The sequence below is a fragment of the Streptomyces sp. NPDC059788 genome (assembly GCF_042732265.1).
Classification (GTDB): domain Bacteria; phylum Actinomycetota; class Actinomycetes; order Streptomycetales; family Streptomycetaceae; genus Streptomyces.
The window spans coordinates 26149-67819 of sequence record NZ_JBHWHY010000056.1 but is presented as its reverse complement, the minus strand read 5'-3'; the positions used below and the strand labels follow the sequence as shown (position 1 = coordinate 67819).

The 41671-nt window shown below is 73.1% G+C and carries 31 protein-coding genes, 1 tRNA gene and 1 pseudogene; 16 read left to right on the top strand and 17 right to left on the bottom strand.

What is annotated here, in order from left to right; all coding sequences use genetic code 11:
- Positions 1 to 318 precede the first annotated feature (318 nt).
- The 3 genes from ACFV57_RS35930 to ACFV57_RS35920 all read left to right on the top strand — a co-directional run bounded on the left by ACFV57_RS35930 (position 319) and on the right by ACFV57_RS35920 (position 4423).
- Positions 319 to 1209: an ABC transporter ATP-binding protein gene (locus ACFV57_RS35930; RefSeq protein ID WP_385241103.1), complete on the top strand. Its 891-nt coding sequence runs from the start codon at positions 319 to 321 to the stop codon at positions 1207 to 1209.
- A gap of 194 nt (positions 1210 to 1403) precedes the next feature.
- A complete protein-coding gene (locus ACFV57_RS35925) occupies positions 1404 to 4004 on the top strand; it encodes an ABC transporter permease (RefSeq protein WP_385241099.1) in 2601 nt (866 codons plus the stop codon).
- Positions 4005 to 4213: 209 nt separating this feature from the next.
- Complete coding sequence (locus ACFV57_RS35920) at positions 4214 to 4423, top strand: MbtH family protein (protein ID WP_030018958.1); 210 nt, start codon at positions 4214 to 4216, stop codon at positions 4421 to 4423.
- A 123-nt stretch (positions 4424 to 4546) separates the two neighbouring features.
- On the opposite strand, the gene ACFV57_RS35915 is transcribed toward ACFV57_RS35920, so the two are convergent.
- A complete protein-coding gene (locus ACFV57_RS35915) occupies positions 4547 to 5848 on the bottom strand; it encodes an acyltransferase family protein (protein ID WP_385241096.1) in 1302 nt (433 codons plus the stop codon).
- A 317-nt stretch (positions 5849 to 6165) separates the two neighbouring features.
- Here ACFV57_RS35915 and ACFV57_RS35910 point away from each other — a divergent pair, with 317 nt between their 5' ends.
- Positions 6166 to 6768, top strand: a complete 603-nt coding sequence (locus ACFV57_RS35910; protein ID WP_385241093.1) for a DUF1707 domain-containing protein — start codon at positions 6166 to 6168, stop codon at positions 6766 to 6768.
- Between the two features lie 501 nt (positions 6769 to 7269).
- A complete protein-coding gene (locus tag ACFV57_RS35905) occupies positions 7270 to 7731 on the top strand; it encodes a helix-turn-helix domain-containing protein (RefSeq protein ID WP_385241090.1) in 462 nt (153 codons plus the stop codon).
- A gap of 280 nt (positions 7732 to 8011) precedes the next feature.
- On the opposite strand, the gene ACFV57_RS35900 is transcribed toward ACFV57_RS35905, so the two are convergent.
- A tRNA-Arg gene (locus tag ACFV57_RS35900) sits at positions 8012 to 8084 on the bottom strand.
- Between the two features lie 312 nt (positions 8085 to 8396).
- On the opposite strand from ACFV57_RS35900, the gene ACFV57_RS35895 reads away from it, so the two are divergent.
- The 7 genes from ACFV57_RS35895 to ACFV57_RS35865 all read left to right on the top strand — a co-directional run bounded on the left by ACFV57_RS35895 (position 8397) and on the right by ACFV57_RS35865 (position 18396).
- Positions 8397 to 10124: a dynamin family protein gene (locus ACFV57_RS35895; RefSeq protein WP_385241129.1), complete on the top strand. Its 1728-nt coding sequence runs from the start codon at positions 8397 to 8399 to the stop codon at positions 10122 to 10124.
- A 233-nt stretch (positions 10125 to 10357) separates the two neighbouring features.
- A complete protein-coding gene (locus ACFV57_RS35890) occupies positions 10358 to 12526 on the top strand; it encodes a GTPase (RefSeq protein ID WP_385241087.1) in 2169 nt (722 codons plus the stop codon).
- 234 nt (positions 12527 to 12760) lie between these two features.
- Positions 12761 to 13360 (top strand): single-stranded DNA-binding protein, encoded by a 600-nt coding sequence (locus tag ACFV57_RS35885; RefSeq protein WP_385241126.1) that lies wholly within the window; start codon positions 12761 to 12763, stop codon positions 13358 to 13360.
- Positions 13361 to 13696: 336 nt separating this feature from the next.
- Positions 13697 to 15103 (top strand): Cys-Gln thioester bond-forming surface protein, encoded by a 1407-nt coding sequence (locus ACFV57_RS35880; RefSeq protein ID WP_385241084.1) that lies wholly within the window; start codon positions 13697 to 13699, stop codon positions 15101 to 15103.
- A 415-nt stretch (positions 15104 to 15518) separates the two neighbouring features.
- Complete coding sequence (gene ettA / locus ACFV57_RS35875; protein WP_385241082.1) at positions 15519 to 17183, top strand: energy-dependent translational throttle protein EttA; 1665 nt, start codon at positions 15519 to 15521, stop codon at positions 17181 to 17183.
- A 44-nt stretch (positions 17184 to 17227) separates the two neighbouring features.
- Complete coding sequence (locus ACFV57_RS35870; RefSeq protein ID WP_385241123.1) at positions 17228 to 17632, top strand: acyl-CoA thioesterase; 405 nt, start codon at positions 17228 to 17230, stop codon at positions 17630 to 17632.
- Entirely contained in the window at positions 17629 to 18396 is a 768-nt protein-coding gene (locus ACFV57_RS35865) for a hypothetical protein (RefSeq protein ID WP_385241080.1), read from the top strand. Before ACFV57_RS35870 ends, ACFV57_RS35865 begins: the two co-directional genes overlap by 4 nt.
- Before the next feature lie 115 nt (positions 18397 to 18511).
- Here ACFV57_RS35865 and ACFV57_RS35860 read toward each other — a convergent pair whose 3' ends face one another.
- Positions 18512 to 18916, bottom strand: a complete 405-nt coding sequence (locus tag ACFV57_RS35860; RefSeq protein ID WP_385241077.1) for a globin — start codon at positions 18914 to 18916, stop codon at positions 18512 to 18514.
- A gap of 74 nt (positions 18917 to 18990) precedes the next feature.
- Here ACFV57_RS35860 and ACFV57_RS35855 point away from each other — a divergent pair, with 74 nt between their 5' ends.
- A complete protein-coding gene (locus ACFV57_RS35855; protein WP_385241074.1) occupies positions 18991 to 20070 on the top strand; it encodes a methyltransferase domain-containing protein in 1080 nt (359 codons plus the stop codon).
- A 130-nt stretch (positions 20071 to 20200) separates the two neighbouring features.
- Here the strand turns inward: ACFV57_RS35855 and ACFV57_RS35850 are convergent, their stop codons facing one another.
- The 14 genes from ACFV57_RS35850 to ACFV57_RS35785 all read right to left on the bottom strand — a co-directional run bounded on the left by ACFV57_RS35850 (position 20201) and on the right by ACFV57_RS35785 (position 40783).
- Positions 20201 to 21724: an FHA domain-containing protein gene (locus tag ACFV57_RS35850; RefSeq protein ID WP_385241120.1), complete on the bottom strand. Its 1524-nt coding sequence runs from the start codon at positions 21722 to 21724 to the stop codon at positions 20201 to 20203.
- A 453-nt stretch (positions 21725 to 22177) separates the two neighbouring features.
- Entirely contained in the window at positions 22178 to 23536 is a 1359-nt protein-coding gene (locus ACFV57_RS35845; protein ID WP_385241072.1) for a VWA domain-containing protein, read from the bottom strand.
- Positions 23537 to 23785: 249 nt separating this feature from the next.
- Complete coding sequence (locus ACFV57_RS35840) at positions 23786 to 25630, bottom strand: protein phosphatase 2C domain-containing protein (RefSeq protein ID WP_385241069.1); 1845 nt, start codon at positions 25628 to 25630, stop codon at positions 23786 to 23788.
- A gap of 1 nt (position 25631) precedes the next feature.
- On the bottom strand, positions 25632 to 28766 hold the full coding sequence (locus tag ACFV57_RS35835) for a tetratricopeptide repeat protein (protein ID WP_385241066.1): 3135 nt from the start codon (positions 28764 to 28766) through the stop codon (positions 25632 to 25634).
- Entirely contained in the window at positions 28763 to 30106 is a 1344-nt protein-coding gene (locus ACFV57_RS35830; RefSeq protein ID WP_385241063.1) for a hypothetical protein, read from the bottom strand. The genes ACFV57_RS35835 and ACFV57_RS35830 overlap by 4 nt, the downstream gene beginning before the upstream one ends.
- A 339-nt stretch (positions 30107 to 30445) precedes the next feature.
- On the bottom strand, positions 30446 to 31435 hold the full coding sequence (locus ACFV57_RS35825) for a glutamate ABC transporter substrate-binding protein (protein WP_385241060.1): 990 nt from the start codon (positions 31433 to 31435) through the stop codon (positions 30446 to 30448).
- 20 nt (positions 31436 to 31455) lie between these two features.
- The gene (locus ACFV57_RS35820) at positions 31456 to 32907 is read right to left on the bottom strand and encodes a hypothetical protein (RefSeq protein ID WP_385241058.1); all 1452 of its coding nucleotides are present in this window, start codon (positions 32905 to 32907) and stop codon (positions 31456 to 31458) included.
- 327 nt (positions 32908 to 33234) lie between these two features.
- Positions 33235 to 34254: an N-acetylglucosamine kinase gene (locus ACFV57_RS35815; protein ID WP_385241118.1), complete on the bottom strand. Its 1020-nt coding sequence runs from the start codon at positions 34252 to 34254 to the stop codon at positions 33235 to 33237.
- Between the two features lie 137 nt (positions 34255 to 34391).
- Positions 34392 to 35684: a 6-phospho-beta-glucosidase gene (locus tag ACFV57_RS35810; RefSeq protein WP_385241055.1), complete on the bottom strand. Its 1293-nt coding sequence runs from the start codon at positions 35682 to 35684 to the stop codon at positions 34392 to 34394.
- Between the two features lie 7 nt (positions 35685 to 35691).
- Positions 35692 to 36600 carry a carbohydrate ABC transporter permease gene (locus ACFV57_RS35805; RefSeq protein WP_385241052.1) on the bottom strand — a complete coding sequence of 303 codons (909 nt, stop codon included), beginning with the start codon at positions 36598 to 36600 and terminating at the stop codon, positions 35692 to 35694.
- 6 nt (positions 36601 to 36606) lie between these two features.
- Complete coding sequence (locus ACFV57_RS35800) at positions 36607 to 37617, bottom strand: carbohydrate ABC transporter permease (RefSeq protein ID WP_385241049.1); 1011 nt, start codon at positions 37615 to 37617, stop codon at positions 36607 to 36609.
- Between the two features lie 12 nt (positions 37618 to 37629).
- Positions 37630 to 38967: an ABC transporter substrate-binding protein gene (locus tag ACFV57_RS35795; RefSeq protein ID WP_385241046.1), complete on the bottom strand. Its 1338-nt coding sequence runs from the start codon at positions 38965 to 38967 to the stop codon at positions 37630 to 37632.
- A 193-nt stretch (positions 38968 to 39160) separates the two neighbouring features.
- A complete protein-coding gene (locus tag ACFV57_RS35790; protein ID WP_385241115.1) occupies positions 39161 to 40297 on the bottom strand; it encodes an ROK family transcriptional regulator in 1137 nt (378 codons plus the stop codon).
- A 135-nt stretch (positions 40298 to 40432) separates the two neighbouring features.
- A complete protein-coding gene (locus ACFV57_RS35785) occupies positions 40433 to 40783 on the bottom strand; it encodes an ATP-binding protein (RefSeq protein WP_385241112.1) in 351 nt (116 codons plus the stop codon).
- A 4-nt stretch (positions 40784 to 40787) separates the two neighbouring features.
- Here ACFV57_RS35785 and ACFV57_RS35780 point away from each other — a divergent pair.
- The 3 genes and pseudogenes from ACFV57_RS35780 to ACFV57_RS35770 all read left to right on the top strand — a co-directional run.
- A pseudogene (locus ACFV57_RS35780) lies at positions 40788 to 41285 on the top strand (DUF5753 domain-containing protein); the annotation flags it as partial.
- Positions 41282 to 41482, top strand: coding sequence for a DUF397 domain-containing protein (locus ACFV57_RS35775; protein ID WP_385241043.1), 201 nt, complete (start codon positions 41282 to 41284; stop codon positions 41480 to 41482). The pseudogene ACFV57_RS35780 and the gene ACFV57_RS35775, both read left to right, overlap by 4 nt.
- A partial coding sequence (locus tag ACFV57_RS35770) for a DUF397 domain-containing protein (protein WP_385241041.1) occupies positions 41475 to 41671 on the top strand: 197 nt, incomplete at its 3' end. The genes ACFV57_RS35775 and ACFV57_RS35770, both read left to right, overlap by 8 nt.

Genomic DNA, 41671 nt, shown 5'->3' with positions numbered 1-41671 from the left:
GCCCCCGGGCCACCGCTTTGAACTCCGGGGGACCCCGGGCGGCGGCGTGTTCACCGGGCGGCGCGTTCACCACCTGACGCCGGGACGCTGCCGATGTGACGCGCCCGGCGCCCACCGCACGGCAGCGTGCTCCTCCGCATCCGCCCGCACGGTGCTCTGTGCTGTCCCCGTCACCGGCGCCCTGCCCCCACCACCATGGTGTCGCTGAAGCACCCCTCAAGTGGGGTGCGGGCCCCATCGTTCCCGCCGCGCTCCGCTCATAGCGTCTGAGCAGCCGAAACATCGGCGAACAGGCGGAAGGCCGGAGGGGCTACGGAAATGATCAGGCTTGGGCCGCGGGGGCGCGGCAGAGCGACGAGGGACGCGGCGCCGCCGCTCACGCCGACCCCGGACGGCACGGCGTCCCGCACCACCGGCCACGCCCCGGGGCCCGGCCCCTGCCCCGACACTGACACCGGCACCGACGCCGCGTTGACGCTGGAGTCGGTCACCCGCGGCTATCGCCGTGGCGCCAGGACCGTGGCCGCCCTCGACGACGTCAGCGTCACGGTCCGGCGGGGCAGCTTCGTGGCCGTCATGGGGCGCTCCGGCTCCGGCAAGACGACGTTTCTCCAGTGCGCCGCCGGCCTGGACCGGCCCACTTCCGGAACCGTACGCATCGACGGCACCGACCTGTCCCGGATGGGCGAGGCCGCCCTCACCCGGCTCCGCCGTGAGCGCGTCGGCTTCGTCTTCCAGTCGCTCAACCTGGTGCCCTCCCTCTCGGTCGTCGAGAACACCTCGCTGCCGCTGCTGCTGGGCGGCGAGGCTCCGGGCAGTACGGACGTACGGGCGCGAGCGCTGCGCGTCCTGGACGCGGTCGGGCTCGCCGACCGCGCCGACGACTCTCCGCTGCTGCTCTCCGGCGGGCAGCAGCAGCGGGTGGCCATCGCCCGCGCGCTGGTCACCGATCCGGCAGTGATCTTCGCGGACGAGCCCACCGGCGCCCTCGACCCGGTCACCGCCACCGGCGTACTGACCCTGCTGCGCGAAGCGGTCGACCGCGCGGGTCACACGGTGGTGATGGTCACCCACGACCCGGTCGCCGCCTCCTGGACGGACCGGGCGCTGTTCATCGACGCCGGGCGCCTCGTCGGCGTGCTGGACGACCCGGACCCCAACGGCGTCGCGCAGGCCATGCAGCAGCTGGGCGGAGGAGCGCGGACGTGAAGCACGACGCACCGGACTCCACCACACGTACCCGAGGAACCACGCGTACCCGAGGAACCACGCGTACTCGAGAAACCACGCCTACCGGAGGCGCCACGCGCACTCGAAGTACTTCGCGCCCCCGAGGCACAACCCACCCCCTCCGCTTCCTCGCCGCCCGCTCGCTGAAGCTGCACCGCAAGGCGTGGTCCGCGGTGTTCGCGGTGCTGGTGCTCACCTCTCTGGTGCTCGGCGGCTTCTCGCTGGCCGCCCTGTCCGCGGTGACCGGCCACGCGCGGGTGGAGCGCTACGCGGGCGCCGCCGCCGTCGTCACCGGCGACCAGACCACCCGCTACACCGCGAAGGCCCTGGGCGGCGAGACCAGGTCGGCGTCGGCGCAGCTGACGGAACGGGTGCGGGTGCCGCGTTCGGTGCTGCCCAGGATCGCGGCCGTGCCGGGCGTACGGGCCGCCGTGGCGGACGACGCCTTCCCGGTCGCCCTGTCCGCGAAGTCCACGAGCACGCCTGCCGGGACGCACGGCTCCCCAGTCTACGGACATCCCTGGCAGGCCGCCGCCCTCGCCCCCTTCACCCTGCGCGAAGGGCGCGCGCCCACCGGCCCCCGGCAGGTCGTCCTGGACGGCCACCTGGCCGACCGCGCGGGCGTACGCGTCGGCGACGAGGTCACGGTGCAGTCGCTCGGCGCGCCCCGCACGTACGAGGTCTCCGGCATCGCGGCTCCCGAAGGGCGAGGCGACCGCACCGGCCTGGAGCACCAAGGCGCCGTCTTCTTCACCGACCAGCAGGCGCGGCAACTGGCAGGCCACCCGGCGAGCGCCGACGCCATCGGCGTACTCGCCGCTCCCGGAGCGAGCGACGAGCAGATCCTCGCCGGGGTACGGGAAGCGCTGGACGGCGGCCCCAAACCGGCCCGCAGCGTCACCGCCGGGCAGCGCTACAAGGAGGACAACACCGCGCTGCGGGTCCTGACCGGCGACGACCGCGGTGAACCGGAGTTCCTCGACGCGGCCCCCAGCCGCTGGAGCCTGATCCAACTGCTGGCGTCGGTCTCCGTACTCGTCTTGATGATCGCCGTACTCGTGGTGGCCGGCACGGTCGCCCAGGCCGTGCACCAACGCGCCCGCGAAATGGCGCTGCTGCGCGCGGTCGGCGCCACCCCCGGGCAACTGCGCGCGACGGTCGGCCGGGAGATCCGTACGGTCGCCGTGGCTGCCGCCGTGCTCGGCGCGGCCGGCGCGGTACCGGTCTTCGGGCTGCTGCTCCGCCTGCTGCGCAGCCGCGACGCCGTACCGGCCGGGCTCGAACTTCCCACCCCCTGGTGGCTGTACGCGGCACCCCTGGTGACCGCCGGACTGACCGTGCTCGTGGCGTGGATCACCGGCACGCTGGCCTGCCGGCGCACGGCCAGGGTGCACCCCGCGCAGGCGATGGGCGAGGCGCAGGTCGAGCCGGAGCGGCCGGGCCGCGGGCGTACCGTCACCGGTCTGGTGATGCTGTTCCTCGGCGCGGCGTCCGCCGGTACGGCGGTGCTGCAGTTCGGCGAGGTGGCCGCGATGGCTGCCAGCACCGCGGCGGTGACGTTGGTGATCGGCTGCGCGCTGCTCGGCCCCTGGATCGCCCGCGGAGCCCTACGGGTGCTCGGCGCGCCCGCACGACGGCTGGGCGGCCCCGGCGGCTACCTGGCAGCCGCCGCCGCGCACGCCAACTCGCGTCGGCTGGGCGCCGCGATCACGCCGATCGTGCTCATGGTGGCCTTCGTCGCGGTGCAGTTGTCGGGCGGCGCGACCATGGACCGGCAGGCCGGCCGGCAGGGCGAGGACGCCGTACGCGCGGATCTGGCGGTCACGACGGACGGGCCGGGCCTCACGGAGGACACCGTCGCCGGGATCGCGCGGGTGCCGGGGGTGGCGGCCGCGTCCGGGGTGCTGCACAGCTCGGTCGTCCTGGCGCGGAAGGAACTCGGCGACCCCCGGCTGGACCGGCTGCCGGTCCTGGCCGTCGGCCCCGCCGCACTGCCGCGCCTACTGGACCCGGGCCTGATCGAGGGCGACCCGGCGAAACTGGGCCGCGGCACGGTCGCGGTGGGCAAGGACCGGGCACGGTCGCTGGGCATCGGCATCGGGTCCGTCGTCACCCTGCGGTACGGGGACGGCGCGAACGTCCCGCTGCGCGTGGCGGCCGTCTACGAACGCTCGCCGGCCCTGGGCGACTTCCTGTTCGCCACCGAGGAACTGGCACCCCACATGGCCGCACCACTGCACTCCCGCGTCCTGCTGAGCCTCGACCCCGGCGCGCGCTCCGAGGACGTACGGGCCGCAGTCCAGCGGGTACTGGCGGACAGCGCGGTGGGCGCGCGCGTCGGGACGGACCCGGCGGGTGAGCAGCGGGAACCCGAGGACCGGGGCGTCGGCCAGGTGATCACCGTGGTCGCGGTGGCCGTGATCGGCGGCTTCACCGTCATCGCCGTCCTCAGCACCCTCACCCTCATCATGATCGGCCGCCGCCAGGAGATCCTGCTGCTGCGCCTGGTGGGCGCCGGACGACGGCAGGTCCGGCGGATGCTGCGCATCGAGGCGGCCATCGTGGGGCTGGCGGGCCTGGTGGTCGGCGCGGCGGTCGCGGTGATCCCGCTGACCGCGCTCAGCCTGCCTCTGACCGGAGCGCTGCCGTACCTGCCGCCCGCGCAGGCCGGGCTGATCGTGGCGGCGGTGGCGGCGACGGTCGCGGCGGGCACCCTGCTGCCGATGCGGCCCGCACTGCGCAAGCGGCACCCGGCGAGCGTCGGGAAGAAGTGACAGCCCTCCCGCGTCCCCACACCCGGCCCGGCTCCACGCCCGCACCGGCCCCAGCTACACCCCAGCCCCATCCCACCCCCATACCACTCCAGACCCACCCCATATCGCCCCAAAGCTCACCATTTCCCTGGCCCGCGCTTCGGTGACAGCCCCGTCTCACGCATAATCCGAATCTCCACCGGTAACTCCCTCACCGAGAGGTCACTCGCATGACGAACCCCTTCGAAGACCCGGAGGCGCAGTACCACGTCCTGACGAACGACGAGAACCAGCACTCGCTGTGGCCGTCGTTCGCGGAGATCCCGGCCGGCTGGCAGAGCGTCTTCGGCCCGGAGGGCCGGCAGGCGTGCCTGGACTACGTCGAGGAGCACTGGACCGACATGCGGCCCCGCAGCCTGGCGGAGGCCATGGCCGACTGAGCACGCCCCGCCCATACGAAGAGCACCCGCCCCGGTCCCGGAACGGGTGCTCTTCGTTTCTCCCGGGGCCACCACACCGGCGCCCCGCCGCTGCGACGTCCGCCCCCCGCCCCTACACCGCCATCAGACCGACATCAGCCGCAGCGCGAAGGCCGTGAACCCCACCGCCAGTGCTCCTGCACACACCCGCTGCCCCCGCGAAACCCCCGTCCACGGCATCTCCAGCCGCCTCGCCACCCGGGTGACGAGGATGAGCGTGACGGCGAAGAGCGGCAGCCACGGCAGCCGGGTCGCCATCCAGGCCGCGAAGTCCGGCGCGGTGGTCAGGCCCTCCACCGTCGTACCGAGGAACGAGGCCGGTACGGCGACGGCGAGCATGGCGCTCTGGTGCCAGCACAGGATCGTCATCGCGGACCGGTTGACGGCCGTGACCGGCGCCCACAGCGCGGGCCGCCGCAGCAGGGCCGCGATCCTGTCGCGCAGCAGGACCGCCGCGCCCGACTGCGCCGCGGCCAGGGCGATCACCAGTAGCGACGGCGGGTGGGAGTTCGTACGGTCCTGGCCGGGGACGCCGACCATGCTCGCCGGGTAGTGGAAGACCAGGAGCAGCAGCGCGAAGAGCGCCGTGCCGCCGGCGAGGAGCAGCCAGGCGCCGCGCCGGCCGAGCCGCTTCTCGCCCCAGGAGACCCCCAGTTGGTAGCCGAACAGCCAGCCCGGGAGCAGGCTGATCAGGGTGGCCCAGTACGGGACCGAGTCGGCGTACGGGCCGTAGCGCAGGAAGTCCATGACGGCGACGACCGCCGCCAACGGTGCCGCCGCCCAGCCCCCGAGCCGCCGGGAGGCCGCCATGCAGTACGGCGTCAGCGCGGTCACCACCGCGTACACGAGCACGAACCACAGGGGTTGGACGACCAGCGTCGCGGCCGTGTGCAGCGTCGTGACGGGCACCCCGGCCGCGTACAGGACGGCGGCGAGCACTGCCCAGACTGCGGTGACGCCGACGGCCGGCCTTAACAGCCGGGCCAGTCGGCCGCGCAGCCAGTCGCCCGGCGTCGTGCCCCGTTCGGCGGCGCGCCGGAAGGACAGGACGGAGGCGTAGCCGCCGACGAGGAAGAAGATGCCCAGCATCTGGAGCACCCAGGTGATCGGCGCCAGCGGGGCGAACGAGGACAGCGGACTGGCGTTGTGCAGCGCGCTGTCGGCGTCGCGGACCAACCCGCCGATGAGCCAGTGACCGGTCGGTACGGCCAGTAGCGCCAGCGCCCGCAGTCCGTCTATGGCCCGGTCGCGGTGGACGGTCGGGTGGCCGTCGGCCGGGCTCGACCGCAAAGGCTTACGGAGGATACGGCTGTCATAGGGGACACGGCCGTCACGGGGGCGGGGCCGTAACGGCCCACCGGGGCGCGACCGTTCGTCCAGGCTCATACTCCGGCACCCGACCTGTCCGTGGGACGCGGCATGGCAGCATTCCTCTCCTCGCACGCGGCCGGCCCGTGGGCTTGCCACGAGCCGGCCGGAAGTCCGTCATGAAGGCGATCGCCGATCGCCTCTCATGCTGGTGCGAGGAGCCCGTGAACACAGTCGGGCCAGGGCCCGGATCGAGGTGGGGCAAACCTCACCGCGCCTCCGGGGGTCAACACCCCGCCGAGCCGGAGCCGTAACGGGGCACGCCGCGGGCAGGGTCCGTCAGGCCGTAGCGCAGGCACGCCGCGCGCGGGCTCTTTGTTCGTATCATCTGCCGTATGACCGCCAAGACTCCGGAACCCGCTCCCTGGGGCGACCTGCGCGCCTCGCACTCCGACCGGGAGGCCGTGGTGGAACGGCTGCGGGAGGCGGCGGCCGAGGGACGTGTCGACCTCGCGGAGCTCGACACCCGACTGGAACAGGCGCTGACCGCCAAGACCTTCGCCGACCTGGCGCCGCTCACCGCCGACCTGCCGCGCTCCGTGTCCGTGGCCGACCCGGGCGAACCCCTGGTCCTCAAGGGCGGCTTCCACGGCGCGGCCCGCGTCGGACGCTGGGAAGTGCCCGCGCACATCACCGCGCACGGCGGCATGGGCGGCGTCCGGCTCGACTTCACCCGTACCGGATGCCGGCTGCCCGAGGTCGAGGTGGAGGTGTACGGCGAGATGGCGGGCGTGACCGTCGTCATTCCCGAGGGCTGGGCCGCGAACACCGACGGCGTCGCGCCCGGCCTCGGCACCCTCAGGGACAAGACCACCCCGGAGCGCCTCCCGGACACCCCGCTGATCCGGCTCACCGGCTCCGTCGGCATGGCCGGTGTGGTCGTCCGCCATCCCAACGGCCGCGAACGCCGCCAGATGAAGCGCGAGGGGAAGAAGTAGCCCGGCGGGCCCGGCGTCGCGCCATCCCGCGGCATCGGTTCCGTCCCGCCTCGTCGGGCCCTGCTCCGCGCCCTCCCACGCCATTTCGTGGGAACTCACGTGAACCGGCCCGGCCGTTTTCACGTATCCGCCGACCTCGGCAAAGAAAGCCCACGAAACGCAATCAGCGCCCGCTCCGGTGTTCTGCACGCCACCTCGTTCATCTCAGCTAACGTGAACTTCCGGCCTTCCGTGGCCTTCTCCGGTCTTCCACGGCCTTCTGTGCCCTTCAGTCGTCTTCTGCGCCCTTCCGCGGCCCGCGGCGGCCTTCTCCGGGCGGCCCGGCCAATTGCGCCGTACCCGAACCGCCCGATCGTCCCCGCGTTCCGAGGTGTTCCGGTAACTCCGGCCGAATGGTTGACGTGATTCCCCTGTGGTGAAGGCCTGTGGCAAACATGTACGTTGAACCACGTGGGACCCCGGCTGCGCTGTTGCGGCCACGGTTGCGGTACAGGAGGCGGCGTGAGTACGGAACGGACGGGGCGCGGCCTTGCCGAGAAGCTCAACCACCTCTTCCGGACCGTCCGGCGCGGGGACGGCCAGGAGTACAGCAACGAGCATGTGGCGGCCGCGATCCGCCGCACCGGAGTCACCGTCTCCCAGAGCTACATCTGGCAACTCCGCAAGGAACGCAAGTCCAATCCCACGCTCAAGCACCTTCAGGCCCTGGCTGATTTCTTCGGAGTGCCCGCCGCGTACTTCTTCGACGAGGCGGTGACCAGCCGGGTCACCCGGCAACTGGACGAACTGGCGGCCGAACGCAAACGCCGGGAAGCCGCGGGCCACAGCCACGAGGTGAAACTGATGGCCCTGCGCGCCGGCGAATTGTCGGCGGAGGGCCGCAAACAGGTCATGGACCTTCTCGACGTCGTCTACCGACTCGAACAGGCCGAGCGCCGCGCCCCGGCACAAGACGGCCTGTAGGGACGGGCGTCTGTCGGGACAGGCCTTTGCAGAGGCGATGTCTGTAGGGACCGACAGCTTGTAGGGCTCGCCGAGGCTGTAGGAACAGACGGCGCGTCTGCTCGCCACCCGGCCATGCGTCGCGGCGGCACGCTGAGCCACCCACCGGCGCGTCCACGCCTCCACTCATACGGCCACTCGTACGGTCATGCGTGCGTCCGAGCCGCCGGTAGGCCATCGGCTCCGGCGTGTCGTCGGGAAGGGCCGTCGCGCCCACCGGCGCCCGACGGCGGAAGAAGAGCGCCCCCGGCAGGACTCGAACCTGCGGCCAAGTGCTTAGAAGGCACCTGCTCTATCCACTGAGCTACGGGGGCCAGGTGGTGGGCGTGGATCACGGGCCGCCGACAAGGATAGGGCTCCGTGTGCCTCGTCCCGGTTGCTTCACCTCCGTGGCACGTTGTGGAGGTTCGGTGAAGCGGTCCCGATAATCGCAGGCAGGTACGAATTCTGCATCGCTTTTGGCGCCTCACGCGTCGGGTGTTGTGCACTCGTTATGCCTGAGTCCCTCTGATCGCGACTGCCTCACGCGTCGCTGATCCCGTTCTGTACGGGTTTACGCGGCGCGCACAGAGGGCTATACGCTTCAAAAACCTGCCAAAATTGGGCATTCTGCACGTGTGGCAACCTTGGACGTACAACCCCGGCTCCTTGACGTTCTGTCCGCGCTGCGCGACCGCGTCGACGCCGCGCGCTTCCCGCTGCCACTGCCCGGCGCCGCCCGCGCCCGGCGCACCCGGTCCGAGTTGCTGGACCAGCTCGACGACTATGTGATGCCCCGGCTGCGCGCTCCTCAGGCCCCCCTCCTCGCCGTCATCGGCGGCTCCACCGGGGCCGGCAAGTCCACCCTGGTCAATTCGCTGGTGGGCCGGCGCGTCAGCGAGGCCGGTGTGCTGCGGCCGACGACGCGTACGCCGGTGCTCGTGTGCCACCCCGACGATCACCACTGGTTCGCCGGGCGGCGCGTGCTGCCGCAGTTCACCCGCGTCTGGGTGCCCGAGCAGGACGGCCCGGAGGCCCTGGACGCGTACGACGACGCCTGTGAACGCGAGCGCGCGTACGAGAGCGAGGGTGACGGGGACGGCGGGGGCGACGCGAAGAGCGCGGCGGGCGTGGCCCCCCTGCGCGTCGAGACGGAACCGGCGCTCCCCAGCGGGCTGGCGCTCCTGGACGCCCCGGACATCGACTCGCTCGTCGCGCGCAACCGGGAGCTGGCCGCCGAGCTGATCTGCGCGGCCGACGTATGGGTGCTGGTCACCACCGCCGCCCGGTACGCGGACGCGGTGCCGTGGCACCTGCTGCGTACGGCCAAGGAGTACGACGTCACCCTCGTCACCGTGCTGGACCGGGTGCCGCACCAGATCGCCACCGACATCTCGGCCCGGTACGCGGCACTGCTGACCCGCGCCGGGCTCGGTGACGTACCCCGCTTCACCATCCCCGAACTGCCCGAGTCGGCCGGCGGCGGCACCGGGCTGCTGCCCGCCACCGCGGTGGCGGCACTGCGGCGCTGGCTGGAACGGCACGCGCAGGACGCCGAGGTACGGAACGCGGCGGCGGCCCGCACCACCGCCGGAATCCTGGCCTCGCTGCACTCCCGCATGCCGGCCCTCGCCGGGGCCTGCGCCTCCCAGCACGCCGCCGCACTGCGGCTGGCCGACCAGGTGGAGCAGGCCTACGGGGAAGCCGCGGCGCGGGTGCGGCGGGAGGTCGAACAGGGCGAGGTGCTGTCCGGCGACGCCCGGGCCCACTGGCGGGACCACGAACTCGGCGGCCGCCCCGACGAACTGCTGGACGCGCTCACCCACGGACTCACCTCCCTGTTGCGCTGCGCGGTGGAACAGGCTGACGAGCGGGCCGCCGAGGCATGGCGCCGGGACCCCGCCGCGGCGGACGCCGCCCCCCTGACGGAAGCGACGGACGCGGCGGCCTCGGCCGCCCGACTGGGCGTGGTCGTACGGCGCTGGCGGCGCTGCCTGGAGGAGCTGGCGGAGGAGGGCGTACGGGAAGCGCGCGCGGCGCGTGGCGGACGCGCGGCGCGCGGGGCACGGGCCCAAGAGCGCGCGAAGGCCGCGGCCGACCCGGAGGAGGCGGCGGCGCTGCTGGCCACCACGCTGCTGGGCGGGCGCCGGGCCCGTACGGCGGGCGAGGCCCTCGCCGGACTGATGGGGGCACAGGCCGCGGTACGGCTGCGCGACCGGGGCGGCCGGCTGCTCGACACGTACCTGCAGCGCGCGCTGGACGGCGAACGGGAGCGGCGCCTGGCGCCGCTGGAGTCGCTGGGAGTGCGGCCGGACCACCAGGCCGCGCTGATCGCCGCGCTGTCGCTACTGCAGAAGGAGAAGGTGACGCGGTGACTGCTCCTGTGGGAAGTCCGGACGAGGGCCGGGGCCGGGATCGAGACCGGGACGGGGATCGGGATCAGGATCAGGATTGGGGCGAGGGCCAGGACCGGGATCGGGACCGGTCCGAGGATGAAGGCGCGGAGGCTCGGACACCCTCGCAGCCGGGCTGTCCTCCGCAGCCGGGCCCGGACCCACAACACGCGGCCCCGGAAGCGTCCCGCCCCGCCGCCCCCGCCCCGGTCGACGTGCCCGTCTCCTGGAACGACGGGCTGATCGCGCGTCGCGCGAAGGACGGCGCCGACGCGAGGCCCGCCGCAGAACGACGGCAGGCCCGCGTACGGGAAGCGGCGGAGTCTCGCGGGAGCGACAGGGCCGGGTGGCGTGAGTGGCCCGAGTGGCTGGAGTGGGAGGACCGGGACCGGCCCCCGGCCCAGGACGGGCCCGCGAACGCGGCAGAAGACCGGCAAGACAGGCACGCGGACGGAGATGGACGTGGGCACGGTCCCGGTCCGGGGACCGGATACGGGAACGCCTGGCAGGACGAGGACGAGTGGTACCGGCAGCGTGAATGGCAGGAGTGGGAGGAGGAGGGCGAGAACGAGCTCGAAGCCGTACTGGCCGTACTCCAGGAGCCCGGCGAACCCGTACAGGAGCCTCGGACCCGCGTCCCCGAAGCGGCGCCGATCGAGTTCGCGGGCGCGTCGCCCAGGCCACGGCGCTCGGCCGGAGAGCGGCTGCGGCCGCGGCTGGACGCCCTGCGGGAACTGGTCGGGCTGTCCCGGACGCGGCTGGACGGGACCACGCTGGCCGAGGCGGGGCGGGTGCTCGACGCGGCGGACGAGCGGTACCGGCTGTCCGGGGAACACACCGTCGTCGCCGTCGCGGGAGCCACGGGCAGCGGAAAGTCGTCGCTGTTCAACGCGCTCGCGGGGGCGGACCGCTCGGACGTGGGGGCGCGCCGCCCGACGACCGCGGAGCCGGTGGCCTGCGTGTGGTCCGGCGGGCTGCCGGGCGCCGACGGGCTGCTGGACCGGCTGGGAGTACCGGCGCGCCGCAGACACACACCCGCCGGCGGCTCGGCCGTACTTCCAGGGCTCGTCCTTCTGGACCTGCCGGACCACGACTCGGCGGCGGCGGGGCACCGCGAGCAGGTGGACCGGATGCTGAAGCTGGTGGACGCGGTGATCTGGGTGGTCGACCCGGAGAAGTACGCGGACGCCGTGCTGCACGAAAGGTATCTGCGCCCGCTGGCTGGCCATGCCGAGGTCACGTTCGTCGTGCTCAATCAGGTGGACCGGCTGCCGGGGGAGGCCGCCGTCCAGGTCGTCGACGATCTGCGGCGGCTGCTGGACGAGGACGGGCTGGCCCTCGGTGAGCACGGCGAGCCGGGTGCGGCGGTGCTGGCGCTGTCGGCGGCCACGGGGGAGGGGGTCGGGGAACTGAAGGAGGCGCTGCGGCAGTTCGTCGCGGAGCGCGGTGCGGCGGACCGGCGGCTGGCCGCCGACGTGGACGCGGCGGCAGGGCGGCTGTGGCCGGTGTATGTGGCGGACGGGCGGTACGGGCTGACGGAACCGTCCCGCGAGGAGTTCGAGGACTGGCTCGCCGAGGCGGTCGGTGCCGGGGCGATGGGGAGCGCGGCGGAGCGGGACTGGCTGCGGCACGGGGAGCGGGCGTGCGGCACTCCGTGGCTGCGCCTGCGGCTGCGCAGGCGACGGCGTACGGAGGCGGCGCGCGGACGGTCCGGGCGGACGAGCCCGGGACGTACGGGGGCGTCGCGGCTGTGGCACCGGGACGCGTACACGGAGCCGGACGCCGGTTCGCAGGCGGGCGGTGACGACGCGTACGACACGGTGAGCGGGTGGGTGCCGGTGGACGGGCGGGCGACGGCGCGGCCGTTGGTCGAGCAGGCCGTACGGGCCGTGGCGGCGGAGGCGTCGGAGGGCCTTCCTGCGCCCTGGTCGCAGGCAGTGCGCGAGGCGGCGGTACGGGGAGCCGAGGAGTTGCCGGAGGCGCTGGACCGGGCGGCCGCGGTGTCGGAGAGCGCGTTGCGCGCCGGGCCGCAGGTACGGCCGCGGTGGTGGACGGCGGTCGGCGTGGCGCAGGGGGTGCTGACGGCGTTGCAGGTGACGGGGCTGCTGTGGCTGCTGGCCGTGGCGGTGGGCGCGGCGGAGGCGGCGGAGTGGCTGTCGGCGCTGCTGGTGACGGCCATCGGGACGACGGGCGGTCCGGCCCTGTCGTGGGTGTGCGGGATGGCGGGGCGCGGTGCGGCCAGGCGGTACGGCCAGGAAGCGGAGCGCGGGCTGCGGTCGGCGGCCGCGGGCTGCGGGCGCGCTGCGGTGCTGGAACCGGTCGCCGCCGAGCTGCTGCGTTATCGGGAGGTGCGGGAGCAGTACGCGGTGGCGGCGGGGCTCTGAGCCGGCGGACCGGGCGGCAGTGGGCTGGGCGGCGGCGGACCGGGCGGCAGTGGGCTCGGCGGCAGCGGGCCGGGTTGGGGAAACCCCCGTCAGGGTGACGGAGTTGTCCACAACCCGGTGGTAACGCACAGGCTCCGGCGGGCTCCGGCGAACCCGTGCAGCATGGGTTCCACGCAGGCCCGGGACCGGGCCGAGGGGCCCGCCGGGGGCCCGCGACGGGGGAGGGCGATGACGATGTACGAAACGATGGTGACGCTGGTGGGGAACGCCGCGACGGCGGTGGAGCACCGGCAGACGACGACGGGTGCTTCGACGGTGCGGTTCCGTCTGGCGACGTCCACGCGGCGCTGGGACAAGGAGCGCGGCTGCTGGGCCGACGGGGACCCGAGCTTCTACACCGTCCGCGCGTGGCGGGCGCTCGCGGACCACGTCGCCGCTTCGGTCTCGCGCGGCGAACCACTCGTCGTGCACGGCCGGATGCGGGTGTGGGAGCGGGAACTGCCCGAGGAGAAGGGCGGACAGCGGCGGGTGTCGGTCGAAGTGGACGCCGTCGCGGTCGGACACGACCTGTCGCGCGGCACCTCCGCCTTCCGCCGGATCACCCGGGTACGTACGGAGCTGACGCAGCCGGCCGGGCAACCGGGCGCGGCCGAAGCGCCCCGAGGGCCCGGCGCCCCGGCCCCGGAGCCATCGGAATCCGGGGCGCCGAAAGCACCAGCACACGATCCGACGGCCGCCCCTGACTGGTCGTCTCCACCGGGCGAGGACGAACGCGGCGACCCTCGCTCACCGGCCGCCGGCCCCCGAGAGGAGACGGCCATTGCCGCACTCTGAAACCTGGACCGGCGCTTCGTGGGGCGTTCCGGGATGCGCCCTCCGACGTACCGTCCGCGACCCCGATGTGCCATAAGCCTGAGAAGCGGTCAGTGCCCGGAAAGTCCCGGTGATTTGTCGATATTGCCAGGTCAAGAGGGGTGTAGTCGGTAACGATTGCGGATCGGATCTCTTATGGGACGGTATTACGGGGGGCCCTGTTGCGCCCGATCTCTAGGATCCGTCGGGTACTCACGAGTACTCACGGGGGCTGATGTATTCGGCTGTTGAGTTCTTTGGGTTCATTCCGGCGAGGCATCTCCCCTATCGATCCCGCCTCGCCCAGAGGGGAAATTCATGATTTCTGTGAAGAGGCGGGGCGCAGCCCGCCTTGCCGCCGCGGTCCTGGCGTCGGGCCTGGTCGCGGCGGGTGCGATAACCACCGCGGGTCCCGCCGCGGCTGATGACGCGACGCCCGCCCACGGGGGCGCCAGCGCCACGCTCGGCGGTCTGAAGACCTACGGCCAGGCGGTGCTGCACGCGGGCGGGCACGACCAGCAGATCGGTGCCGGGCTCTTCGAGATGACCGTCGAGGGCGGCGGCACCCTCCAGACGTACTGCATCGACATCAGCACGCCGACGCAGCAGCAGGCGAAGTACCAGGAGGTGCCCTGGAGCGCGTCCTCGCTGCACAACAACCAGGACGCCGGCAAGATCCGCTGGATCCTGCAGAACTCCTACCCGCAGGTGAACGACCTGGCCTCGCTCGCCAAGAAGGCCGGCGCCGGGAGCCTGACCGAGAAGACCGCTGCCGCCGGTACCCAGGTCGCGATCTGGCGCTTCTCCGACCACGTCAAGGTCGACGCCGTCGACCCCGCGGCCGAGAAGCTCGCCGACTACCTGGCGAAGAGCGCGGAGAGCCTCACCGAGCCCGAGGCGTCGCTCAAGCTGGACCCGCCGGCCGTCTCCGGCAAGTCCGGCAGCAAGCTGGGCCCCGTCACGGTCCACACCAACGCCAACAGCGTGACCGTCTCCCCGGCCGCCGGTGCCCCCGCCGGTGTGCAGGTGGTCGGCGCGGACGGCAAGCCCGTCACCAAGGCGACCAACGGCACCAAGCTCTTCTTCGACGTGCCCGCGGGCGCGAAGGACGGCGCCACCTCGCTGACCGCCCAGGCCGCCACGAAGGTCTCGGTCGGCCGGGCCTTCACCGGCAGCGTCGGCCGCGTCAAGAGCCAGACCATGATCCTGGCCGGCTCCAGCGAGTCCACCGCGACCGCGACCGCCACCGCGTCCTGGAAGAAGCAGGGCGCCGCCCCGGCGGTCACCGCCGAGAAGAACTGCTCCAAGGGCGGCGTGGACGTCACGGCCACCAACAAGGGCGACGCGGCGTTCCGCTTCCAGCTCTCCGGCAAGGAGCACGTGATCGCGCCGGGCAAGTCCGAGACGATCACCGTCCCGGTCGGCGAGGACCAGGCGTACGAGATCACGATCAAGGGTGAGGGCGGCTTCACGAAGACCTTCACCGGTGTCCTCGACTGCAAGACCGCCGGCACCGGAACCGGCAAGCCCTCCCCGCAGCCCAGCCCGGCCACGGCCGGCGGCACCAGCTCCGGCAGCACCGGCGGCGGCGCGGGCGGCGACCTGGCCGAGACCGGCTCCAGCAACGCCACCCCGGTGATCGCGGGCGTCGCGGTCGCGCTGGTCGTCGTCGGCGGCGGCGCGGTCTTCTTCCTCCGTAAGAAGAAGGCGGGCGTCACCCAGTAACCGAGGAGCGGACGTCCTCCGGGCCCGGGGTGTGCGAACACCCGGGGCCCGGGGTGACGGAGCGCGACGCGATCCCCTCCGCCGCGTGACCCGGCGCACCCGCCCACCACGCGGCGGCGCGGCTCCGCCCGCTCCGTGACCGTACGCACCACACCCGCCGCCCTCCGTGGCCGAGCCGAGACCGCTCCTCGGCCTCGGAGGGCGGCGGCGTTCCCGGCGCCGGGCCCGGCTCCCGCCCGCGGCACCGGGCCCGGCACCGGCCTCGGAACACCGGCCCCTGAGGTACTCGTTTCCATCGCGGGCTGGCCGTACGGCAAGATGGGGTGTATCTGCCCTCGCGCGGCGGAGCCGCTCATCGGCCCACGCGGCGGAGCCGCATTGACCATGACAGATCCAGACTGCCGGACGGTTTCTCTTGGCTGAGTACATCTACACGATGCGCAAGACGCGCAAGGCGCACGGCGACAAGGTCATCCTTGACGACGTGACGCTGAGCTTCCTGCCGGGCGCGAAGATCGGTGTCGTGGGGCCCAACGGCGCCGGCAAGTCGACGGTGCTGAAGATCATGGCGGGTCTTGAGCAGCCGTCGAACGGTGACGCGTTCCTGACCCCGGGCTTCTCCGTCGGGATGCTCCTCCAGGAGCCGCCGCTGGACGAGTCCAAGACGGTCCTGGAGAACGTCCAGGACGGCGCCCGCGAGATCATGGACAAGCTCAAGCGCTTCAACGAGGTCGCCGAGCTGATGGCGACCGACTACTCCGACGCGCTGATGGAGGAGATGGGCAAGCTCCAGGAGGACCTGGACCACGCCAACGCCTGGGACCTGGACACCCAGCTGGAGCAGGCCATGGACGCGCTGGGCTGCCCGCCCGGCGACTGGGGCGTCACCAAGCTCTCCGGTGGTGAGAAGCGCCGCGTCGCGCTGTGCAAGCTCCTCCTGGAGGCCCCCGACCTGCTGCTCCTCGACGAGCCCACCAACCACCTGGACGCCGAGTCCGTGCAGTGGCTGGAGCAGCACCTCGCCAAGTACGCCGGCACCGTCGTCGCCGTCACCCACGACCGGTACTTCCTCGACAACGTGGCCGAGTGGATCCTGGAGCTGGACCGCGGCCGCGCGATCGCCTACGAGGGCAACTACTCCACGTACCTGGACAAGAAGGCCGCCCGCCTGAAGGTCGAGGGCCAGAAGGACGCCAAGCGTGCGAAGCGTCTGAAGGAAGAGCTGGACTGGGTCCGCTCCAACGCCAAGGGCCGGCAGGCCAAGTCCAAGTCCCGTCTGACCCGTTACGAGGAGATGGCGGCCGAGGCGGAGAAGACCCGGAAGCTGGACTTCGAGGAGATCCAGATCCCGCCGGGCCCGCGCCTGGGCAACGTCGTCGTCGAGGTCGAGCACCTGAACAAGGCGTTCGGCGACAAGGTCCTCATCGACGACCTGTCGTTCACCCTCCCGCGCAACGGCATCGTCGGCGTCATCGGCCCCAACGGCGCGGGCAAGACCACGCTGTTCAAGATGATCCAGGGCCTGGAGGAGCCGGACTCCGGCCAGATCAAGGTCGGCGACACGGTCAAGATCTCCTACGTCGACCAGACCCGCGCCAACATCGACCCCAAGAAGACCCTGTGGGCCGTCGTCTCCGACGAGCTGGACTACATCAACGTCGGCCAGGTCGAAATGCCGTCCCGCGCCTACGTGTCGGCGTTCGGCTTCAAGGGCCCGGACCAGCAGAAGCCGGCCGGTGTGCTCTCCGGCGGTGAGCGCAACCGCCTGAACCTGGCGCTCACCCTCAAGCAGGGCGGCAACCTGCTGCTCCTCGACGAGCCGACCAACGACCTCGACGTCGAGACCCTGTCCTCGCTGGAGAACGCGCTGCTGGAGTTCCCCGGCTGTGCCGTGGTCGTTTCCCACGACCGCTGGTTCCTGGACCGCGTCGCCACCCACATCCTGGCGTACGAGGGCGAGTCCAAGTGGTTCTGGTTCGAGGGCAACTTCGAGTCGTACGAGAAGAACAAGGTCGAGCGCCTGGGCCCGGACGCGGCCCGTCCGCACCGCGCCACGTACAAGAAGCTCACCCGGGGCTGAGCCGCGTGCGACACCTCTACTCCTGCCCGCTGCGCTGGTCCGACATGGACGCCTTCGGCCATGTCAACAACGTGGTGTTCATCCGCTACCTGGAAGAGGCGCGGATCGACTTCATGTGGCGGCTGGCGCCGGGCGAGGGCAGCACGTCCTTCTCCGGCGGGTCCGTCGTGGCCCGCCACGAGATCGACTACGTACGCCCGCTGGTGCACCGGCACGCGCCGGTCACCGTCGAGTCCTGGGTGACGAAGATAGGCGCCGCGTCGATGACGATCTCCTACGAGATCAAGGACGAGGACACGGTGTACGTCCGCGCCTCGACCGTCGTGGTCCCCTACGACTTCACCGCGGAGCGGCCCCGCCGCATCACCGCGGAGGAGAAGTCGTTCCTCATGGAGTACCTGGACACCGGGGCCGACGCGGAGCAGCAGGAGGGGGCAGTCGCCGCATGACGGCGTTGCGCCTGGCCGATGCCGGGGAGGCGGCGGACCTCGCCGCCTTCCTGGCCCGGCTGATCCACTACGACCGCGCCGCCGCGGTGCGGTTGCAGGCGGGCGGCGGGGTGCTCGCCGTGTTCGGGCGCCCGCCGTCGTTCGAGGTGCTGGCGATCCGTACGGCCCGCCTGGCACCGGCCGCGTCCGGCCCGTCGGCCGGTACGGGAGCGGCCCCCGCCATCGGGTTCGACCGCACCGTCTCCGCCGGAGACCTGCTCGAAGGCATCGACGAGTCGGCGGACAGCCTGACGCTGCCGGCGGCCGTCACCGGCCCGCCGTGGGCCGGCGTCCTGCCACCGCGCGGCGGCTGGCGGCAGGTGCCGGGACTGCCCTCGCCGCAGGCGCTCGGCAGGACCGTCGCGCTCGCCGTCGCCGAGTTCCGCGCCCGGGACGAGGCCCTGCCGCCGGAACGCCGTACGCGCGCCGAGCGCGACCGCATCGGCCGCGAGATCTGGTCGCGCACGCTGGGCGACACCCACCTGCCGCTGCGGGCCGCGCACGCCGCGCAGTCCCTGGGCTTCCTGCGCCCGGCACGGGCCGGGGCGCAGGCGTTCGGCCACGGGCCCGCGGGCACCGGCCCGGGCCATGGGGGCGCCGCCCTGGCGGAGCCGCCGGCGCTGACGCTGCTGGCCGCGGGCGGCTGGCTGCGGCTGCGGACGCCGTACGGATCGGTCGCGGTCCGCACGGGCGGGCCGTCGGCGCTGCCGGTGACACCCGCCTGAGGAGCGTTCCGGGAAACGCGTCAGGGGCCGGTGCGGGGGCGAAAACCCCGCGCCGGCCCCTGCGACTTCGTATCCACGACTCCGTATGCCGACGTGCCCCGGAGTCCCGCGGCCCTCAGTCCGCCGCGTTGATCATCGACGCCGCCGCATACGTCAGGTAGTTCCACAGCTGCGTCTCGTGCTCGGGCGACAGCTCCAGCGAGTCCACCGCGTCGCGCATGTGCTTGAGCCAGGCGTCGTGCGCGGCGCGGTCCACCGTGAAGGGCGCGTGCCGCATCCGCAGCCGCGGGTGACCGCGGCCGTCGCTGTACGTACGGGGCCCGCCCCAGTACTGCATGAGAAAGAGCGCGAGCCGCTCCTCGGCCGGTCCCAGATCCTCCTCCGGGTACATCGGCCGCAGCAGCGGGTCCTCGGCCACCCCCTGGTAGAAACGGTGCACCAGGCGGCGGAAGGTCGGCTCGCCGCCGACCTGCTCGTAAAAGGTCTGTTCCTGAAGCGTGCCGCGCGGAATCTTGTTCACCCTTCCATGGTGTCAGACGACGCGGCCGTGCCGGGCGGCTCGGCCGAAGACCTGCGACGTAGGACAGTGGAGACATGAGCGGTACACAGTCCGGTCCGCGGCCGGACCGCGACCCGGCGGCCGCGGCGCGTGCCGGGCTGGTCCGGCAGATCAGGGCGGGCGGCCACCTCGGCGACCCGCGGTGGCGGGCCGCCTTCGAGGAGGTGCCGCGACACCTTTTCGTCCCGTACTACTTCGTGACCACTCCGCGCGGCTACCAGCGCCTGTCCGGCTCCGACCCCGACCCGCAGCGGCGGGCCCGCTGGCTGGACGGCGCCTATACGGACGGGGCGCTCGCGACGTGCATGCGGGACGGCGAGCTGGTGTCCTCCAGCAGCCAGCCGTCGCTGATGGCCATGATGCTGGAGGAACTGCGGGTCGAGGAGGCGGAGGAGCGGAGGCCGGGCGCCGGCTGCCGCGTCCTGGAGATCGGCACGGGCACCGGCTACAACGCGGCCCTGCTGGCCCACCGGCTGGGCGTGGAGCAGGTGACCACCGTCGACCTGGACGAGGAGATCACCGGTCCGGCGCGGGAGCGGCTGGCGGCGGCCGGGTACCGGCCGGCCGTGGTGACCGGCGACGGCGCCCTCGGCTGCCCGGAACGCGCGCCGTACGACCGGGTCGTCGCGACCTGCGCGCTGCCGTCCGTGCCGCCCGCGTGGATCGCCCAGTGCACACCCGGCGCGCTCGTCCTGGCGCCCCTGGCCACCGGCCTGCTCGCCCTGCGCGTGACGGACCCGGGCGCCGTACGGGCGGAGGGCCGCTTCCTGGCCACGCCGGCCTATTTCGTACCGCTGCGTGCCCGCCCCGACCCCGACGCCCACCCCTCCGGCGTCCCCGGGAGCCCCGTTGTGACCGGCGGCAGGCGCTGGGGCCCGCGCGACGGCCTGCCCCGCGAAGTGCTGCGGGACGAGAGGTTCCACTTCGTGTGGTCCCTGACCGCCGGCAGCCTCACCCCGCGCGAGTCCTACGACCTGTGGCGACGCGAGGGCCGCCCCCGCCGCGAACGCTTCGGCGTCACCGTGCGCGACACCCACCAGTACGCCTGGCTCGACTCGCCGGACGGCCCGCTGCGGTGGCCGCTGCCGGGGGACGCGGAGTCCGGGCGCGCCTGAGGCGCGGCCGCCAGCGTGCGGAAGTCGACAGCGTGTGGAAGCCGAAAGCGCCGGCCCCGGCGGGTGAGCCGGGGCAGGCGCTTACCGGCAGGCGCTTGGCGGCGCCCGGTGCGGGCGGGCGTCCGGCGGGTCAGGCGCGGCGGACCGTGATGGTGGTCCAGGCGCCCACATGGATGCGGTCGCCCTCGTGGAGGGGGGTCGGGACGTACGGCTGGATGGGGTCCTCGGCCAGGTTGACGGTGGTGCCGTTGGTGGAGTTCTGGTCGACCACGGCCCAGCTGCCGTCGGGCTGCTGGACCAGGAGGGCGTGCTGGTGCGAGACGCCCGGGTCCTCCGGCGGGCGGCCCAGGTCGATGTCCGGGGACTCGCCCGTGCTGTGCCGGCGGCGGCCGATGGTGATCTGCGGGCCGGTGAGCGGGATCTGCTGCTCGGGGGAGTAGGCGGGCAGGTTCAGGCCCGCCGCCTCCGGGCCGCTGCGGCCCATCATGGCCATGAAGTACTCGCGGTCGGGGGCGATCGCCACCACCCAGCCGTCACCGACGACCGGCGGCGGGCCGGGCGGGGCGGCGGGCCCCGGCGCAGGCTGGTGCCACTGCTGGTCGGGCTGCGGCTGCTGGTGCGGCTCCGGCTGCTGCTGCGGCGGCTGGCCGAAGGGGCCGGGCTGCTGCTGCGGCTCGAACGGAGCTTGCGGCGGCGCCTGTTGCGCGGACTGCGGGTCGTACGGCGCCTGCTGCTGAGGCTCGAACGGCCCCGGCTGCTGAGCTTCGAACGGACCCGGCTGCTGGGGCTCGTACGGGCCCTGCTGCTGCGGCGGGGTGTGCGGGCCCTGCTGCGGGGGCGGGAAGCCGTAGCCGCCCTGGCCGCCCTGGCCGCCCTGGCTGTGGTCCGGGCCACCCTGCGGGCCCGGCTGCGCGGGCGGCGGGGGCGGGGTCTGGGCGCTGGGAGGAGGCAGCGGCCAGTCGTCGTCGGTCGACCGGGCCGGGGGCGAGGGCAGCGGACCGGGCTGGCCCACGGGCGCACCGTGGGAACCGGGCTGCTGGCCGGGCGGTTGCTGCGGAGGCTGCTGGGGCTCGTACGGGCCCGGCTGGCCACCGTGGACGGGCTGGCCGAACTGGCCGGACTGCTCGGAGGAGAGCGGTTCGGCGGGACGGTTGATCTGCGACGGGCGCGAGCCCTGGTACTCGTACTGCTGCGGCGGGGTGTGTGGGCCCTGCTGCGGGGGCGGGAAGCCGTAGCCGCCCTGGCCGCCCTGCGGACCCGGGCCGCCCTGCGGGGCGGGGGGCGGCGGGGCGTAAGAGGTCGCCGAGTGCGTCTGGAAGTTGTAGCGGCACTCCTCGCAGAACGGGGCCATCGCCTCACGCGGCGTACGGCACTGCGGGCACAGCTCCGGCTGGCCCTGCTGACCCGGCTGGCTGTGCGGCCCCGGCTGTCCCGGCTGGCTCTGTGGTCCCGGAGGCATCGGCTGTCCCGGGTGGCCGGACTGGCCGGCGCCGGGGCCGTGGGCCTGCGGGGGAGGAGGCGCGGGAGTGTTCGGGCCGGAGGCCGGGGGCGGGAAGCCGTAACCGCCCTGCCCGCCCTGGCTGCCGTGACTGGCCTGCCCGCCCTGGCTGCCGTGCGGGCCGGGTGCGGGGGCCGGGCCGGGGCCTTGGCCCATCGGTCCCTGCGCCGCCGGGCCCTGGCCCATGGGGCCGCCCTGCGGAGCGGGCGGCGGGGACTGGGGAGCTGCGGTCTGAGGCGGCCGGCCATGGGGCGGCGGAGTCTGAGGACCCTGCCCCTGAGGTGCCTGCCCCTGAGGCGCTTGACCCTGAGGTGCCTGACCCTGGGGCGGGAAGCCCTGCCCGCCCTGGGAGCCGCCGGGACCGCCGGGACCGCCGCCCGTGTCGCCGGGGCCGCCCTGGGGCGCGGGGGGCGGCGGGGCCGGCTGGCCGGCCGGAGGTGTGTTGAGGAATCCCGCGGGCAGGGAGGGTGGTGGGGGAACAGCGCCCGCCATCCGGTGGCCGCACACCTCGCACCAGTCTTCGGCCACCGACTGATGGCCGTTCGGGCAGGTCGGCATGTCGGATCTTCCCCCTCAGTACCGATTGTGTTCGGTAGTACGTCTAGTTTGTTATTTCTTGACGCGAACTGTCTTGGTCGAGCGCGTTTCGAGCGTCATCTCGTCCGCCTCTGTGACCTTCGCCTTCAGTCGCACAGTACCGGTCGCCGCGTCGACGACGTCCACCACCTTCGCAAGCAGTTTCGCAGTCTCCTCGTTCCCGGACGCGCTCGCCAGTTGTACGGCCCGCCCCAGTTTCGCGGTCGCGTCGTCCGCATCGCCCGACTTGCGGGCATCCAACCCTTGCTGGATGACCTGTGCCAGTTCGGCTTGACCCGTGTAATGGGCAACCTGGGGATTAATGGTGGTGGAAGCTGCCAAATCGTCCGTCCAGACCGCTCGTACGAGACCTTGCGCAAGGGTCCGCGGGGTATCACCCCCGGGTGCGGGGAGGACGAGCGATACCCGGGCGGCCAGCATCTCCCGGCCCACTTCGGCCGCCGGAACCCGTACGCACAGGTGGTAGTCGCGGGACTCGTCGCCCCAGGAACCTGTCGGATAGTCGCCGGTCCGCGGGCCGGATTCGGTACGGCGGCCGGTCAAGTCCTCGACGGCCGGTGCCACTTGCTTCACGAATGCGACGTGTGCGTCCTGCGGTGTCCACAGCCGCAGGGTGACGTCCGCCACCTCCTTGCCCATCGCGGCCTCCATCATCCGCGTGAAGTCGGCGGCCAGTCCGGCCGGATCGGCGACGATGTCGGCCGTGCCGAGCAGCGCCGAGGCGATACCGGTGACCTCCTTGACCTCCCAGTCCGTGCCGACGCCGCGGGCGTCGCAGGTGAAGCGCCCGGCGCAGGCGTCGAGGGTGGCGCGCAGGTCCTGCGGCGACTCGTGTTCGTTGCGGCCGTCGGTGAGCAGGATGCCGTGCCGGATGCCGACGTCCGCTTCGGTCAGCAGCCGGTCGGCCAGCCGCAGCCAGGTGCCGATGGCGGTGCCGCCGCCGGCGCTCAGCTTGCGCAGCGCCTCCCCGGCCTGGGCGCGGGTGGTCGGGCCGGCGGTGGCGAGCCGCCCGCCGCCCGGGTAGACCTCGGCGGCCTGGTGGGTGCCGGCCACCACGGCGAAGGCGACACCGTCCCGTACGGTCTCGATCGCGGCGGCCGTGGCAGCGCGCGCGTTGCGCATCTTGGTGGGCGGGTAGTCCATCGAGCCGGAGCAGTCCACCATGATCACGACGCCCGCGTGCCGGGCGGCGGCGCCCAGCCCGGCCGCGTCCGTACCGGCGGCGAACAGCGGCAGTCCGCCGCTGGTGCCGCCGCCCGTGGCGGTGACGGTCACGATGGCGTTCACCTCGCGTCCGCCCTCGGGCAGGTACGCGTTCTGGTAGACCTCGGCGGTGAACCGCGGCACGCCGGACTTGGAGAAGTTGGCCATTTGTTCCGCTCCTTTGTGCCACCGGGCAGCCTCCGGTGCAAAGTCCGCACGGCGGTGAAGAGACACATGGGCGGGCGGAAGTCCCCGTGATCATCCCCCCGTTGGCGCTTTACTCCTGTTGCTCCTGCTCCTGCTCCTGCTGCTTCTGTTACGTCTGCGGCTTCCGCTGATTCGCGCGTCTCGTGTGGCGGGAGTCGCTGTAGGTGCGTGCGGTGCGTGCGGTGCGTGCGGTGCGGGTCCGGCGCGTGCTCAGGCCGATCCTGCCCGTCCCCGCGGTTCCGGGAACGGCACCACCGCCACTGTTACGTTGTCGTGGCCCCCGCCGGCGAGCGCATGGGCGACCAGGGTCCGCGCGCTGTGCAGCGGCCGGTCGTGCGCGTCGGCCGGGAGCACCGCGGCCACCTGCTCCGCGGCCTCGGCGTAGTTCCACAGGCCGTCCGTGCACACCACCACTACACCCGGTCCGTCGGGCTTGAAGGAAGCGGTGTGCGGCTCCAGTTCGTACGCGTCCGCGCCCAGCCAGCCCGTGATGGCGTGCGCCCGGTCGTCGGCGTACGCCTCCGCCTCCGACATCAGGTTGTTGGCGACCATCTGCGCCGCCCAGGAGTCGTCCTCGGTGAGGCGCACGGCGGGCGCGCCGCGGTCGTCGGGGACCCAGTAGGCGCGGCTGTCACCGACCCAGCCGATGACGAGCAGCCCGCCGCCGACCAGCGCCCCGACGAACGTGCAGGCGGGGGCGTTCTGCTGGCGGTACGGGTCGTGCTGCTGGGCCTGGTGGGGCGCGGCGGCCAGCGCGTTGACGGATTTGGCGGCGGCGATGATCGCGTCGTGCATGGCCCGCTGCGGGTGCGTACCGCCGGGCAGGGCGGCCAGCAGTGTCCGCGCCGCGGTCCCGGACGCGGCGGCGGACGCGTCGTCGGGGCGGGACGCGGAGGACACGCCGTCGCAGACGACGGCGAGCACGGCGGGCGAGCCGTCCGGCAGCGCCGCCTCGGCGACCGCGAAGAAGTCCTCGTTGCGGTGGTGGCGGTGGCCCCGGTCGCTGACCGCCGCCACGCCCGGCAGCTCCCGCTCCATGTGGTCGCGTTCCTGCGGCTGCGCGTGGCCGCAGTTCTCGCAGTACCCGTCCTGGGCGACCGTCCCCGCGTGGCAGACCGCGCAGACACGGGTGCCCTGGGCGGGGGTCTGGTGCTCGGGGGAGGGGGGAGGCGTGGAGAGGGGGAGGTCGGCGGAGGTGGGTGTGGGGCTGGTGGGGTTGGTGGGATCGGCTGGGGTGGCAGGGTTGGTGGGACTGGCAGGGGCAGCCGGGTTGCCCGGGGGAGTGGGGCCCTGCCCCGCGGGCCCCGCCGGGCCCGCCGGGCCCGCCGCTCCCGTCGGCTCTGCTGGTCCCGTCGCTCCCGTCGCTCCCGTCGCTCCCGTCGCTCCCGTCGCCTCGGCGGCGAGGTCGTAGCCGGCGATGCGCGGGTCCGGTGCGCCGCCATGGGGCGCGGCGGCCTGGCCCGTACGGGGCCCGGGGCCGTGACCGGCCGAGGGCGGAACGCTCGCCTCCGCATGCGGTGCATGGGACTGCGCGTGATGGGGCGCATGAGGCTGCGCATGGGGCTGGGCCCCGGCTTGCACACCGGCTTGCAGGCCGGTCTGCACACCGGCTTGCACGCCCGCCTGCGTCCGGGCCTGCGGCCCTCCGGGCGCGTAGCCGGGCGGGGGTGGCGGCGGTACGGGCGCGTGCGGGACGTGCGCCGCCCCGTTGGCGTGCGCGCCCCCCGGCGCGTACGGGGATTCGCCACCGCGCCCGGCTCCCGCACTGTGTTCGGGCCCCGCGCCGTACGCGGAAGCCTGCCCGTACGCCGGAGCCGGAGCCGCACCCGCGGCCCCCTGCCCCCCTCCCGCCCCCGGCATCAGGAACGCGGCGGGCAGCGCGACCGGACCCGCCCCCTGGTCCGCCGCGTCGCCCAGCGGGACCGTGGGGCGGTCACCGGTATCCCCCGGCCCGGCCGGGGCCACGACATCGGCGCCGCAGAACCCGCAGTAGTTGTCCCCCGGTTCGAGCGGCTCGCTGCAGCTCGCACACCGGAACGGCCCTGTCACACCCATGTCACACCCACGTCCTGGGGCGGAAGCGGTTGGCCCGTTCCACCAGCTCGATCCTTTCCTCGCCGCGCTGCGCCAGCCGGGCGAGCAGTCTGAACGACCGCTCCAGGCCGAAGCGCAGGCCGCGTTCGTCCAGTGCGCTGCCGAGCAGACCGGGCCGGACGGCGGTGCCGCCGGAACCGGGGCCGGGGGCCCCGGACGGCAATGTACGCCCCCGTTGCTCGGCACCGCGGCTACCGGAGAGTACCCAGTCCAGCGCGCAGCCCAGCACCTCGGTTGTCAGCCGTTCGCGGCGCTCCGCGTCCAGCCCGGAGTCCGTGAGCCGCTCCACCTGCCCGGCCGCCGCCCGCAGATCCTCCAGCAGCGCGTCGAGCGCGGAGCGTTGCCGCAGCCGGGCCCGGACCGCCGCGATGCGCGCCGCAGTGTAGTGAATGGAGGACTCCGGTACGGATTCCAGGGCGGCCACCGCCCCCTCCCGGTCACCGTCCGCCAACCGCACCCGGGCCAGCCCGAACGCCGCGCTGACGTAACTGCGGTCGGCCGCCCACACCAGCCGGTAGTACTCCGCCGCGTTGTCCAGCTGCCCCAGCACCTCGGCGCAGATGGCGAGCGCCAGCTTCGGCGCGGACTCGCCGGGGAAGGCGTCGTACATCGCGTCGAACGACAGCGCCGCCGTCTCGCGGTCACCGTTCGTCAGCGCCACCAGGCCGCGGTACCAGACCACCCGCCAGTCCTCGGCCCAGCCCTGGTCGGGGTCCGCCTCGACGGCACGCAGCTCGCGCAGGGCCGCCGCGCCGTCCCCCATCTCCAACTGCGCCCGCAGCTTGCGCAGGCGGGTCTCTATGGTGTCGGCGGGTGCCGCGCGGAGCGCGCTGACCAGCTCGGCGGGGGCGGCGGCCAGCAGGCCGGCGAGGAAACCCGCGTTCGGGTCGGCGGGGTCGACGCGCGGTACGGGCAGGGCCAGTACGGCGAGGCCGGTGTCGAGCGGGCGCAGCGCCGGGGCACCGCGTGTCCCGCCGGCCGCTCCGGAAGCCGCTTCGGTGGCGGTCCCGCTGGCGGACTCGACGCTGGTACCGACGGCGGAACCGGCCGCCGCTCCGGCGCCGCCGGTCGTCGTCCGCGGGCCGGTGGCCGACGTGACCTCGTAGGCGACCTGGGCGGGAACGGCAGGCTGTGCGGCCTGCCCGGCCGGGGCCACGGCCGGCCCGCCGACACCGCTCGCGCCACCCGTGCCGCTCGCGACGGCCTGGCCGCCGCCGGGATCGCCGGAGTGCCCCCTGCCGCCGCCGATCCCGCCGGGAGCGCCGATTCCGGCGGCCGGACCGACCACCGCGTTCGCCGAGCCCCGCCCTCGCCGTTCCTTCCAGCTCTTCCGCCCCGTTGCCCCCGCGCGTCCCGCCCGGCGCGGTTCTGCGGCCACCGCGCGGGCCCCGAGCAACGACGTGTCCCCCTCCGCGGGCACCACCACGTCCGTGTCCACGACGCGCAGTTCCGGCCCGAACAGGGTGGACAGCGCGGGCCGCTGCTCGCCCGTTCGGAGTGCCATGACCTCCCGCAGCACCCCCGTCAGCTGCTCGGCCATCTCCTCCGCCGAGGAGAACCGCCGCACCGGGTCGGGGTCGGTGGCCCGTACCAGGAGGCGGTAGAAGGACTCGTACGTACGGAAGACGTCGATGTTGTCGGGATCGGGCAGCGAGTCGACGAAGATGTTCGTGTAGCCCTGGAAGTCGAAGGTGAGCACGGCGAGAGTGCGCGCGACCGTGTAGAGGTCGGAGGCGACGGACGGTCCCGTCGCGGCGACTTCGGGCGCCTGGTAGCCGATCGTGCCGTAGATCGCGCTCTCGTCGTCGTCCATCCGGCGGACCGCGCCCATGTCGATCAGCTTCAGCTGGTCGTGCTGCTGGATGGCGTTGTCGACCTTGAAGTCGCAGTACAGGAGATTGCGGCTGTGCAGGTGGCCGAGCGCCTCCAGGGCCTCGATGCCGTACGCGCACGCCTGCTCGACCGGCAGCGGGTCGCGGCGCCCGCCCGCCGTACGCCGCTCGTTGGCGATGTCCTTGAGGGACTTGCCGCCGACGTACTCCATGACGATGTAGCCGTCCAGGCTGCCGGTCGTACGGTCCAGGTGCTCGACGAAGTTGTAGATGCGGACGATGTTGGAGTGCTCGATCTCGGCGAGGAAGCGGCGCTCGGACGCGGCCACGGCGAGGGCCTCCTCGTCGCCGGTGTCCAGCAGGCCCTTGAGGACCACCCAGCGGTCGGACACCGCGCGGTCGATCGCCAGGTAGATCCAGCCCAGGCCGCCGTGCGCCAGGCAGCCGACGACTTCGTAGCTGCCGTGCACCACGTCGCCGGGGCGCAGCTTGGGCACAAAGCTGTACGGGTGGCCGCACTTGGTGCAGAAACCCTCCGTACGGCCCGGACGGTCGCCGCGCGCCCGGCCCACCGGGGCGCCGCAGTCGCCACGGCTGCAGAACCGCTTGCGCTCGGGGACCTCCGGGTTCTCCAGGACGGCCGTACGCGGATCGGGCCGCGGCACTTCCGGTACGGACACCAGCCCCGCGCCCAGGCGTCCGCGCGACGGCCCGGAGCCGGTGCCGCGGCCGGCGCTGCGGACGGACACGGACATGGAGCGCGTCGCGGCGCCCGGCAGGGAGCGGGAGAGGCGGCCGGAGACGGAGCGCCGCGAGGTCGCGGAACGGGCGGAGGCGGCGGTCCGCCCGCCGGCGGAGGTCACGGAGGCGGAACCACGGCCCTCCGCCGATCCGGAACCCGCCGATCCGGAGCCCCCTGCCCCGGAGCCCGCCGATCCGGAACCTGCCGATCCGGACCCCGCTGCCCCCGAACCCGCTGCCCCGGACCCTGCCGATCCGGACCCCGCTGCCCCCGAACCCGCTGCCCCGGACCCTGCCGCCCCGGAGCCCCCCGGCCTCGACTCTGACTCCCGGCCCCCGCCACCCAGCCCAACCCTCCGCGCCGCCGTGACCCCCGTGGCCGACGACCCCACCATGCCGTCGGGGGACACGACCGGCGCCAGCCCGCACGTGTCGCAGTACAGTTCGCCGCCGCCGACGTCCTCGTACATGCCGGGGCAGTCGCGCCGCTGGCACGGGGCGGCGCCGGTCCGCTCCTCGCTCATGTTCCCCCCTGTGGTCCGTCCGCCGGCCCGCGGTCCGGCGCCGGTGGCAGCAGCGCCTCGGCCACCGCCTGCTGGTAGCGCAGCACCGCCTGCTCGGCCACCCGCAGGTCGCACGGCGCGCTCCACAGCATCCGTCGCGCGACGTCGTAGCGCTCGGTCAGCAGTGGGTCCTCGGCCAGGCCGTGCCGTGCGGCCTTCGCCTTGTACGCGTCCAGGCGCCCGCGCAGCTCCGCCCGGACCGCCAGGGGAGCCGTGACCGCCGTCAACGACTCCCGGGCGCGGTGCAGTTCGTCCTCGGCGCGCTGCTCCAGGCTGTCGAGCAGGGGCGAGAGGCGGTGCCACTGGGCGTGCCGGCGGTACTCGGCGGCGGTGGTCAGCTGTTCGTGCAGCGCCGTGGGCGGGCCGCTGACGGCGGGCACCTCGGACGCGGCGATCTTCGCGAGCACCTCGCCGCGGGCCTGCCGCGCCTCGGTGAGCGTACGGTCCGCCCGGGACAGCACGTCGCGCAGCCGCATCAGCCGCCGCTCGGCGTCCTGCCGGACATCCAGCACCGCTTCGATCTCCCGCCGGGCGTCCTCCAGGGCGCGCGCCGCGCGGTCGTAGCGGGCGGTGTCCGGGCGGCCGCCGCCGGGCGCGGCGCTGCGGTCGGTGTCCGGGGCCCAGTAGGCCAGCGGGTCGGACACCACCTGGGCGCGCAGCTGCGTCAGTTCGTACGTGATCCGCTCCAGGTCGTCGCCCGCCGGGTGCTCCCCGGGCCGTACGCCGACCGACCGGGCCAGGGACAGCGTGCGGCGCAGTTCGGCGGCGAGCAGGTCTATCCGCGCGGGCAGCGCGGACCATACGGCGTCGGCGGAGACGATGACGTCGAGGGCCGCCGCGTACAGCCCGTTCATCCGCTCGACCAGCTCCTCCAGGCTGAACTGTTCGCTCAGCCGGGCGGGTCCGCCGAACCGCGGCGAGCCGCCGACGGCCGCGCCGGAGACGGTGACGCGGGCGCCGTGGAGCAGCTCGGTCAGTTCGGCGAGGTCGTCGGGGGACGGCCAGCGGCGCCGGGCGCGCAGCTCGCGGGCGGTGGTGAGCGCTTCGGTGTACGCGTCGAAGTGCGCCCACAGGACGGTGATGGACTGTTCGGTGGCGGCCCAGCGGTCCTTGGTGAGGCCGGTGAGTTCGGCGCCCTCCAGGAGCCGGCGGCCCGCGTGGTCCTGGAGGGCGAGCAGCGACGTCTCGATCGCCTCGTACTCGGCAGCGAGCCGGCCCAGGGCGCGGTCCACCTCCTCCCGGCTCATCACCGGGTCTTGGGACTTCCCCGGGGAGCCGGGGAAGGGTCCAGGGGCCCCCATCGATCACCTCTCCAAAGTCCGTGTGGTGCGCTGCGGTTGTGATGGTCGTCGCGGCGGTCGCGTACGGCGGTGCGGGCCGCCCCGCGTCCGCACAGCGCCGCGGTGCGGCACCGCTGTGCGGCCCGGCCGCACGGCGCTGTCGTACGGCGGCGCGGCGCGGTGTCGTGTCGCGCCGCATCGCCGGCGCGCCGCTCTCCTGCCTCCCCTCCCTCCGGCCCCGCGCCCGCGGTGCTCTGTCCATGGTGACGCGACCGGCGGGCGAACGCCGGTCCGCGGCGGGCCGCCCGGCCCCGTCACGTGCCGTCCGCTGCGCGGCGCGGCGCCCGGCCCCCGCACGGGTCAGTCGCTGTACTGGGGCTCGGGCGCCTGGGATATGCCGGGCAGGTCCGCCTGCAGCCACTTCTTGTAGGCGAGCATCCACCGGCTCCCGCTGCCGCCGTCGCGGTAGTCCTCCAGCACCTTGTTGACCCGCCGCACCAGGTCGGTGTCGGCGCGGTTGACGGCGACCCCGTACGGCTCGTCGGTGAACGGCTTGCCCTTCAGCTGCACCGTCGGGTCCTGGGCCGCCTGCGCCGCCGCCAGCGCGTTGTCCGTCACCACCGCGTCGGCCTCGCCGAGCTGGAGGCGCACCAGGCAGTCGAGCTGGTTCGGTACGGTCACGACCCGGGCGCCGTGCCGCTCCTCGGCCAGCCGGGCCTCGCCGGTGGAACCGGCCGCCGTACAGACCCGCTTGCCCTTCAGGGAGTCGTCGAAGGCGGTGATCTTCGAGGTCTTGGGCGCCAGGACCTGCTGTCCGCCCTGGAAGTACGCGGTCGAGAAGGCGACCTGCCGCTTGCGGGCGCAGTTGATGGTCATGGTCCGTACGACCAGGTCGACGGTGCGCTTCTGGAGGGAGGGGATGCGCTGGTTGGTGGGGATCGCCCGGAACGAGATCTTCGGGTCGGGGCCGAGGATGTCCTCGGCGATCGCCCGTGCCAGGGAGATGTCGAAGCCCTCCAGGTCGCCGGTGGCCGGGTTGCGGTAGCCCCAGCGGTAGGTGTTCTGGTCGACGCCGACGATCAGCCGGCCCCGGGCCTTGATCCGGTCCACCGCCGGGCCGTCGTCCGGGGAGGGCCGCAGGCTCTCGGCGGCGTTGGCAGGCGTGCAGTCCGCCGCCGCGGTGTCGGCGCGCGCGGTGCCCGTCCCGTGGGGCGCGGGGCGGGGCGCCGGGGCGTTGCCGCCGAGCACCGGGACGAGGACGGCGGCCGTCGCCGCCATCACGCACACCCCGGCCGCCACCGGGGCCAGCGCGGCCCGCAGGTTGCGCAAACCCCTCGCGCGCATCGTCATGTCGCCATCACCAGGCCCCATCACCGGTACTCCGAAAGCCTGCGCCCGATGCCCAGCACCGCGCCCGTCGCACCCAGGACGGCCAGCACCACGGCGCCGGCCACCAGCCCGTCCAGGGCTCCGCGCCCGTCGGCGGCGGCCCGCTGCAACTGCTGCTGCTCGTGTGCCAGGGCCTCGGCCAGCCGGTCGTCGACCCGGTCGAAGGACTGGCCGGTCGCCTCCCCGCCGCCGATCACCTTGGCCAGCGCCCGGTCGTAGTCGCCCTGGTCGTCGGCGGCGCGGGCCTCGGCGTGGCGGGCCTGCCACTGCCGTACGGTCTCGACCGCCTCCTGGACGGGGCCGCGGCCCGCGTCGTCGTCAGCGAGGGCCAGGGCCGTGCCCAGCTTGCTCTCCGCCGCCGCGTCGCCGGTCCTGCCCGCGCCCGCCAGGTCCTTCATGCCGGAGCGGTAGCCGGTCTCGTAGAAGTCCTGCTGGTCCTCGGTCACGACGGCGCCGCGCGCGACCAGGGTCAGATTCTCGTCGCCGCGGGCCTGGAGGGCGTCGATGCGGGCCTCGTTGAGGACCTTGAGCGAGCGGGCGCCGTTCTCGTACGACGCGTTCATGCCGGCGCGGGCCACGGAGTGGCCGACGGCCAGCCACAGCAGGACGACGGCCGAGGCGGTCGTGGCGGCCAGCAGGCCGTAGTTGAACACCCGGTTGGTCCTGCGGTGGTTGCGGCGCTGGGCCCAGGCCAGGGCGCCGAGCGCCAGCACGCCGGTGGTGAGCGCGAGCCAGGGCCAGGCCTTCGCGGAGTCGTAGTCCTCGCCCAGGCGCGCCGTCTCGGTCACGTACAACCCGCGGGCCGCGGGGAGGAGTTCGTCGCGCATCTCCGCGTTGGCGTAGCGCAGGTAGGCGCCGCCCAGGGGGAGGCCCAGCCGGTTGTTGGCGCGGGCCGTCTCGACCAGGCCCGTGTACCGGGGGAGGAGGCTGTTGAGTTTTCCTATCTGGCGGGTCGTGGCGGCCGAACCGCTGGTGTTGGACGAGGCCTTGGCCAGCAGCCGGGCGGCCGTGGCGATGTCGTCCTCGTACCGCTCGCGGGTGGCCTGGGTCTCCTTGCCGCCCGCCAGGAAACCGGCGGCGGCGGTGGTGTCGGCGTCGGCGAGGGAGCGGTAGATGTCGGCGGCGTCCGTGGCCAGCGGCTGGCTGCGCGTCACGACGTCGCGCGCGGCGGCGGACCGGTCGGTGACCTGCCATGCCGTGGCGGCGCCGAACGCCAGGACCAGGAAGGCCAGTACGGCGCCGATGATGCGCAGCCGGCCGGGCTCGGTCGTGGCCGCGGCGCGCAGCTGGTCCACCCCGTCGGCCCAGGCCGTACGCCGCCGGGGCGCGGGGTCCGCACCGGCGGGGCCCCCACCCGCGGCGGAGGCGGGGGCGGGGCCGGCGGCGCTGCCGGCCGGCGACGGCGGCGCAGTGCCGGTCTGCTGGTTGGACACGGAACCTCCCCCTGGTCGCGGACGGCGGCCCCGGCCCCGTGCGACGGGCGCACGGGAACAGATGCACGGCCAGCAGTCAGTATGGCCGCAGGGACTGACAACCACACCGTTATTGCCTGGATCATGTGCGGATCGGGCCCCGCCGAATCCTTCGTTGGACCGGCATCCCGTGTTCCCCCGTTCTCCACCACGCGCGGCCCGCCGGGCACGGTTCCCGTAAGGGGCACGCGCGTACGGTTCTCCGCCGTACGCGCGGGAGAGAGGCCGCCCGCCCGGGCCAACTCCCCCTCGAAACCCCTCCAGGCGAACTTCCCGGGCGAACTCCACCTATGCGGACTTTTCCCGGGCGAACTCACCCCGCAGCCGCGCGTACGCCTCCGCCCCCGCATCCGTCCCGTCCAGCGCGTGCAGGGCAGCACCCAGCACCGGTGGCGCCGTCACCACCCGCGGCTCCGCCTTCGGGGCGCGCTCCGCCAGCAGGCGTGTCAGCTCGTCGTGGAGGAGCGGGTGCCGCGCGGCCAGCACGCCGCCGCCCAGCACCAGCGGCGTCCGCTCGTCCAGCAGGCCGAGCCGTCCCAGCGCCACCGACGCCAGCAGTGCGACCTCCTCCGCCTGCCGCGTCACCAGGGCCCGCGCGACCGCGTCGCCGGCCGCGGCCACCGCGAACAGCAGCGGCGTCAGCTCGTGGCGGCGCTCGCGGGGGATGCGCCCCAGATGCATCGCCTCGATCAGCTCGGGCATGGTCGTCAGCCCGAAGTGGGCGGGCACCTCGCGGGCCAGCGCGCTCGGATCGCCGCGGCCGTCGTCGGCCCGCGCGGCCCACCACAGGGCCTCTTCGGCCAGGTGCCCGCCGCCGCCCCAGTCGCCGGACAGCCGTCCGACGGAGGGGAACCGGGCGGTCCGGCCGTCGTACCCCAGGCCCACGCAGTTGATGCCCGCGCCGCACACCACCGCGACTCCGACCGGTTCGCCGCTGTCCCGCAGCCCGGCGCGCAGCAGCGCGAAGGTGTCGTTGCCGACGGTGACCGCACGGGCCCAGCCGTACGAGGTGATTTCGGCGGCCAGCGCCTCCTCCTCGGCGGGGAGGTCGGCGTTGGCCAGGTAGGCCGCTATCCGGCCCACCGGGCCGGTCACGCCGGCCCGTTCCCGTACCTCGTCCACCAGGGCCGCCAGGCCGCCGACCGCCCGCGCCACGCCGACCACCGGCGGATGGAAACCGCCGCCGCGGGCCGTCGCCAGCACCGACCCGTCCGCGCCGACGAGTGCCACATCGGTCTTGCTGTTGCCCGCGTCGACGGCCAGCGCCAGGCTGTCGACGCTGGTATCCGCCGCGGCGGACGCATGTATCGGGGCGGACGCGCTCGGCTGAGCGGACGTATGCGCCGGAGCGGACGCGCGCGCCGACGCGGACGCACGCGCCGTCCCGTCGCCCCCGAACGGCACCTGGCCGCCCCCGGCCACCGCCCCGGCCCCCTCGGCTTCGGTCAGAGCCACGTGAGGTGCTCCCGGTTGTGCGCGATCAGTTCGTCGGTCAGCCGGTCCGCGTACGCGATCTGGCCGATGAGGGGGTGGGCGAGCAGCGCCTCGAAGACCCGGTCCCGGCCGCCCTTGAGGGCCGCTTCCAGCGCGAGGTGCTCGTACGCCGTGACGTTGGCGATCAGCCCCGAGTACAGCGGTTCCAGCGGCCGTACGGGCAGTGGCGCCGCCCCGCCCGCGTCCACCGTCGCCGGCACCTCGATCACCGCGTCGTCGGGCAGGAAGGGCAGCGTGCCGTTGTTGAGCGTGTTGACGATCTGCACGTCACCGGTGTCGCCCAGCAGCGCGGAGGTCAGCGCCACCGCCGCCTCCGAGTAGAACGCGCCGCCGCGCTTGCCCAGCAGCTCCGGCTTCTCGTCCAGCGCCGGGTCGCCGTACATCTCCAGCAGCTGCTTCTCGATGGCCGCGACCTCCGCCGCACGCGACGGCTTGCTGCGCAGTTCCTCCACCACCTCGTCGTGCTGGTAGTAGTAGCGCAGGTAGTACGACGGGACGACGCCGAGCCGGTCCACGAGCGAGCGCGGCATGTGCAGGTCCTCGGCGATGGCCGCGCCGTGCTCGGCGAGCAGCCGGGGCAGGACGTCCTCGCCGTCCACCCGTACGGCGCGCTCCCACGTCAGGTGGTTCAGCCCGACGTGTTCCAGCTCCACCCGCTCCGGCGCGATGCCGAGCAGCCGCGCGAACTTCCGCTGGAAGCCGATGGCCACGTTGCACAGGCCGACGGCCTTGTGGCCGTGCGACAGCAGCGCGCGGGTGACGATGCCGACGGGGTTGGTGAAGTCCACGATCCACGCGTCGGGGTTGCGGCGCCGGATGCGCTCGGCGATGTCCAGCACCACGGGGACGGTGCGCAGCGCCTTGGCGAGCCCGCCCGCGCCGGTGGTCTCCTGCCCGACGCAGCCGCAGTCCAGGGGCCAGGTCTCGTCCTGGTTGCGGGCCGCCTGCCCCCCGACGCGCAGCTGGAGCAGCACCGCGTCCGCGCCGTCCACACCGGCGTCGACGTCGGACGTCCACGAGATGCGGCCCGGGTGCCCCTGCCGGGCGAAGATCCGGCGGGCCAGGTTCCCGACCAGGTCCAGCCGGTCGGCCGCCGGGTCGATCAGGACCAGTTCCGCCAGCGGCAGGACGTCCCGCAACCGGGCGAAACCGTCGATGAGTTCGGGGGTGTAGGTCGAGCCTCCGCCGACCACTGCGATCTTGAGGTTGGGGTGCGGGGGCGTTCCCCCGGCGGACGACAGCATGAATCGATCAGCCCTTCACTCCGGTGAGCGTGACGCCTTCGACAAAAGCCTTCTGGGCGAAGAAGAAGACGATGATGACGGGAGCCATGACGAGCAGCGTCGCGGCCATGGTCAGGTTCCAGTTGACGCTGTGCGCGCTCTTGAACGATTCGAGTCCGTAACTCAACGTCCAGGCGGCTGGGTTCTGCGCGGCGTAGATCTGCGGTCCGAAGTAATCGTTCCAGCAGTAGAAGAACTGGAACAGCGCGACCGCGGCGATCCCCGGCTTCGCCATCGGCACGACGATCCGCAGCACGGTGCGGACCTCGCCGCAGCCGTCCACCTTCGCCGACTCGATGTACTCCTGCGGAATGGTCAGCAGGAACTGCCGCAGCAGGAAGATGGAGTACGCGTCACCGAACGCCATCGGGATCAGGAGCGGCCACAGCGAACCGGACAGATGCAGCTGCTGCGCCCACACCAGGTACATGGGGATCACGATGACCTGCGGCGGCAGCATCATCGTCGAGATCACCAGGACCATTGCCGTACGGCGGCCACGGAAACGGAACTTGGCGAGCGCGTAGGCCACCGGAATCGCCGAGCACACCGTGAACAGCGTGCCCAGGCCCGCGTACATCAGCGAGTTCTTCCACCAGTCCAGGAAACCCGGTGTGTCGAAGACCGTCGCGTAATTCGACCAGTTCCATTCGTGCGGCCACAGTTCGCCGCTCATCGCCTGCTCGTCGCTCATGACGGACGTCAGGAAGACGAACACGAACGGCAGGACGAAGAACAGCGCGGCGGCTATGGCGAGGGAGTGCACGGCTATCCAGTGCAGCAGCCGCTTGCGGCGGGCGCGGGCCGGTGCGGAGCCCCGGTCGGTGGAGCCGGTACGGGCCGGCGTGCCGCCCGCCCGCAGAGTCGTCGTGGTCATGTCGGTTCAGTCCTCCGCCGGGAGCAGGCCGGCGCGCTTGCGCATCAGCAGGGTGGTGACGGCCATGGCGATCACGAAGAGCACGAGCGAGAGCACACACGCGGCGCCCGTGTTGAAGTTCTGGAAGCCGAGCGAGTAGACCAGCTGCGGCACGGTGAGGGTCGAGTGGTCGGGGTAGCCGGGCTGGATGACCGAGCCGGGGCCGATGTTGACGCCGGAGGCCAGCTTCCCGGCGACCAGCGCCTGCGTGTAGTACTGCATGGTCTGCACGACCCCGGTGACCACCGCGAACATCACGATCGGTGTGATGGACGGCCAGGTCACGTACCGGAACTTGGCCACCGCGCCGGCCCCGTCCAGCTCGGCCGCCTCGTACTGCTCCTTCGGTACGTCCAGCAGCGCCGCCATGAAGATCACCATCAGGTCGCCGATGCCCCACAGGGACAACAGGACCAGCGACGGCTTCGCCCAGGCGGCGTCGTTGAACCAGCCGGGCGCCGGGATGCCGACGGCGTCGAGCAGCTCGTTGACCGGGCCGGTGCCGGGGTTCAGCAGGAAGACGAAGGCGACCGTCGCCGCGACCGGCGGGGCCAGATACGGCAGGTAGAAGGCCGTACGGAAGAGGCCGACCCCCGACTTGATCTTCGTGACGAGCATGCCGATGCCGAGGCCGAAGACGACGCGCAGCGCGACCATCACCACGACCAGCCACAGCGTGTTCCACAGCGCCGGGCCGAAGAGGGGCATCTGGGTGAAGACGTATTTCCAGTTCCGCAGGCCGACGAACGACGGCTGCTGGATCTGGTTGTAGTGCATGAACGAGAAATAGACCGTGGCGATCAGCGGATAGCCGAAGAAGACGCTGAAACCGACCAGCCAGGGGGAGAGGAAACCGAGCGTACGCAGCCGCTGCCGGGTGTGCTTGCGGCGCAGCGCGGGGGCTTTGGCGGGCGGCGCGGGCTTTTTCGGACGCGGCGCGGCGGCTGCCGGGCGCTCGGGGGATTCGGCGAGGGACATGGCAGGGCTCCGTCAGTTCACGGACTGGAGGTTGTCGGTGTCTATCTGGGCGTCGAGGTCGCGCAGGCCCTTGTCGATATCGGGCACTTTCCCGGCCTCGACGTCGTACGAGAAGTCCTGTAGCGACACCACGTACTGCCCGCCGTTGACGGACGGCGGCAGGGCCGTACTGTGCGGATTCTGCGCGATGTCGATGAACGTGCGGAACGACGGATCGGCGTCCAGCTCCGGCGACTTGAGTGCGGCGATCGTGGACGGCACATTGTGGATGGCATTGGCGAACCGCACCACCTGGTCCGTGTCCACCGTCAGGAACTTCACCAGCTCCCACGCCGCGTTCTGGTGCTTGCTGCTGTGCGCGATCCCCGCGACCGTGCCCGTCAGATATCCCCGGCCGTATGTGTCCGCCTGGTCGTCCGGCACCGGCATCGGCGCCGTACCCCAAGCGAACTTCGCCTTCGCGTCCTTCAGCATCAGGCCGCGCCACTCGCCGTCCAGATGCATCGCCGCCTTCTGCGTCATGAAGGCGCTCTGCGAAGACATCTCGTCACCGAACGTCGTACGGAACTTCTCCAGCGCCGCGTAACCGCCCTGCGATGCGATCAACTCCCGTTGCGTCGCGAAGAACTGCTTGCTGCGCGGGTCCTTCGCCAGCTGCGCCTTCCCCTTCTTGTCGAAGTAGGTCGGCCCCCACTGCGCGAACAGCCGGTCCGGACTGTTCTGGTACAGCCGGAAATTGGGTACGAACCCGGCGCGCTCCAGCGACCCGTTCGGCTTACGCTTGGTCAGCTTGGCCGCGTCCCGCTTGAACTCGGACATGGTGCGCGGGGGCCGCTCGATACCGGCCTCCTGGAACGCGTCCTTGTTGTAGTACAGCCCGTAGGAATCGGCGAGCAGCGGCAGAGCGCACTGCGTCCCCCTGTAACGGGTGTAATCCAGCACCGTCTTGGGGAACACCTTCTCCTTCTCGACACCCGTCTTCTTCATGAACGGGTCGAGATCCGCCCACATGCCGGACGAGCAGTACTGCCCCACGTTGTTGGTGGTGAACGACGACACGACATCCGGAGCGTCGTCCCCGCCCGCCCGCAGCGCCTGGTTCACCGTCGCGTCGGTGACGTTGTTGACCGTCTTCACCTTGATATTCGGATGCAGCTTCTCGAAGCGGGCAATGCTGTCGTCCACCGCCTTCACCTCGGCCGCATTGGACCATCCGTGCCAGAACTTCAGCGTGACGGGCTGGGTCGGGTCGTCGCGGTCGCTGCCGACGCTCGGATTGGCGCAGCCCGAAAGAATCAGACCGGCCCCGGCGAGCGCCGCCGACAGGCAGATGCGCATACGCGGACGCATGGCGGACTTCCTTTACGGCAGGGGTGATGACAGAAAGTGATGCGAGTACTGAGGGGTGCGGGGCTTTCGCCGGCCACGGCGAAAGGGGACTGCCCGGCACGCACGGAGCCGTCCCGGCTCCCGGTGTTCCCGGCCGCGCGGACGCGGCGGCCGGCGGATAATCGGACCGCGCCGGGCCCGCCGTACCGTCTCATCAGGCCGTGTCGAACACGGTGTTGCGCGCCTCGGCGAGCGCCGCCCGCAGCGCGCCGGTGAGCATCGGATTCCCCTCGATATTGCTGATCCGAATCTCCGGCCGGGGCAGCGCGAGCCCGGTGAACTCCTCCTCGACCAGGTCCCGCAGCGCCGCACCGCCCGCCTGCGCCACCCCGCCGGACAGCACCACGAGCCGGGGGTCGACGACGGCGACCACGGCCGCCAGTCCGGTCGCCAGGCGCCGCGCGACCTCGGCGCGTACCGCGTCCACGGCCATCGCCTCCTCGACCGTACGGACATCCTCGGCCCCGTACTCCCGCGCCAGCTCCACCACACTCGGCGAACCGACCAGGCGCTGGAAGCCCCCGCCGGCGTCCGGCCGGGCCGCACTGCGGTCCCCGTCCCGCGCGAGCGGCGCACCCGGCAGCGGCATGTAGCCGATCTCGCCCGCGCCGCCCGTGGCACCGCGCAGCAACTGCCCGCCCAGCACGATGGCGGCGCCGACCCCCTCGTCGGCCCACACCAGCACGAAGTCGTCGAAGTCCTGCGCGGCGCCGCCGTGCTGCTCGGCGACCGCCGCCAGGTTCACGTCGTTCTCGATCACGATCGGTACGCCCAGCACCCCGGCCAGCTCTTCCTTGAGCGCCCGCGCGTGCCAGCCGGGCAGGTGCGGCGCGTACCGCAGCACACCGGTCTGCGGGTCGAGTGCGCCGGGCGTCCCGATCACCGCCCCGTGCAGCCGCTCCCGCCCCAGCCCGGCCTTGGCCAGCGCGCCGTCCACGGCCGAGGCGACCAACTGCGCCGTCCTCCGCGGCGCGCCCTCGTCCACGGCATCCGTGCCGACCCGCTCCTCACCGAGCACCCGCCCGGTGACGTCGGCGACCGCGGCGCTGATCCCGCCCTGGTCGACGGCGAGCGCGGCCACGTACGCGGCGTCCGGGTTCACCTCGTACAGCTGGGCGTTCGGCCCCGGCCGGCCGGTCACGTTCCCCGTCGTCCGCACCAGCCCGGCCGCCTCCAGCCGCCCCAGCAGCTGCGACGCGGTCGGCTTGGACAGCCCGGTCAGCTCGCCGATCTGGGTCCGCGTCAACGGCCCCTGCGAGGCGAGCAGGTCGAGCGCGGCCCGGTCGTTCATGGCCCGCAACACCCGCGGCGTCCCAGGAGTGCCCTGCCCGCCCTGCCCTCCGGCCATGACGCCCGCCCCGCCTCTCGCTGCGCAATCTGTTAGGAAAGTTTCCAATCGATGCACAGGAACGTAAGCGCCGCGTCATCACCCCGTCAATGGGTCTGGACCACTGAGTTCGAGTACGACCCAGACGGTCTTGCCCGGCCCGGACCGGAGGACCACACCCCACTTGTCCGCGAGCGCGCCGACGAGCACCATGCCCCGGCCGTGCTCGTCGAGCGGCTTCGGCTGCCGGACGACGGGGGAGCCGTCGCCGGCGTCCGACACCTCGATCCGCAGCGCGCCGTCGGCCGGCGCGAACCGCAGCTCGATGTACCGCCCCGGCCCGGTGGAGGCCAGTACCGCGTTCGCGGCGAGTTCGCCGAGGATCAGCTCGCCGGTCTCGACGACCGTGGGCCCGAGCCCCAGCGAGACGGCCCAATCCCGGAAGAGCAGCCGCGGCCTTCTTCAGACACCGGCTTACGTACGCGCCGTGACCGTGGCGTCCAGAGCCTGGCACTCTCCGGCAGAGATCGAGCAGTTCGTCCAGGTCAGGCTGGCTCGCCAGGAACGCCTCACGAGCGAACCGAAGCTCACCATGTGGGCCGTGGTGACCGAAGGCGTACTGCTTCAGCAGGTCGGTGGCTCGACGGTGATGCGTGCCCAGCTCGAACACCTTGCGGCCATCGCTGAGGAGCCGAACGTCACGGTTCAGGTTCTGCCGTTCTCCAGGGGCGCGCACGCAGGTATGTTCGGACCGTATCTGCTGCTGAGCTTTCCGCAGGTGTCGGCGCTGGACGTCGTGCGGGCGGAGAACCCCACCGGTGCGGTGTGGCTCGAACGGGAGCCGGAAGTCGCGCGCTATCGCGAGCTGTTTGCCGATGCCCGTACGTCTGCGCTTTCACCAGCGGAGTCAGTGGCCCGGATCAAGCGCGTCGCCAAGGAGCACCGAGCGTGAATTTCGTGAACGTCACGTGGCGCAAGAGCACCCACAGCGGCGGCCAAGGCGAATGCCTGGAGATAGCCGACGGCCTCCCGCCCCGCTCACCCGTGCCCGTACGCGACAGCAAGTGCCCGGACGGCCCGCACCTCCTCTTCCCCGCCCCCGCCTGGGCGGACTTCGTCGAGGCCGTGAAGGTTCACCATCGTGGTTGATTCACCCGCCGCACATTCTGGCCGCATCCGGCGCCCACGACTGAACGGTCATGGTCCAGGAGGACGACTGTTGGACTGCGCGGACGACGTCACCTGGCGCAAGAGCACCCACAGCGGCGGCCAAGGCGAATGCCTGGAGATAGCCGACGGCCTCCCGCCCCGCTCACCCGTGCCCGTACGCGACAGCAA

Excerpts from the sequence above, each read along its gene's own strand:
- ACFV57_RS35910 (WP_385241093.1), top strand. The coding sequence starts at position 6,166 with ATGACCGCCAAGACTCCGGAACCCGCTCCCTGGGGCGACCTGCGCGCC.
- ACFV57_RS35825 (WP_385241060.1), bottom strand. The coding sequence starts at position 31,435 with ATGACGATGCGCGCGAGGGGTTTGCGCAACCTGCGGGCCGCGCTGGCC.
- ACFV57_RS35845 (WP_385241072.1), bottom strand. The coding sequence starts at position 23,536 with ATGGCCAACTTCTCCAAGTCCGGCGTGCCGCGGTTCACCGCCGAGGTC.
- ACFV57_RS35800 (WP_385241049.1), bottom strand. The coding sequence starts at position 37,617 with ATGTCCCTCGCCGAATCCCCCGAGCGCCCGGCAGCCGCCGCGCCGCGT.
- ACFV57_RS35795 (WP_385241046.1), bottom strand. The coding sequence starts at position 38,967 with ATGCGTCCGCGTATGCGCATCTGCCTGTCGGCGGCGCTCGCCGGGGCC.
- ACFV57_RS35920 (WP_030018958.1), top strand. The coding sequence starts at position 4,214 with ATGACGAACCCCTTCGAAGACCCGGAGGCGCAGTACCACGTCCTGACG.
- ACFV57_RS35865 (WP_385241080.1), top strand. The coding sequence starts at position 17,629 with ATGACGGCGTTGCGCCTGGCCGATGCCGGGGAGGCGGCGGACCTCGCC.
- ACFV57_RS35930 (WP_385241103.1), top strand. The coding sequence starts at position 319 with ATGATCAGGCTTGGGCCGCGGGGGCGCGGCAGAGCGACGAGGGACGCG.
- ACFV57_RS35880 (WP_385241084.1), top strand. The coding sequence starts at position 13,697 with ATGATTTCTGTGAAGAGGCGGGGCGCAGCCCGCCTTGCCGCCGCGGTC.
- ACFV57_RS35870 (WP_385241123.1), top strand. The coding sequence starts at position 17,228 with ATGGACGCCTTCGGCCATGTCAACAACGTGGTGTTCATCCGCTACCTG.
- ACFV57_RS35885 (WP_385241126.1), top strand. The coding sequence starts at position 12,761 with ATGTACGAAACGATGGTGACGCTGGTGGGGAACGCCGCGACGGCGGTG.
- ACFV57_RS35805 (WP_385241052.1), bottom strand. The coding sequence starts at position 36,600 with ATGACCACGACGACTCTGCGGGCGGGCGGCACGCCGGCCCGTACCGGC.
- ACFV57_RS35810 (WP_385241055.1), bottom strand. The coding sequence starts at position 35,684 with ATGCTGTCGTCCGCCGGGGGAACGCCCCCGCACCCCAACCTCAAGATC.
- ACFV57_RS35790 (WP_385241115.1), bottom strand. The coding sequence starts at position 40,297 with ATGAACGACCGGGCCGCGCTCGACCTGCTCGCCTCGCAGGGGCCGTTG.
- ACFV57_RS35855 (WP_385241074.1), top strand. The coding sequence starts at position 18,991 with ATGAGCGGTACACAGTCCGGTCCGCGGCCGGACCGCGACCCGGCGGCC.
- ACFV57_RS35840 (WP_385241069.1), bottom strand. The coding sequence starts at position 25,630 with ATGGGTGTGACAGGGCCGTTCCGGTGTGCGAGCTGCAGCGAGCCGCTC.
- ACFV57_RS35850 (WP_385241120.1), bottom strand. The coding sequence starts at position 21,724 with ATGGGCCAAGGCCCCGGCCCGGCCCCCGCACCCGGCCCGCACGGCAGC.
- ACFV57_RS35830 (WP_385241063.1), bottom strand. The coding sequence starts at position 30,106 with ATGGGGGCCCCTGGACCCTTCCCCGGCTCCCCGGGGAAGTCCCAAGAC.
- ACFV57_RS35835 (WP_385241066.1), bottom strand. The coding sequence starts at position 28,766 with ATGAGCGAGGAGCGGACCGGCGCCGCCCCGTGCCAGCGGCGCGACTGC.
- ACFV57_RS35915 (WP_385241096.1), bottom strand. The coding sequence starts at position 5,848 with ATGAGCCTGGACGAACGGTCGCGCCCCGGTGGGCCGTTACGGCCCCGC.